The following is a 57,671-nucleotide window of genomic DNA, read 5'->3' on the forward strand; positions in this document are numbered from 1 at the left end:
TAAACTTGTTCTGTTTCAGCATTGCAATGGCTTGTTTGAAATAGATTTTATACATGATATGTGGTTTTCAATTGTCGGATAATCATATTAATACGAATTTGTTATTACCTGTATTTCTGTTGCCGGATAAAGGTCTATTCAACTCTTCTGCCATCAAAGAAGCGGATAATCCGTTTTGTGGTTTTGGCGATATGTTCATCATGCGTTACCATCACTATGGTTGTGCCTTCGTTGTTCAGTTCAAATAACAGGTCCATGATTTCAGCACCCATCTTGCTGTCCAGATTTCCGGTAGGCTCATCGGCAAGTATGATCTGCGGGTCGCCGATAATAGCACGGGCGATAGCAACACGTTGACATTGTCCGCCCGATAGTTGCGACGGGAAGTGTTTCATACGGTGCGATAGACCGACTTTCTCCAATACTTTTTTAGCCATTTCGCGTCGGCTGCTATCTCCCGATTTGCGATAAAGAAGGGGGAGTTCCACATTGTCGAGAACATTAAGCGAGTTTATCAGATGGAAACTTTGAAATACAAAACCCAGAGTTTTATTCCGGAACTCCGCCATCTCTTTATCTTTCATATTATGAGTTTCGGTATTGCCTATAAGCACTTTACCCTCGCTGGGTACATCGAGCAGTCCCATGATGTTCAGCATTGTACTTTTTCCACATCCAGAAGGCCCCATTACAGAAAGGAAATCTCCTTTTTGCACTTCCAGATTTACATTTTCCAATGCTACTGTCTCGACCTCTTTTGTACGGTAGATCTTTGTTATACCTTGTAAGTTGATGATTGACATAATTTTATGAATTATAGGTTATTGATTTCTTGTTTATTTTATCTTTATTGATTTCTTACCCTTATATTGGCTCATATCAGAGACAATTACCTGTTCTCCCTGATTTAATCCATTGATCACTTCTACATATTCGAAGCTGCTCTCTCCCAGTTTCACTTTACGAATTTCCGCCTGCCCGTCTTTTACTACCCATAGCTCATATTCTCCTGCACCGATATAGTAGGATGCATTTGGTATGCGCAAGGCATCTTCCTGAATGCCATGCGATACAAATACGTCGGTTTTCAGTCCGCTTCGCAGGCGTGAATTCCCTGCATCTTTCAGCATAACTATGAATTGGATAACCCCGTTTTTTACGGATGGCGTAATGTTGACTACGGTCCCTTCCAGTTGCAATTGTCCGATTTTGATGATTGCTTTTGCTCCTGTGCTTAATTTTTCGGCGTAGCTATCTGCTATATCGGCTTCTACCTTAAAGTGGCTTAAATCGGATATAATTGCTATTTGCGTGCCTGCTGATACCTGCGAACCAATCTGATTGTTTACATAAGTCAGGGTTGCCTTTTGCGGCGACAGTATCCGGGCATCCTTTAGCAGACGTGCACTTTCGGCCAGCGATTTTTCAAAAATGCTTATTTCCAGTTCCTGTACTTTTGTTTCTGCAGAAGCATTTTTCTTCTGATTTTCTATTTGTTGTTTCAGCTGTTGAAGCTCGAGTTTGGCTACTTCATAGTTCAATGCTGCCTGACGCACTTTATCTGTTGTGCTTGCTCCTATACTGTCTAGGTATTGTTCATTTTTGAGTTCGGTCTGCATCTGTTTCAGGTTCATGTCTTTCACCTGCATCTGCATTTGCAGTTCCGATATTTTGTTTTCGAGGGTAATCTTCGATTGAATTAGCTTGCTGGCCTTCATCTCTTTCTCGTCCAGCTTTTGGTTATAGTCCGTTTCTACGGAAGCCAGTTCCAGTTTGAGAATTGGTTCACCGGCGAGTACTGAATCCCCTGCATTTTTATATACTTCGAGTATCCGGCTGTTGATGGGGGAAACGATAATTTCTTCGGTCAGAGGAATCACTTTACCGGATGCATTTACTGTTACTTCTATTGTACCTTTATCCACTGTACCTATCGTTATACTTTTATAGGAGAGTGTGCTTTCCAGTATATTCATTAAGAAAATAATAACAATTATTATTGCCAGTGCAATGATTCCATACCGGAGTATTAATTTCCGTTTTTCTTTTCGCTGTATACTGAGTGGTATTTCCCTGTCCATTTTTGAAATTATTTAGTATTCCGTATTTTATTCATCAATGAATATGCCAATAGGTCAATATGTTTATTTTCAATGTTTTGATGATATTCAGATTGTCCGTTTTCGGACAGTTGTGTACGGAAAGTAATATTCGGGCCAGCATGTTTTATTGCTATTTTCTTTTATTGGATGCTTTATATTTAACTTTCCTCATTATATTTATGGAATTTATATCAAAACGCAATCTATCTTATAAACTACTTAGTCATTAATCTAATTATTTATGCTATGGGACTACAAACAAAACGACACATTATCCTGTTTTTAACCAGCTGTTTTTTCATGTTCTCTTATACTATACATGCCATTACTGTAACAGGTACAGTGCGAGAAGATAATGGAGATGAGCTGATAGGTGTATCGGTGATGGTGAAAGGTACTACAAAGGGCACGGTAACAGATGTTAATGGAGAATATACCATCGAAGCTAATATAGGAGATCAGCTTCAATTCAGTTATCTGGGATTTATATCACAAACAATTAAGGTAACCGGATCAAAACATGATGTAGTGCTAAAAGAAGACAGTAAATCGCTTGATGAGATGGTAGTAGTAGGTTATGGGGTATTATCTTCGGATAGCTATTCTTCATATTCCTATAGCGAACCTGCACCTCCTGTCTATTTTGATAATACCGAAAGTTACAGGGCATTTACTGATAATAAGTTTGTCAGGGTTTCTACTGAGCCTCTTTCTACTTTCTCCATAGATGTGGATAAGGCTTCGTATAGTAATATGCGTCGTTTCATAAATAAGGGTGAAGTGCCTCCTGCAGATGCCATCCGTGTAGAAGAGTTGGTAAATTACTTTAAATATGATTATCCCAAGCCTGAAGGGGATGACCCTGTAGCATTCGGGATAGAGGTAGGAAAATGTCCATGGGATGGTAAGCACCGTTTGGTAAAAATAGGTTTGAAAGCCCGTGAGATAGATACGGATAACCTGCCTGCAACCAATTTTGTATTCCTGATTGATGTTTCGGGTTCGATGGATTGGGATGGCAAGCTCGATCTGGTAAAATCATCTATGAAGCTTCTGGTAAATAACCTTCGCCCTATCGACCGTGTTGCCATAGTGGTATATGCGGGCGCAGCAGGACAGGTATTGCCTTCTACTCCAGGTAGTGAGAAGTCTAAGATATTGGAGTCTCTCAACGGCTTGACAGCAGGTGGTTCTACAGCAGGTGGCGAAGGAATAGTACTTGCTTACAAAATTGCGAAAGAGAACCTTATAGAAGGAGGAAATAACCGTATAATCCTTTGCACAGACGGGGATTTTAATGTAGGTGTATCTAGTAACGACGGATTGGAGAAGCTGATCGAGAATGAACGTAAATCGGGTGTATTCTTATCTATACTCGGTTATGGAATGGGAAACTATAAGGATGATAAAATGCAGGTACTTGCTCAGGCTGGGAATGGCAATCATGCTTATATAGATAATATGCAGGAAGCAAATAAAGTTTTAGTTTCGGAGTTTGGAGGGACTATGTTTACTGTGGCTAAAGATGTCAAGTTACAGATAGAGTTTAATCCCCTGAAAGTTGATTCCTATAGGCTGATAGGTTATGAAACCCGTCTGTTGGAGAAAGAAGACTTTAACAACGACCAGAAAGATGCCGGAGATATGGGTATGGGACATACTGTGACAGCTTTCTACGAGGTAATACCTGCCAAAGAGAAGAAGGATAAGAAGAGTAAGGGAGAAGATACGTCTGTAGATCCGCTTAAATATCAGACAATGTCTCCTACAGGTTCGGATGAGCTGCTGACAGTTAAATTAAGGTACAAACACCCCGAGAGTGAGGAGAGCAAGCTAATGTCTGTGCCTGTGATAGATGATGGTCTGGATAATGTTTCTGAAGACTTCAAATTCGGCTCTGCGGTGGCTATGTTCGGTATTATGCTTCGTGATGATAAACAACATGGTTCAAGTGACCTATATAAGGTTATTTCACGGGCCAGATCGGGTTATGGAAAAGATGAGGATGGGTATCGAAGAGAGTTTGTTCGATTGGTACAGTCGCTAACCGGAGAGTGATATTCTTTAATTAGCTTATATAAAGATAGTTATCGTAATGGTGACTCTCTTTCTTATTTATATTTTATATCAAAAAAAGACACCCACATTTCTGTAAGTGTCTCTTCATCAGAGCGGAAGACGGGGCTCAAACCCGCGACCCTCAGCTTGGAAGGCTAATGCTCTATCAACTGAGCTACTTCCGCAAAGTATGTGGGCAGTGAAGGATTCGAACCTCCGAAGACGTAAGTCAGCTGAGTTACAGTCAGCCCCAGTTGGCCACTTTGGTAACTGCCCTTTTATCTTTAGCGAATGCAAAGGTAATATATTTATTTATTCCTCCAAATTTCTACGATAAAAATCTATCATTTTTAGTGCTGTAATGGCGCATTCATCCCCTTTGTTGCCATGACGACCACCGGCACGTTCTTCAGCTTGCTGCATGTTGTCGGTAGTTAACAGTCCGAATATGAACGGTATATCGTAACGGATATTCATATCGGCAATGCCCTGCGTTACACCGCTGCAAACATAGTCGAAATGCGGAGTATCTCCTCTGACTACACAGCCCAATGCGATTACTGCATCTATTCCTTTATTTTCTACCATATGTTTCGAGCCGAATATCAGTTCGAAGCTTCCCGGAACAAAATCAATCAGGATATTTTCTTTTTTTACTCCATGCTTTATCAGTGTATTGAAAGCACCCTGGAGTAGGGGAGTGGTTACCGTTTCGTTCCATTCCGAAACCACGATTCCTATTTTCATATCTTCGCCGTTAGGAACTGTTTCGGGATTATAAGATGATAAGTTGTGATATGCTGTTGCCATAATTATTCTGTTTGTTTTAATTTATTGATAAAGATATTCAATGTTGATGATATAATGCAAACTGTAAGGTGATTAAATATTATCTTTTTTATCTAAATATTTCATTTACAGTTCTATGTATTTTTATTATTTCTTTCATCGGGATACTGTCTTTTGATATCAGCTGCTCATTATTGTCAATCTCGAAGATAATCAGACTCTCTTCCCTGTCCGGGTCATCACCTTCCTGTTGGCTATCAGATGCATATAAGATATTTAAATTGATATAGCGGATATCTTTCCTGTTATCTTTAAATAGCTTATAGTCGAAGTAGTGTGTAAGGGAATTTTTCGTTATAATGAATATTTCTTTTCCATGTTTATTCCAAAGATATAATCTCAGAAAGAATGTGGATATCCCCCAGAAAATAAGCAGTGAAAATAAGAACCCGAATGCAGGTGGGTCTCCGTCTGCTACGAATATGCAAAAGACAATTACAGGTAATGCATACCCTATTATGGTGAGGATCAAGAGGAAATTGATAGATGCATTATTCCTTTCTCTTCGTCTGATTTCCAGATAAATGGAATCATCCGTTTTTAAGGTATAATACTTCTTGCCCTTTCCTCCCGATTTACTCACTTGGATAATATGATTATTTGATATCTTCCAATAAATTATCGGCCAAACGGCTTGCCCCTATACGGAAATACTCATTATTCAAATATTCTTCGCCTAAGACCTCTTTTACAATCGTGTAATACTTGACAGCATCTTGGGTAGTAGAAATTCCTCCCGATGCTTTAAAACCGGCTTTCCGGCCTGTTTTCGCCGTGTATTCCCTGATGGCTGTACACATTACATATGCGGCTTCCAAAGTGGCTCCTTCGTAACCTTTGCCTGTGGATGTTTTGATAAAGTCAGCTCCCGAATATAGGGCCAGGAGGGATGCTTTCATTATGTTTCTGGCAGATTTCAGCGCCCCTGTTTCCAGTATGACCTTTAATTTTGCTTCACGGCAGGCGTGTTTTATTTCATCTATTTCCTCGCTCAGTTCCTCATAGTTTTCATCTAAGAAAAAGCCCAGATTGAGAACGATATCAATTTCGTCTGCGCCACTGGCTACCGCGAGTGCTGTTTCGGCTATTTTCACTTCTGTAAATGTCTGTGACGAAGGAAATCCTCCGGCAACAGAAGCGATTTTTACATCGGCGGTAAGAGCTTCCTTTACAGTCTCGATGAAATTAGGATATACACAGATAGCTGCTACATTGGCTACATCGGATGCTCCATCCTGTTCATTCACCTTTTCGGTAAACTTCCAGATGTCTTCACGTGTATCTGTTGCGTTTAGCGAGGTAAGGTCTATGCACGAGTATAGTCTTTTATATACCTCTTTATTGTTATTCTGAGCGAATTTCTTGTTTATTATTTCCTCTACTTTTTCAGCTATATCAGCATCTTTGAGGTCTGTTTTATACTTCTTTAGTGTATCAGTATATTTATTTATTTCTGCCATATTGTTATATTTAAAAATTTCATATTTCAAGATTTACAAAATCGGATGTTTCTTCACTCTTTCAGTGTAAATAATTTGTTTTACTTACCAAAGCAATAGATAACTCTACGATCTTATTTCAATTTTTCATTATTCTTATGCCTGTCTTTATCCCTGTTTGTTTTCTTTTCCAGATTTTTTTGAAAAGCCTCTGTCAGGTTTATCCCTGTCTGGTTTGCTAAACATATAAGTACCCAAAGTACATCGGCCATTTCGTCTCCCAGATTTTTGTCGAGATCAGATTTTTTGAATGACTGATCGCCATATGTGCGCGCCATAATACGTGCCAGTTCACCGACCTCTTCAGTGAGGATGGTCATATTTGTGAGTTCGCTGAAATAGCGTACTCCAATTGTTTTTATCCAGTTATCAACCTCCAGTTGAGCTTCTTCTATTGTCATTATTCTTTTACTTTAGAGTCTATCCATATCGTTACAGGCCCGTCATTTATGAGTTCTACCTGCATATCTGCCCCAAATTCGCCTGTTCCTATATCTTTATTCAGCTTTTCACTTAGAGTCTTGCAAAACGCCTCATAAAGCGGAATTGCTATATCCGGTTTTGATGCACGGATGTAAGACGGGCGATTACCTTTCTTAGTCGATGCATGCAGCGTGAATTGCGAGACCACCAGTATATCAGCTTTTGTATCCAATGCAGAGAGATTCATCACACCGTCTTTGTCATTAAAGATACGAAGGTTTGTTATTTTATTACAGAGCCATTCTATATCCTCTTTGTTGTCGTTGTCTTCTATCCCGAGTAAGATAAGGAGTCCTTTTCCTATCTGAGATTTTGTGCTGTTTTCTATTGTTACAGATGCTTTTGTAACACGTTGGATTAGTACTCTCATTAGTTTGGTTGGCTGCTGTTAATTACTTCTTCTAGTTTAGCTACAAAATTACTAAAGGAATGTTTTTTACCAAAGTTGAGAGCTTTTTCTCCCATTTTTTTGACGAGGCCGGGATCATCGTAGAACATCATCATCTTTTTCTTCAAATCCTTATAGTCTCCGGTTTTGTATATAAAGCCAAAACCTTCAGATTCTATATCTATTCCCATTAATGTATTATCGGACATTATGATGGGCATTCCCATTGCCAGAGCATCTACAAAGCTGGTTAATCCGCAAAGGACGTCACTTTCTATGTTTATCGGAATTACCATTATATCTGTTTTGGATAACAGGCTGATATTATCTACATTGGATATGGTATCCCCAATTTGGGATGATGTTATTATTTCAAATTTATCGTTGCTAAAATATTTTTGTTCAGGTGTACATGTACTGTCGCAAACGATAATGACATTTGCATCTAGCTCAGAAGCAGCTGATAAGAAGGCATTATTGTCTCTTCTTGTTTTACCGTTTGATACAAATATAAGTTCATTGGGGCTTTCTATGTGTCGGTTACTTACATTTTTATTTTTCCAGTAATTATAGAAGTTAAGATCCGGACCCCAAAAGGCATATTCGGCTATTGGTCTAAAATCGGGCCTCATATCTAAGACAGGCTTACTTATAAAAATCATTTTATCATAAGATTCGGAATAGGGGATATAGGCCCCGGGATGATGTAATACTGCTATCATGATAGGGTTGCATAATCCCTTCTTTTTGCTTTTGGCGAAAAAATATGTTTGACTCAGGTCTGTTTGTGAGGAGTAGACTACGTCGTAATTTTTATATTTCCGGAATATTTTTCCAAAATATATCTTTTTTTGAACTTTGTATATTAATTTCTTTATTATATTCTTTTTTCCTTTTATTTGTGGGTGGTTCATATCTATGAATTCAACATGATGTCCCTTTTCTCTCAATTCGCAGACTCCCCAGAGATGGTTGCTTGGATAGCGCTTGTTCTTGACCTGATTGTATGCCGATTCATCGCAAGAATAGTTATTTATATATAGAATTTTCAACTTTTTCATTTATACGAGTATAGTCGCTTTTTTAGTTTCACAAAGCTAATAAAGACTTTTAAAATATTACTTCGAAAATACGAAAAAGGCTGCCAGTTTTACTTTTTGGACAGCCTCTTTTATAGTTGGAAGTTTTATAATGACTTAATCCCTTTTTTCTAGTTCATCCATTTCTTTATGCAAAGATTTCAGTTTAAATCCTAAATATATGCGGAAGAAACCGTAGGAAATAAATGAAATGCTGACTAAGGCTATGATGAAACCGGTAGTAAATGCAGGGCTCATAATAAAGATAAACGACATAATAACTCCGAGTACAGCTAATGTCATCAACCATCCCCATCCTTTTACGCCATTGCGTTGCAGTTCGGCTGCCGAGCCTATTGCCCATATAGATTGGAACATAACCCAGAATCCGACGAAATAAGTTAATACCAATGCAATAACTTCTACAGGCATGGCGACAAGGATAAGCCCGAAAATAAGGTCTATAATACCGCTAATAAGAGTCCATCCCCATCCCTTGAGTACTTTTTTGTTGGATAGCGCAAAGGCGATTTCGAAGATACCACTGACAAAGAATGTGATGGCAAAGACCAGAGTGAGCGCCACTAATGTGGTTAACGGTGTAATCAAAGACCATATACCAAGAGCTACCGCGAGTACTCCTACTAATATTGAAACCCACCAAAATTTTACTGCTTGTTTCGCTGAATAGAATAAATCATTTTTCATAATTCTGTAAGTTTAGATTGTTTTTATACTGAATGTTTTCTTAAAAAACCCAGTTTTAAGATAAACAATTAACATATCCAAAGAGTTCTAAATGAAGATTCGAATGGTAATATATTCAAATGAATGAATTATGTTCTCTGATCTCAAAAATGGAGTCATCAGATTGATGGATATATCAAATGTATCCTCTCTGGCTACAAGATAAATATACATAAATACTTACATATGAGTATATTGTAATATTATTTGTTTGCGTCTCTGCTACTTTAGCTTATTCTTTATCTTTTTATGACTCTCTATTATTGATTTTAGAATATTCAAGTCTTCCTTTGATATTTTACTTTTCGGAATTACATATGCGATATATCTGCTAGGATATAATAATATCCAACTCTTGGTTTCTGCAATCATATATACTTTATCCCACGTAAAGTTAGAATTAAATGACTCTCCTTTAGATTCTACAATCTCATTATCGAAAGTATAAGTAATGGTTTCTTTAATCCTGGAATCATTAAAATAGTTCCTTCTAAATAAAAAATATGTCAAGGCAGGAAAAAAGATTATAAAAATAACACCAAAATAGAGAGCAGAGATATCTGCATATCCTAATATATAGAAGAAAATAGATAATAGGCCTACAAAAGAAAGGAGCCACATACTCCATTTTTTGAAGAGTAGATAATAGTTCACTTTTAAATACTCGTTTAGACTTAATTGTGTTGTTACAATAATTTTATCCATGTTGTTTTCCATATTTATACAAATATAGTATTGGGATATAAATTATTTAAACTTTTTTGGGACAAAATGAGATTTTTATACCTTCTTAAATTATCAATTCAGATAATCCATTTGTTAAGTACAGGTATCTTCTTGATTATGAGAACAACTCCAAGAGATGCTATATATACGAGGATGGAAAGTACAGGTACGGATAGGATGGCAGGGAAAGTTCCTGTGTTTATATTCAGAATATTGAGTATTATATTGAAAAAATCATGTACAAGATATATGCCTAGTCCACAGTTTGCAAGGGTAGTTATATACTTATTGTTCGTATATTTTAGCAATTTAGGGCTATTGTTGATTATGTCTTTTACAAAGACGAATATAAAGAATGCCGATAGCATGGTATTGGGGCCCGTTCTGTCGAAAAATTGAGTGGCCGGGCCTCCGTTAGCCACCCCGACAATGGTAGAGACAGCATATGTTCCTATTAATGATGCAATTCCCAAAGTGTATAATACAATTTTTTCTTTTTTTGTCAGATCGAATTTGTAGAAAAAGTATCCTGCGATAAAATATCCTGTATATGAAAATAACTCGCTTATATTGAAGCTGACATGTACCTGAAAACGAGCATCTATTGTAGGGATTACAGAGCCGAATATAAAGTAGAGGATTAGGAAGTAGATATAATGTTCTTTTTTTGCATTTGCCGTGAAAATACGGAGTAGGGGAGTGAGTATATACATTGCCAGCAACGGATACATGAACCATAGATGGTGCCATGGAGTACCCAGGAATATTTCTTCATAGATACGGTGGAAATCGTCACCTGAAATGGGTTTTATATCCAGAAAAGAAGCTACCAAAGGCGAAAGTAGGCGATAAGCCACGCTCCAGAATATAAGAGCACATAATATACGGGGTATTGTTTTGGTATACAGCTTTTTAATTGTTGTATGATAGGTGGGATCGAGAAATATCATCCCACTTAGCATAAAGAATACAGGGACACACCATCTTAGGCAGGCTACAAATATATTTATTGTGTGCCATTCGGCAGGGTTTTCCTGAAATGACGTAAACCAGCGATTAGTCGTTATATGAAATACTATAATAGCGAATATTGTGAATACTCTTAGTACATCTGCAAACAAGATTCTATCCTTATGTTTATTCTCTATCATAATTCGGGTAGTATTGGTAGTGGCCTACTGGCAAAGATAAAAATATTTAATTGTTTTTTTCTTCGAAATACTTTCTTATCAATGCAGTCTTGAACTTTCCTATAATTTTTTCAAGTTCTCTGTCTTCTGCCAGTTTTATTCTTTTTACGCTCCGAAACTCTCTGAGAAGTAGTCTTTTAGTTTCGTCTCCGATACCTTTTATATTGTCTAGCTCTGATTTCACCTGACTTTTGCTCCGTTGATTTCGGTGGAAGGTAATACCAAATCTATGAGCTTCATCTCTAAGATGTTGAAGTACTTTGAGCGATTCTGAATTTTTATCAAGATAGAGAGGTATTGAATCTTCAGGATAGTAAATCTCTTCCAAACGTTTGGCAATACCTACTATTGCAACCTTTCCATATATCCCTAATGCTTTAAGAGATTCACATGCAGCACTTAATTGTCCTTTACCTCCATCTATTACAATGAGTTGGGGTAGGGGAATTTCCTCTTCCAGCAATCTGCGATAGCGACGATAAACGACTTCGCGCATGGTAGAGAAATCATCGGGGCCTTCAACTGTTTTTACATTAAAGTGGCGGTAGTCTCTTTTCGATGGTTTTCCCATTTTGAAGACGACGCAAGCTGACACCGGATTCGTTCCCTGTATATTTGAGTTATCGAAACACTCTATATGTGTAGGTAACTCTTTGAGGTTTAGGTCTTTCTGTATTTCTTTCAGTATTCTTACACTACGCTGTTCAGGGTTAAGGCTTTCTGCTTTTTTTAATTTGTCTATTTTGTACTGTCTTACGTTTTGTGTCGAAAGAAGCAACAATTTTTTCTTATCTCCACGCTGCGGAATCATGAATTCTACCCCTTCAAGTGCAAGGTCGGGATAAAATGGGACAACAATTTCTTTAGCCTTCGAGCCGAACCGTTCTCTTACTTCTATAATACCCAGACCGAGAAGTTCTTCCTTCTCTTCTTCCAACCGCTTACGATATTCGAACGTATAGGCTTGTATTATTGCTCCGTTATGTACGTTCAGATAATTGATATAGGCAGCACCTTCATCTTCATCGTAACTATACACATCTATATTATAATTTATGTTGCTTACAACTGTCGATTTATTTTTGAAGTTTTCTACAAGCAAATATTTTTCTTTCAATTTATTCGCTTCTTCAAATTCTTGATTCTCGGCAAGTTCAAGCATTTTGGCATAGATCTCATCGCTTACGATATTTGTATTTCCTTTTAGTATCTCTTTTATCGATTCTACATTTTTAATATAATTTTCAGACGTCTGCAATCCTACACATGGGCCAAGGCATCTTTTTATATGATATTCCAGACAAACCTTATATTTTCCCTCTGCAATCTTTTCCGGGGTCAAATTTAACGAGCAGGTACGAATAGGATATAATTTATGAACAAATTCCAAAAGAGTTTTTACGCTTAATACATTTGTATAAGGTCCAAAGTATTGTGAGCCATCTTTCGAAATTTTTCTGGTTAGTTCTACTCTTGGGTAATATTCATTCCGGATAACAATTGACGGGTAAGATTTGTCATCCTTGAGCATTACATTGTAACGCGGCTGAAATTCTTTTATCAGATTGTTCTCGAGTAGGAGAGTGTCTTCTTCCGTATCTACAATAATATATTTTATGTCCCGTATTTTGCTGACAAGTATCCTTGTCTTTGGACTATCATGATTTTTTGTAAAGTACTGCGAAACTCTTTTTTTTAGATTTTTTGCTTTACCTACATATATAATAATTCCCTTGTCATCAAAATATTGATAACAGCCGGGTTTTTCCGGAATATTTTGTATTATATTTTTGAGGTATTCATTCATTTCTATATGGAAAACTGTATCAAAGCTTTTATATCTACATCTTCTGGAAATAATGTTCTTCCTTTTAGTTCTTCCAGCTCTATAATGAAATTTACATAGATGTTTTTTACTCCCATTCTTTTCACCAAATTATAAGCGGCAAACATGGTTCCTCCTGTCGCAAGCAGATCATCGTGTATAAGGACAACATCATCTTCAGATAATGAATCTTTATGAATCTGAATTTTATCCACACCATATTCTTTCGCATACTCTTCTTCGTACACTTCCGCCGGAAGTTTCCCGGGTTTTCTTATAGGTACAAATCCTGCTCCGAGTTCAAGTGCCATTATGGGGCCCATAATAAATCCCCTCGATTCTATCCCTACTACTTTCGTGATACCTTTCCCTTTATATTCTTCCAGAAGGACATCTGTTAATATAGATAGAGATTCTTTGGTGTTGAATAATGGTGTTACATCTTTAAACTGGATTCCGGGAATTGGAAAATCAGGGATGTTTCTTACTGTATTCCTTAAGAAAGTTAGCTTTTGCTCTTTTGTGAATTGCTCCATTTTTATTGTTAAATATTTACATGTTCCACGTGGAACATTATTTTTTTTGACTGAAAATTTTGCTTTGTTCCACGTGGAACATCTTGTTTTATCTACCCAAAAGTACCAATAATATTGATATGTCGTTTGGTGAAACTCCCGGAATTCGGCTTGCCTGAGCGATTGTTTCAGGGCCTATTTTTGCTAGCTTTTGGCGTGCTTCGGTGGAAAGGGAGAGTATAGCTTCGTAATTAAATTTCCCTTTTATCTGGATGTTTTCGAGACGTGAAATCTTATCAGCAATCAATTGCTCTCTCTTAATATAGCCGTCATACTTAATGATTATTTCGCAGGCCTCTTTGATTTCTTCTTTTCTGTTTGGGATTTTATCCAGCTCTGTTTTGAAAGCAGGAACTAGTTCTGCTATGCTGTCTATAGATACCTGCGGGCGTGTGATTACATCTTTCAGTTTCAAGCCATGCTTCAATGGGCTAGTGCCCAGTTTTTCCAACCCTTCATTTATGTACTCTGGCTTCAAAGAGTAGTTGGCGGTGAAATCGATAATTCGCTTCATCTCTTCTCTCTTATGATTCAGGAGATCGATCCTCTCTCTCTTTGCCAAGCCGATATTGTAACCTTTTTCGGTAAGGCGTGCGTCTGCATCGTCTTGACGAAGCAATATTCTATACTCCGCACGCGAGGTAAACATACGGTATGGTTCATCGACACCTTTGGTTACCAAATCATCGATTAATACGCCGATGTATGCCTCGTCTCTTTTCAGGATGAATTCGTTTCCTCCTTGTGTTTTTATATGGGCATTTATCCCCGCTATCAACCCTTGACCGCCTGCCTCTTCATATCCGGTAGTCCCATTTATCTGTCCTGCGAAAAACAGATTGTTGATTAGCTTCGTTTCCAATGTATGTTTTAGTTGTGTGGGATCGAAAAAGTCATATTCGATTGCATAGCCGGGTCTGTAAATATGTATATTCCTGAATGCCGGAATTCTTTGTAAGGCCTCGATCTGAGTATGGAGTGGGAGAGAGGACGAAAATCCATTCAGATAGTATTCCTGTGTGTTTTCCCCTTCCGGTTCCAAGAATAATTGGTGTGAAGTTTTCTCCGCGAATGTTACAACCTTTGTTTCTATACTTGGGCAATAGCGTGGCCCTATACTTTTTATCTGCCCGTTGTAAAGTGGAGAATCATCCAATCTATCGCGTAAAGTGGAATGCACATCTTCGTTGGTGTAAGTAATCCAACAGCTAAGTTGTTTTAATGTGCGGGGTGCGAAGTCGAGGTATGAGAACTTGTGGAAATCATCATCGCCCTTTTGTTCTTCCATTAAACTGAAATCGACGCTTCTTCCGTCTATTCTGGCGGGAGTACCTGTTTTCATCCTGTCGGTAGTGAATCCGAATTCTCTCAATTGTTCAGTGATTCCGAATGATGCCGGTTCAGAAACACGTCCTCCTCCGAGTTGCGTTTTGCCTATATGCATTAGTCCGTTCAGAAATGTGCCGTTTGTGAGAACTACCGATTTTGCCGAGAAATTTACACCCATTGCAGTCTTCACTCCTGTTACAGTTTTGTTTTCTATAATCAGCGAGGTTACTGTGTCTTGCCATACAAAAAGGTTATCGGTGTTTTCGATGATCCCTCTCCATTTAAGTATGAATTGCGCACGGTCGCTTTGTGCCCGTGGACTCCACATGGCAGGACCTTTCGATTTGTTCAGCATGCGGAATTGGATAGCAGTTGTATCCGTGACAATTCCCATCTGTCCCCCGAGGGCATCTATTTCCCGCACTATTTGCCCTTTTGCGATGCCACCTACTGCGGGGTTGCAACTCATCTGGGCGATTTTGTTCATGTCCATTGTTATCAGCAGGGTTTTAGATCCCATGTTGGCCGCAGCGGCTGCAGCTTCGCAACCGGCATGGCCTGCCCCGACAACAATTACGTCATATTTGAAGTTCATATTTTTTTCTTTGGATAAAATTAATTCGGATGCAAAGTTAGTATTTTATTGTATTTCTTGCGATAATTACTTTATGCTTATGAATGTGCCATCATTAGATATGATGGCTATTTAAATATTATTGGCATTTTCCAACGCCTGTTTAACTTTTTCGGGATCGGTCAGAAGCATGCTATATTCTTCTTCTTCGTTTGTAAAAACAGGTGATTTGTATTGCATCCCTCCGTTGTACCTGCTTCGGAACGAACCATGAAATTCTTTTAAATCGGTAGCTTTAACCAGCTCCGAAATATTGTTTTCCGTGATGCCTCCTCCGGGCATGATTATTATCCTTTGGTCAGCCTGACCGATTAATTTCTTTAATATCTCTTTTCCTTCTGGCGCAGATTCCATCCCGCCTGATGTAAGTATGCGGTCACATCCCAATCCTATAATATCTTCTAACGAATCGAACAAATTATTACATCTGTCAAAAGCACGGTGAAAAGTAGTAGTCATATTGTATTTATGCGCAATGTTTACTAATTCTTGATTTCGTTTTTTATCGATGCTTCCATCCGGATTCAATATTCCGAATACAACACCATCACATTTGGCTTGTCCGCAATGATGAATGTCTTGTTTCATTATTTCAAACTCCAGATCGCTATACAGAAAGTCTCCTTCACGCGGACGGATAAGTACATTTAATTGAATATTAATTAGTTGCCTTGTATTTTGCATCTGTGATAGGGAAGGGGTAGTCCCTCCTTCGCTCAGATTATCACATAATTCGACTCTGATTGCTCCTCCTTTTTGTCCATTTATAGCCGATTGCGTTGAATTGGCGCAAACTTCAAGTGTAATCATATGATTGTTTTTTAATTAAATGTTTGATATTCAGATGTTTGACTGTTTAAATCTTTAATAAATAGATAACTTTTTCAATAAATCCTCCCTTTTCAACTTCTTCAATGACTTGATAATCTGAGGTCTATAGTTTTTGTCGTACCAGAAAAAGTATTGGCGCTGAGCCAGCTTTTGCTCTTTGGTTCGTGCCGTATATACTTTTTCGAGTGTATAAGGATGATAACCGGTATAATAAATTTCTGTAGCCACTGTCATTGGCGAAGGTGTAAAGTCCTGAACCTGTTCCAGTTTAAAGCCCAAAGGCTTTGTCTCGGAGGCTAGCTCCGCCATATCTATTTCTGTACAAGCCGGATGGGATGATATAAAATAAGGGATAAGCTGCTGTTTTAATCCGCTTTCGGAATTAATCTTATCGAATATTCTCTTAAATGTATGAAACTGCGAGAAGCTTGGTTTGCGCATACAGTTTAGCACCTTGTCGGATGTATGTTCCGGAGCCACTTTTAGTCTGCCGGAGACGTGATTTAATATCAGCTCCTTCGTGTATTTGTCGGATATTTTGTTTAACCGGTCATCGTCATTCCGGTGTAACAACATGTCATAGCGCACTCCACTGCCGATAAATGATTTCTTGATTTTCGGCAGGGAATCCACAGCTTTATAAATATCCAAAAGGTGTGAATGGTCTACATCGAGGTTTTTGCATATCTTCGGATGAATACATGAGGGGCGTTTGCATTTAGCGCAAATGTTTTCATCCCTGCCTTTCATTTTATACATGTTTGCCGAAGGGCCTCCCAGATCACTTAAATATCCCTTGAAATCTGGCATTTCCGTGATTTGTTTTACCTCGTTGAGTATCGATTTTTTCGAGCGGGAGGCAATGAATTTTCCCTGATGTGCCGATATGGTACAAAAGGCACATCCACCGAAACATCCCCGGTGCATATTTACCGAGAATTTTATCATCTCAAAAGCCGGAATGGTTTTTCCTTTGTATTTCGGATGGGGCAGGCGGGTATATGGCAGATCGAACGAGGCATCTATCTCTTTTTCAGACATGGGAGGGTAGGGAGGGTTGATTATTACCGCCTTTTCATCGTATATCTGTATAATGCGCGAAGCATTCATCATATTCGATTGCTCTTCTACAATGCGAAAATTGCCTGCTTGTTTAAGTTTATCGGCAAGGCACTCTTCATGGGAAGCCAAATAGATATCTTTTCCGTCTGTTTGCTGTTTTAAAGCGTTTTTAGCACATAGATATGCCGTTTGTGGCATATCTCTTAATTCATCGAGAGATTTGCCGTTCTTGAGCTCCGAAACTATCTTTTTCAATGGATTCTCACCCATGCCATATACCAGCAGATCCGCTTTTGAGTCGATAAGTATAGATTTATATAATTTATCATCCCAGTAATCGTAGTGCGTTACCCTGCGTAAGGATGCCTCTATTCCCCCTAATAATACAGGTACATCGGGAAAAAGCTCTTTCAGAATATTGCAATAGACAATGGAGGCCCTGTCGGGGCGCATCCCTGCCTTTCCATCAGGCGTATAGGCATCGTCGGAGCGCAGTCGCTTGTTCGCCGTATAGTGGTTTATCATCGAGTCCATTGCTCCGGCTGTTACCCCGAAGAAAAGGCGCGGTTTACCCAGTTTTTTGAAGTCGCGCAGATCGTCCCGCCAGTTCGGCTGTGGTATGATGGCTACCTTCAGCCCTTCGGCTTCAAGCATGCGTCCTATGACTGCTGCTCCAAAAGACGGGTGGTCTATATATACGTCTCCTGAGAAAAGGATAACATCCAGTTCGTCCCATCCTCTGAGTTCCACTTCTTTTTTTGTGGTCGGTTGCCAGTCGGTCAGTCGGTATTCTTTCATAATCAGCCACAAAGGTATTGCTTTTTCCAGATTTATGATTCAAATATGAGTATTCTTAACTTTTTAGTTCGTTGTTGAACATTTCCATTTATCTTTATCCCTTCCAAAATTAGTCATATAAAGCAAGGAAATGTACATTGAGCATCTACCACATCCACTTTTAAGCAGATATATCGAAACCTATTGGTCTTCGACAGATTTTGCTGAGAACGAGATTAAGCGGCGTATATTGCCTGATGGTTGCGTAGATATTATATTTTCATTTCACCGGCAGTCTCTCCCTCACATTGTGGGTACTATGACTACTTTTCTGGAAATAGCATATCTGGGAGAGGTCAGGTTTATAGGGATTCGCTTCAAACCGGGAGGAATAACGGCTTTTACCCGTGTGCCTGTAAACGAATTTACTGATTCGCGGGTCGAACTTTTCTCTACGGAATCGGTATTTGATAAGTCTTTCGGTGAAGATATTCCCTGGGAAAGGAGTACAACAGATATTATCTCTTTTGTGGATAACTATTTATTAAGCCGGCTTCCGAAATTGTCTCCGTTGGATGAAAGGATTGATTATGCCATATCGCTGATAAAACAAAGTAAGGGAAACATATCGATACCGATTATTGCAGAAAAGGCTTGTCTGAGCAAACGGCAATTTGAACGCAGGTTTCTGGCCGATATAGGAATCTCTCCAAAAGCATTCAGCCGTATTTTCAAATTCAGGAATACCCGCCAATTTTTAAAGTCAGGAATTAATCAAAGTCTTTTTAACACAGCAGTTGATTGTGGTTATTATGATCATGCTCATTTGATAAAAGAGTTTAAACGGCTCTCCGGGTCTTTGCCTTCGGAACTGTAAGATTGTCGTTTTTTTACACAAATCCTATGATCTATATTCTCTACTTTTGATGATGATTTCCAAATACATATAAACTTAAAATTAGAGAATATGATATTAAATGATTCTACTCCGAACCTGATGGTCAGGAACGTTCGTCAGACAGTTGATTTTTATACAACAATTCTCGGTTTCAAACTTGTTGATTCCGTTTCCGAATCGGGAAACGATTTGGTATTTGCAATCGTACAGTCCGGAAATGTTATGTTTATGTTTCAGGAAGAAAACAGCCTGAAAGAAGAATATCCACAGCTCGCAAAATTTCCGCAAGGTGGGGGATTGACCTTCTACATTCATGTATCCGATATTCATGGGTTGTATGGAAAGTTCAAAGAAAAGGTCACTATTGCAAAAGAAATGCATGAGACATTCTATGGATCTACCGATTTCGCAATTGAGGACTGTAACGGTTATATTCTGACTTTTTCTCAGGAAAATACAAAATAGTGTAGGTTTTTCTTAAATAATAGGCTAAGAAATTCGTTTTATCAAGAGTTAACAAAAACATTGTATATTTGTAAAACGTTAATATTCTTGATGAGAAAACTTACATTTATATCTTTTGTCTTTATCCTTGCGGCATGTAATACTACTAAGAACATTCCGGAAGGACGCTATCTGTTGGATAGTTATCAGATCAAGCATGACACTAAAAATGCTACGGCCGATTTAGAAGATTTCGTTCGTCAGCAGCCTAACACGAGTCTTCCTTTGCTTGGAAAAGTCCGTCTGGGCATATATAATATGGCCGGACAGGATACAAGTAAGTGGATAAACCGTACTATACAAAAGCTGGGACAGGCTCCCGTCTTGTATAGTGCATCGCAGACAATCATGTCGCAAAATCAGTTGAAGAAGCAATTGAATAACCAGGGCTATCTGAATGCCGAAGCTGATACTACCCTGAAAGTGAAAGGGAAGAAAATGTCTGTTACCTATAATCTGAAAGGAGGTATTCCATATCGTGTCCGTAACTATACGCACCAGATAGGTGATACGACTATGGCCCGTATTATGGGTAAGATACCTATCGAGCCCCTGTTGAAAAAGGGAGATATGTTCGATATGGACATGTTGGAGGAAGAGCGTCTGCGGGTAAATACCATTATGCGTAATGTGGGCTATTCGACTTTCTCGAAGGAGTATGTATATTTCCGTGCCGATACTACACTTAATTCGCATGAAGTGGATTTATATCTCGATATTTATCCGAATAAGGACAGTTTGCCTTATCCTCGCTACAAACTGAATAATATTACGATTATTTCAGGGATCAATTCTATTGATAATGTATCCGGTTCGGGAGGGCAAATAAATACGAACCGCTGGTTTTACAGGAATGCCGATACGACGGACTATTATGGGACTAAGATAATACGTGGAAGAAATAAGTTCCTGCGGAATTCAGCTGTGTTACGCAACAATTATTTGAAGAAGGGAGCATATTATTCCGATTACAATATAACCCGTACCTACGAAGCCTATACAAATATGGAGGCTATTAAACAGGTGAATATTACGACTCAGCCTTCGCCCGAAGATAGTACGCGCCTGCTAGATGCTACAATTATACTGCTTCCTGCCAATGCTCACTGGTTCAAAGCCGGGCTGGACGGAACGAATACCGCCGGAGATATAGGTATTGCCCCAAGTATTTCATACCAGCATCAGAACTTGTTTAACGGGTCGGAACAATTGAGTATCAAGCTAAAAGGTGCTTATGAGTTCATCGCCGGAGACAAGAGCGGGGATGTAATGAGTAGCAACTTTTATGAATACGGAATAGAAACAGGCCTAACCTTCCCTCAGTTTCTCTTCCCCTGGTTAAAGAAAAACTGGAGAGAGCTGCCATCTTCCAGTACTCGGTTTACTGTGGGATTGAATAATCAGCACAGGCAGGAGTATACCCGACAGTTTTTTAACTTAGGTGTAAATTATAGCTGGAATACATATAAAAACAGACTCCGCCACGGTTTGGATTTACTCGATGTAAACTATATCCGTATGCCGTGGGTATCAGATTATTTCCAGAAGAATTACCTCGATTCTACTAATAATGTCTTGTTGAGGGAGAGTTATAGCGACAAGCTGGTGGCACGTACTGCTTATACCGTTACTTTGGTAAACGGACGCCGCTTCACTGGTCTGTATCCTACCTATTCATTACGGATGTCGGTAGAAGTAGCAGGGGCTTTACCTCGTCTGGCGACGACAATCGGCGGGGCAAAAGAGAATGAATTCGGGGAAAAGATGATTTTGGGTGTAGCATATGCAGAATATGTAAAAGGAAGTGTGGATTATTCTCACACATTTTATTTTTCGAAGAAACATTCAGTCGCTTATCATCTGGGACTGGGACTTGCGCAACCTTACGGTAATTCCGGAATCTTGCCTTTCGAACGACGTTTCTTTTCGGGAGGGGCTAACAGTGTAAGGGGATGGAGTACCCGCTCGTTGGGTCCCGGGTCATATAAACGTCAGGGAAATAGCGATTTTGTAAACCAGGCCGGAGATATGAAACTTGAGTTCAATATTGAGAATAGGATGAAGGTAACCGACCTTTTCGAATTTGCCCAATTCATCGATGCCGGGAATATATGGACACTAATCAATTATGAGGAGCAGCCCGGAGGACAATTCAAGTTCAAGTCGTTCTATAAAGAAATTGGTGTGTCTTATGGGCTCGGTTTACGCATGGATTTAAGCTTCCTGCTTCTCCGTTTCGACGCGGGGATGAAAGCCTATGACCCGGGGAGGGACCAGTCGGATCGCTTTATCTTGTTCAAGCCAAGGCTGAATAATATGGCATGGCACTTCGGGATAGGATATCCATTCTGATTTATTTATACTTAAACAAGCTTCAGTTATACCTTGTATTTTATTACTTATCTCTTTGGACAGAAACATAAACTTTCAAAGAGTTATCGGCTAAAAGTTCCTATGCATAGATCTTTTATGTATAAATTATATTTATTTCTGAGAATTTCGGATATTTTAGATTCCTTTAAATTAGCCAACTAAGGTAATGCGCTTATTTTTTCGTAATTTTGTATCCATTTTTTGAAGAGATTATGTCAGAAGAGAAAAATATATTTATAAAAGGCGCACGGGTAAACAATCTGAAAAACATTGATGTAGAAATACCCCGTAATAAATTTGTCGTAATTACAGGACTATCCGGTTCGGGTAAGTCTTCGCTTGCATTCGATACGCTCTATGCAGAAGGCCAACGCCGCTATGTGGAAAGTTTATCGTCGTATGCCCGTCAGTTTCTCGGCCGTATGAATAAACCTGAGAGTGACTATATCAAAGGCATTCCGCCGGCTATTGCAATCGAGCAACGGGTAAGCGCCCGCAACCCGCGTTCCACGGTGGGTACTTCGACAGAGATATATGAATATTTGCGGTTGCTCTTTGCCCGTATAGGGAAGACTATTTCTCCCGTATCGGGGCAGGAGGTGAAGAAGCATCAGGTGAGCGATATTGTCGAAAAAATGCAGTCGTATCCGGAAGATATAAGGCTTGCAATTCTGACTAAAATAATTCTCCGCGACGGCAGGTCTTTGAATGAACAACTCGAAATTTTACAGAAGGAAGGTTTCTCTAGAGTAGAGATATCCGGTAAATTTGAACGGATTGAGGATGTTCTTGCATCCAACACCAAATATAAAGCGGACGAACTACTTCTGCTTATCGACCGCCTTACCTGCGATAAAGACGCGGCCAACATCAGCCGTTTCTCGGAATCCATAGAAACCGCTTTCTTCGAAGGAGAGGGTGACTGTGTGATTCGTTTCTATATAGGGGATAAAGTTGAAAGTTTCGATTTTTCGAGGCATTTCGAGGCTGATGGCATTCAGTTTGAAGAACCGTCCGACCTGATGTTCAGTTTCAATAGCCCGGTAGGAGCTTGCCCCGTTTGTGAAGGCTTTGGCCGTGTGATGGGGATAGATGAAGATCTTGTGATTCCTAATAAAAGCCTGTCTGTATATGAAGACGCTGTAGTCTGCTGGAAAGGCGAGAAAATGAGCGAATGGAAGATGGAGTTTATCCATGCTGCTTCTAAACATAATTTCCCTGTTCACCGTCCTTATTTCGAATTATCGGATAGCGAGAGGGATTTGCTCTGGCATGGTGCGAGAGGCTTGCACGGCATAGACGATTTCTTCAAAATGGTGGAAGAAAACCAGTATAAGATACAATACCGTGTAATGCTTGCCCGTTACCGGGGAAAAACGACTTGTCCGGCTTGCAAAGGTTCGCGGCTGAAACCTCAGGCATTGTACGTAAAAGTAGGCGGTAAGACTATTGCCGACCTCGTATTGATGCCTATATCCGAACTGAAAGTATTTTTTGATTCCCTTGATCTCAATGAAACGGATGCAGCTATCGCTAAGCGCCTGTTAACCGATATAAATATCCGCATCCTGTATCTTATGAATGTTGGCTTGGGATACCTTACTTTAAATCGTTTGTCGAATTCCCTCTCTGGAGGAGAGAGCCAGCGTATCAACCTGGCCACGTCGCTGGGAAGCAGTCTTGTGGGTTCGCTTTATATACTCGATGAACCGAGTATAGGATTGCATTCCCGTGATACCGATTTATTGATTAACGTATTGCAGGAGCTCAAGTCGATAGGGAATACGGTCGTTGTGGTAGAGCACGATGAAGAGATTATACGTGCAGCCGACTATATTATCGATATAGGGCCCAAAGCCGGCCGTTTAGGCGGTGAAATCGTATATCAGGGAGATGTGGCCGGCCTGCAGAAGCATACCGAAAGTTATACTGTCCGCTATCTGAATGGAGAAGAAAAGATAGATGTTCCAAAAGTAAGGCGCAAGTGGAATAATTTCATAGAGATAAAAGGTGCACGGCAAAATAATCTGAAAAATATCAATGTGAAGTTCCCGCTAAATGTAATGACTGTGGTTACGGGTGTCAGCGGTTCCGGTAAATCATCATTGGTCTGTGATGTTTTCTATACCGCCTTGGAGCGTCATTATAAGGGTAAGGGTGATCAGATAGTTCAATACAATGGGTTGGAAGGTGACCTGAAGCTGATAAAGGATATAGAAATGGTAGACCAGAATGCTATCGGGCGTTCCTCCCGTTCTAATCCTGTGACCTATATAAAAGCTTATGATGAGATCCGCAAGTTATTTGCAGAGCAGCCTCTGGCAAAACAATTACACTTTACTCCGGCTTTCTTCTCCTTCAATGTAGAAGGCGGAAGATGCGAGGAATGTGCAGGGGAAGGTAAGATACTGGTAGAGATGCAGTTTATGGCGGATGTACTACTCGAATGTGATGTATGCAAGGGAAGACGTTTCAAGCAGGATGTATTGGATGTACAATACAGGGGAGCGAGTATCCACGATGTACTGGAAATGACAATAGATCAGGCTATCGAATTCTTTGAAGAAGGAAAAGGCAACACGGAAAAGAAAATAGTGAAACGCCTGAAACCATTGCAGGATGTAGGGCTTGGATATGTAAAATTAGGACAGTCGTCTTCATCCCTTTCAGGTGGGGAAAACCAGCGCGTGAAACTGGCGTTCCACCTTGTAGACGAGAAGCCGGAGCCTACTCTTTTTATATTCGATGAGCCTACTACAGGATTACATTTCCATGATATAAAAACCCTGTTGAAAGCGTTCGATTCGCTGATAAAAAGGGGGCATACCATTGTTATCATTGAGCATAACATGGATGTTATCAAATGTGCCGATCATATTATTGATATAGGTCCCGAAGGGGGAAAAGAAGGTGGCTATGTGGTCTGTGAAGGTACTCCTGAGAAGATTGCTAAATGTGAGAAGTCATATACCGGACGTTTCCTTAAGGAGAAACTTTAATAACTATAACAGTAAATCTGATTCTTTCTTTCGGATTAATTACTATATTTGTACCAATATGGTACCGTATTGGTGCGCAAAAATCTTATATATTATGTTAGTAATAAGTAGTAGAGAATTCAGAGACAAACAAGCCGAATATATGGACAGAGCCGATAGGGGCGAACAAATCATTGTTCAACGGGGACGTGACAAGGCGTATGCGATTACTCCCGTGAAGTCTTCTGATATATATATAAATACACCGGTATTGTCCGAAGACTTTGTATCCGGAGAACAAATCAAAGAACAAGTACATCAACACATCGATAAATTATTTTCTAAATAGGTGAAAGTAGTTTATCACAGGAATGTAGCCGAGTATTTAAACGAACTGGTCGACATCCTTTACGACAAAGAATATTTTGGTTTTAAGGAGTTTGCATACGATTATGTCGATTGGATATTTGAGCAGATAGAATTGTCTATCCATAGAAAGGTAAAGAAACAGGCACCGAGACATTTCGAGAAATATAGTCAGGGATTATCTTATGTTGTCTACAAAAGAAATAGCAATACATCCTGGTATGTATTCTTTTTAAAGCAAGAGGATACATACCTGATTTTCTATATTGGGAATAATCATAATTGTGCACAGTATTTCTAGCTGCTTATCCCTAAAATTTTAGATTTAAGTCCAATCGATATAGCTTTAAACACTTTCCAATAACAATTCATATAATCTGAACCATTTCAGATGTTCATATCCCAGTTGTAAATCGACCGTGGCTATATATGTATAGCCTAGTTTTTCATATAATGATATGGCTGCTGTATTGTTTTCGGAGACATCCAACCGGATTGATCTCATTTTTTGCTGAATTGCATATTCCTTTGCAAAAGTCATAAGTTTAAACGCTACACCTTTTTGTATAAAATGTGGATGTACTACAAGAGTGTGTACTACAAATACATCTTTGTAATCCGCAGATACCTTCCAGTATGCTTCTTCATAGGCTGTTTCCGGCTTATGGTTCAGAATAATGCTGCCGGCTATCCTGCCGGCGGTTTTTAAGACAAACAGGCTGTCGTCTTCAACTCCGGTAAGTGCTGTCTGCCGTATAGGGTAAATATGTTTTATCCAGCCGGGATAATTGATGTTCGATTCCAGATAATCATTCAAATCGTTGTATAGATCTTCCAGTTCATCTATATCGTTTATTGTCCCTTTTTCTATAATCATGCGTCTTTTACTCTTTAAAAACCACGTTGTCTCATAGCCTCAAAGGTGAGAACGGCAGTGGAAACGGAGACATTCAGCGAATCTATTTTTCCCCGCATCGGTATTTTTATCCTTGCGTCCGCATTCGTGAGCCAGAAATCAGTCAGTCCGTCCGCTTCCGTACCCATTACTATAGCCGACGGAATAGAAAAATCCGTATCCTGATACCATTGTGAAGCCTGCAACTCGGCGGCAAACGATTTTATTTTCTTATCCCGGAGGAAATCCAGAGCCTCCTGTGACGAGCACACTGCCGTTTGCACGGTGAAAAGGCAGCCTACACTGGAACGTATAGCATTGGGGTTGTACAGGTCGGTGGCAGGGTCGCAGATGATAACGGCATCAGCCTGCGCCGCATCGGCCGTACGGAGTATTGCCCCCAGGTTACCGGGTTTCTCTACCGATTCGAGTATGATAATAAAAGGAGTTTCAGATAGTTTCAGATCGTTTAAAGTATGGTTTTTCGGTCTGGCAAGAGTCAGTAGCCCGTCCGAACCTTCACGGTATGCAATCTTTTCGAATACCGTCTCCGATACTTCGAACAGTTTGTTTTCACCGATAGAATCGAGAACATCGGGATAATCAGTCTTCCGGAATAATTCCGGGCAGACATATACCGAATTTATCTCATAATCAGCCGTCATGGCTAGGCTCAATTCCCTTGCTCCTTCTATCAGGAAGAGGTTTTGCTCCTTGCGCTCTTTGCTTTTTGCAAGTTTTACAATATTCTTTATTCTTGGGTTTTGCAGGCTGGTTATTTTTTCCATTTGTTTCTTATATCCTTTTCATTTTTAATCGGGTTGCCATAAAAGGCAAAGACAAAAATAACAACTAAGGCGGTTATTTTGTACCTTTGTGCCGGAAAAATCAAAATTAAGGAGATTTATGAGATATATGTGGATACTTTCAATCGGTATTCTATCTATGATAAGTTGTAGCTCGAAAGGGCAGAGCGACGAGGAAAAGCCAGTAGCTGAAGTAAGGAAATATAGCCGTTTTAACGGGAATTACAATAAAACGTTTGCCGATTTGCAGGATGTCCAGATTGAAGCAGCCATGGCAAATGGGGTAGGCCCCCTGGTTTCCAGAGCCGATACAGCCTTGTATGAAGGACAATTGGTACGTATACCGAATGAGCTGGACATATACAAGGTGGATAAGCTGAAGCACTCGATGCCTTTCCTCGTACCGAAAGCGGCAACCCTGTTGTCGGATATCTGCCTTAATTTCAGGGATTCGCTTATCAGCAAAAAAATGGTCTTATATAAGCCGATTGTTACCAGTATTACACGTACGGATGACGATGTAAAAGGACTTTCGAGGCGTAACAGGAATACGAGCGACAACTCGACACACCGCTATGCCACGACATTCGATATTGCCTGGACACGGTTCGAGAAGGTAAATCCATCAGATCCGCGTACTCTTGACGATGGCAGGCTAAAAGCCGTACTGGGACAGGTCCTTCACGACCTGCGGCAACGCGACAGATGTTATGTGAAGCACGAGAGAAAACAGTCTTGTTTTCATATAACGGTAAGGTAAACAATATACTAATGTGGCAATATGCCGATGAACTAATTGGCACATTGGCATATTAATCTATTAATACATTAAAAAATGCGTTACTTAATATATTTATCATACAACGGGGAAAACTATTGTGGATGGCAGATACAGCCAAATGGCGTATCGGTGCAGGAAACAATAGAAAAAGCGTTGTCCACCTTGCTGCGTGTGCCGGTATCTATTGTGGGCGCCGGGCGTACGGATGCAGGTGTACATGCCCGTATGATGACAGCGCATTTCGACAGCGAACAGGAAATTACGGATCTGCTATTGCTGGCAAATAAACTGAATAGCCTGTTGCCAAAAGATATTGCCATACAAAAAGTAATAGACGTAAAGCCGGATGCCCACGCGCGTTTCGATGCCGCATCGAGGCTGTACAGATATTATATTACAACCGAAAAAGACCCTTTTCTGCACCATCTGAAATATAAGATATACGGAAATCCGGATATAGAAGCAATGAATGCCTGTGCAAAGGTATTATTCGATTACGAGGATTTTACCAGCTTCAGTAAGCTGCATACCGATGTGAAAACGAATAACTGCACGATTATGCTTGCCCGGTGGGAACAGGCCGGGAACGATTATATATTCACCATCAAGGCAAACCGTTTTTTGCGTAATATGGTACGTTCCCTCGTGGGAACACTGCTTGAAGCGGGACGCGGAAAGATAACCACAGATGATTTCCGGCGCATTATTGAAGCTAAAGACAGGTGTAAAGCCGGGACTTCTGTTCCGGGACATGCCCTCTTTCTGGAAGAAATAGAATATAATAACGATATATTTAAAGACGATGAGGATATCTAACCTTTTAAGTGGCAGAACGCTGCGTAGATTTATGGAGAGTGAAAAGTCGGGAGGACTTACTCTCATCGTATGCACATTAATATCGATACTGCTGGCCAACTCCAGTATAGGGGAAGGTTATCGCGGGATATGGGATTTTCATGCAGGCAGCCATACTGTCGCAGAATGGATAAACGACGGATTGATGGCTATTTTCTTCCTTTTGGTAGGATTGGAACTGATCCAGGAGATTTATGAAGGTGAGTTGTCGAATATAAAAAGGGCCATGCTGCCCATTTCGGGGGCATTGGGAGGAATGTTGATTCCCGCGGCAATGTATATGTCCCTCAACTTCGGAACGGATACACACGCCGGATTTGGGATACCTATGGCAACGGATATTGCTTTTGCTCTTGGTGTACTGTCTTTGCTTGGCAACCGCGTACCTGTTTCGCTGAAAGTATTTCTTACTGCTCTGGCTGTTATCGACGATTTGGGAGCTATAATCGTTATCGCTATATTTTACACGACGTCACTGGCGTGGGTGTACCTGATTATCGCATTGGGCATGTTTGTGTTATTGCTCACCCTGAATAAGAAATTCAAAGTAACCAATCTTATCCCTTATCTTATAGGCGGTCTCATTATGTGGTATTGTATGCTTCACTCGGGTGTGCATGCGACTATTGCAGGGGTATTGCTCGCCATAACAATCCCGTTCAAAAGAGGGGACGCGAAATGCTTGTCGAACAGGATGCAGCATGCTTTGCACTATCCGGTCGCATTCTTCGTATTACCGGTATTCGCTTTAGCAAATACAGCTATGGTAATAGAGGGCAACTGGGACCAGTCGATAGGGGAGCCGTTCGCAGTGGGTATCCTCTTAGGTCTGATTGTTGGCAAGCCTTTAGGTATAACACTATTCAGCTTTATATCGGTGAAAACAGGCTTATGCTCACTTCCGAGGGGTGTGAACTGGAAAGCATTGCTGGGAGCAGGTATGCTGGGAGGTATAGGATTCACTATGTCTATATTTATTACTTTACTGGCATTCAAAGGAAATGTGCATTATATCAATGAGTCGAAATTGATGATATTATTGGCGTCTCTGGCATCGGGAATTATTGGTTATGCATGGTTGAGTAATGTGTTGAAGAAAGAAAAGGGATAAAGCAATGGGGGTAACAATACACTATGAAGGAAAGTTGAAATCTGCAAATGATTTTAATGATGTAATAGAAATAATACAGGAATTTTCGGAGTTTAATAATATGTCATACTCTGTCTTTGAGGAAAGCAAGAAATTATTAAAGCGTGTAAAAGATGAACAGGAATGGGATTATGTAAGCTCTGTGAAAGGAATAAGACTTCAACCTCATGAAAATACAGATCCTCTTATTTTCGAATTTGATGAAAATTATTATATACAAGATTATTGCAAAACGCAGTTTGCCGATATAGATATCCATATAAAAATAATATCCGTATTGCGAAAAATAGCTCCTCATTTCGAAGACCTGATCGTAATAGATGAAGGAGAATATTGGGATACTTCAGACAAAGAATATCTACAGCAACTTATTGATGATTGCTTTGATAAAATAAATGAAGTAAAATCACAAAATATTAATATGGAAGGTCCATTCCGTATAAAGTCGGGAAGGATTATTGATCTAATGGAGAATTAAATTATATGTGGTTAGCACTTGCTTTTGTTTCGGCATTCTTTCTCGGATGCTATGATATATGTAAAAAGAAGTCGGTTGACGGAAATGCTGTCATACCTGTATTGTTTCTCAATACGCTGTTTTGCTCCCTGCTGCTCTTGCCCCTTGTCCTTATATCCAAAGTTTCGCCCGATACGTTAAGCGGTACGATAGGATATGTACCATCCGTCTCTCTTGAAACCCACGGGTATATCTTTATAAAATCGGTCATTGTCCTCACCTCATGGATATTCGGATATTTTGCCATAAAACATTTGCCCCTGACCATTACAGGCCCGATAAATGCCACCCGTCCCGTAATGACACTGCTGGGCGCGCTGTTTATATTCGGTGAGCGTTTGAACTTATTCCAGTGGATAGGGGTAATTATAACCATTATCTCCTTCTTCCTGCTCTCTCTTTCGGGCAAAAAGGAAGGGATTAGCTTCCATAAGAATAAATGGATATTCTTTATGGTTCTGGCTTCTGTAGCCGGGGCTGTGAGCGGCCTCTACGATAAGTTCCTGATGCAGCAGTTCAGTTCTACGGCGGTTCAGTATTGGTTCAATACATACCAGTGCCTGCTGATGCTGATAGTTCTTCTTACGCTGTGGTATCCTAAACGGGAGAAAACGACTCCGTTCCAGTGGAAATGGAGTATAATCCTTGTATCTGTATTCCTTACCATTGCCGATTTTGTATATTTCTATGCATTGACAGACTCTGATGCCATGATCTCGATCGTATCCATGGTAAGGCGTAGCAGTGTACTGGTATCATTTGCCGGAGGAGTACTGTTCTTCCATGAAAAAAACTTAAAAGGAAAAGCTATAGACCTTGTTTTAATAATTGTAGCGATGTTTTTCCTATATTTGGGGACGAAATAAAAACAGTCAACAGTTAACAGTCGGCAGTAAACAATATATATAATGAAAAAAATATTATTCACTATAGTCTTTACATTATCAAGCGTTTTCTATACATCGGCGCAGGAAATAGGCAGTATATTCCTTACTATGCCCGAGAACATTATCTTCGGATTGGAGGCTGCCCAGAAAGATTTGCTTGTATCCAATCCAAGCGATACAACAGAAATAAAAATTGACAGGGAAACATACGGAGAAGTAAAGAGACTGGCCATGTCGTCCGATTTTATTTCATTACAGACCTCAGAGGTGGGTACAACAGAGATAAAGCTGCTGCCGTTGATAAACGATTCCAAGATTATATGTGTCGTAAAAACCGTATGCGGAAAAGATAGCCTTTGCGATAGCCAGATACAGTTCTATACCACGAAATGGTTGCCTATCAATCAGGGAGACCTATTCCCGAAAAGAGATAAAAACTGGTTTATAAAAGCCGATGCAGACAGGGATACACAGGATTTTAAGAATGCTTATGCAGCGCTGGATATGAATCCGATGAAGATAACTTTGTCTCCTGCCGATAACTCTTTGACACTGATATATGAAATTAAAAAGTATCTGTCGCAAGAAGATTATAAGAAGATAGAGCCATATCTGATTGAAGAGCCGAAGATATTTAATTGGGATAAGTCATCGTATAAATAAGAAGCAGCCTTTGAATATATAGAAATAAAGAGGGCAGATATTTTAAAATATCTGCCCTCTTTATTTTTATAATACGGAATATCTATCCCTCATTTCCTACCACGATATCCTCATACTCAGGATGGCGCTGTATATATGCTTTTGTATAAGGGCAGATTGGACGTACCTTATAGCCGTTGTCCCGGATATAATCGAGTAATGTCTTGGTCAGAGCACCGGCAATGCCGCGTCCTTCCAGTTGAGGAGGAACTTCGGTATGCGTCACCAGAAAAACATTATCCCTCTTTCTGTAATCTACAAGAGATAAGAGGCCTTCCACTTCTGTTTCGAAGCGGCTTTTTTCTTCGTTATGTATGATGTTATATTCCATGACTATAATTTTTTATAATTACATATATTGCTGACCGATTGCAGCCAACAGATTAATTACCTCCGAAGCTGAAGCTTACCGGTATATACATCGGTGATGCTACAGGAGTATTACCGATCATAAATGTCGGTTTGAGCTGTAGTGATACATTCGATTTCTTAGAACCGATACCCAGAAAGTTTTTGGCAATCTCTGTTACAGCGTCTTTCGAGTTATTCTTCATCAATGTTGCCAGATCTACTCCGATAGTAAGCGGTAATGTCTGAGTCTGTCCCGAGGCAATATTCAGAGTCTGGTTTATAGAACCGGTGGTAAACTCGATATCATCCACACTGATGATATATTGAAGGCCATGTAACAATGCTGCCGATTCGTTCGGGTTCTTCACATTTACGTTCAATGTAAAATTGAGAGGAATAGAAGTCGCCGTTCCCGATAGAATAGATGTTACCTTAGGAATCGATGTTACGGATAAGCCATTGGAAAGATTCATTCCGGATATGGTTAATCCCGTAATCGACTTATAACTGTATTCACAGTTTATCAGGTTATAAGTACTTCTTAGTCCCTGTTGAACGCTGTCGCAACCAACCAATGTAGTTACAACTAATAATAATGCTAAAATTCTCTTCTTCATTCTGATAAATTATTTAGTTTGTGTAGTTTATTGTTATTTTATTGTCACCATAGTAGCTCCATATCCGTATTCACGAAAAGATGCATCCTGATAATAAGCCGATTTATAGTTTGAGTTCAATTCCTTTAATACCGCATTTTTTAGAATGCCATCCCCCTTGCCATGAATAAAGACTATCTTCTGACCTTTGTTCCGTTTGTTCTCATCCATTACTTCCCTGAACTTCTTTAACTGATACTCCAGAATATCACCTGATGATAAACCGTTTGTATCGTCTAAAAGTTCATCGGCATGCAGATCTATTTCGAGGATTGCGCTTTTTTCTTTCTTCACTATAGGTTGTATGCGCGGACGACCCTCCTTCTGTTTCATGGCCGTTTCTATTTCCGCGGCAGAAATGACAAGTTCTTTTTCCGCAAGGTCGCGGCGGGCTATCGGGTATATAATCGCTTCGTCCTCGAAATAGTCGTTTTCTCTGAAGCTATGGAGTTTGTAGAACTTCACCGTATCTATGTGTACTTCCACCGAATATGCGTTCTTGAGAGCGAAAGGCTTTTCCTTCTTATAGGCAAAGAACTGGAGGCAGATACGCTCTATATCGTTCAGCTCTGTTTTATCGAATTCGTCGATGAATAGCTTTGTATTCGGCTCTATTACTCCTGCATTCCGGCTCGCCCATCCGTTGTCACCCCTACTCATATAATTGAATGACAGATAGTAGTTGCTATCATTGATAAGGTAGCATTCAAAAGCGGATGTGCTGAGATTTTTAATGTCTATGGGGAGGTAAGCAAGGAAAACTGATAATTGCTCTCCTTCTTTCGTCTCTTCCGTTTTATAATCCTCATATTTTTCTTCAACCTTGCCTATTACGGCTTTTTGCTGAACTTCAGCCGTTGGTTTCGATGTTTGTCTTACCTGTGCATCGTTGGCAGGTTCTATGACTACGCATTCGCGTATCAGCACGGGAATGTCGAATCCTTCGTCGTCCTCTACCAGAACGATGTCTTTTCCCTGAAACCCTTTTACTACGCCGCCGCCTGTTGTGTTCAGAAAGCGCACTTTATCTCCTGTTTTCATAAATCTTAATTATTCAATTTCATTAGTCGTTTTACATGACTCGGCATAATCAAAATAAATTTTGTTTCTGCTCTCGCTATTTAAAACGTTCTTTTAAGCTCTCTTCCGGCTTTTTTATTCACGCAAAGTTGCTTATTTTTGTCGGATAAAAAAAACGAAAGTGGAAGTATCAATTTTCCGGGATATACGAATTAACGATTACGATTACGGCTTACCCGACAGCCGCATTGCAAAGTACCCTCTGGTTAAACGGGACGAATCAAAACTTCTTGTATATAAAGGAGGAAAAATAACAGATGCCCGTTTCAGCAATCTACCAGAGTATTTGCCGGACGATAGCCTGATGATTTTCAATAATACAAAAGTGATTCAGGCGCGGTTGCATTTTCAGAAAATAACGGGCGCGCAAATTGAGATTTTCTGCTTAGAGCCGCATTTCCCAAACGATTATCAACTAAATTTCCAGCAAACACAGCGATGTTCATGGGTTTGCCTGGTGGGTAATCTGAAAAAGTGGAAAGAAGGGGACCTTATAAAAGAACTGGTTGTAAATGGTGAACCTGTAATATTTTCAGCCCGGAGGATACAGACCAACGGGGACTCCCATATCATAGAATTTGAGTGGGACAATACCGGTGTTACATTCTCCGAATTGCTCGAAGTAGCCGGGGAATTACCTATTCCACCCTATCTGAACAGGGATACGGAAGAACAGGATAAAGAGACATATCAGACCATTTATTCGAAAATAGACGGTTCGGTAGCTGCTCCTACGGCAGGATTGCATTTCACGCCCGAAGTCTTCGAATCATTGGGTAAGAACGGAGTAAAGACGGCAGAGGTTACACTTCACGTGGGCGCAGGAACCTTCCGCCCTGTAAAAACTGAGGAGGTGAAAGACCATGTGATGCATTCCGAGTTTATCTCGGTGAAAAGGGATGTAATAGAGCAGCTTTTGAATCATAAAGGAAAGGTAATTGCCGTGGGAACAACCTCTGTACGTACTCTCGAAAGCTTGTATTACATTGGTGAACTACTGGAAAAAGATAATTCGTCCGGAGAGTTGAAAGTAACGCAATGGCAACCCTATAAAGCCTCTGGAGAAAAAGAACTTCCGGTAAAGGAATCCTTAACCAATATTCTTACATATCTGGATAAAAATAACCTGACATCACTTATTGCCGAAACACAGATCATTATAGCACCGGGATATATTTATAAAATTGTCGATGGAATAATCACGAATTTCCATCAGCCAAAAAGTACACTGCTTTTGCTGGTATCGGCATTTACGGGTGGAGATAACTGGAAGGCTATTTACAAACATGCACTGGATAATGGCTACCGCTTTTTAAGTTACGGCGACAGTTCATTATTACTAAAAGAATAATTGATATGATGGAATTATCGGTAATACAAAGCAAGATATACGAGATACGAGGCTGTAAAGTGATGCTCGATTTTGATTTGGCGGAGATGTACGGAACGGAAACAAAGCGCTTAAAAGAGGCTGTAAGGCGCAATATCAGAAGATTTCCATCTGACTTCATGTTCGAATTGTCAAAAGAAGAATATACCTCTTTGAGGTCGCAAATTGCGTCCTCAAATACAAGAGGGGGAACGCGATATATGCCGTTTGCATTTACGGAACAAGGAGTAGCAATGCTTTCTTCCGTACTTAACAGTGATGCCGCAATAGAAATAAACATCAATATATATCATGCGGGCCTTTGTTGCTGTACGCCAACTATTGACTAATTCCCCTGTTAATGAAAGCAAGCAATTACAGGATGAAGTAAAAGAACTAAAAGCATATATTGAGGAAGTCTTTGCCGACTATAACGATATGCATGAAGATACACGGATGCAACTCGATCTTATCAATGAAACATTAGCAGAACTTCAGACCAAGCATGTAAACAAACCTCGTAAGCCTGTAGGGTATATCAAACCGGAAGAATAATTCCTCACATAAATTTGTTTTGCCTGCGAGTTGCTTATAGAGTAAATACGTTTATTACCCAGATAAAACACGGCTTGCAAAACAGCACTTGGGGTATTAATTAAAAGCTGAAATAACTGTTACTTTTTCTCCATCATTTTATCTATACATTACAGATAATAAGTCTGCTATCTGATGGAATGTTACAATATAAAAAATAAGAAACAGATGTTACCTTTGTTACCTTTTAACAAGTAGTAAGTATTAAGTGAAAAACGAAAAGTGAAGAACGGAAAATTATACGGGATACAGATTGTTCACTGTTTACTGACGAGATGTTTCACTCTGTCTGACAAGCTAATTATTAATTCTTCATTTTTAATTATTAATTGTTTTCTGTTACTTTTGTTACCTTTTAACGACTGATGTGTTACTATTAAAAGAATAAAGCCGAAATGAAAAAGAAGATTTTATATGCCTTTATTATAATTGCTGTTATAGCCATAGCAGCCGGTGCATACGGATATAGTATTATAAGCACAGGGTTTGATATAGATAAGACTGTTTATCTCTATATAGATGAAGACAGAGATTATGATGCATTGCTCAAAGAGCTGAAAGATAGTGCGAAAGTAAAAAATATAAGTAATTTCGAGATGCTGGCATCCATTATGGATTATAAGGACAATCTAAGGACAGGACGCTATGCTGTTAAACCGGATATGGATATCCTCGATCTTATGCGCCATCTGCGTAGCGGACATCAGACACCTTTGAATTTGAAATTTAACAATATACGGACCAAAGAAGACTTTGCCGAACGTATTTCCAATCAGTTGCTGTTGGGTAAGGATGATTTGTTAGCAGCGCTAAATAATCCGGAAAAATGCAAAGATCTGGGCTTTACTACAGAGACGGTAGTTGCCATGTTTATTCCCAATACATATCAATTTTACTGGGATGTTACTCTCGATGAATTTCTTCGGAGGATGAAGACTGAATATAGTGATTTTTGGAATAAGAAACGGATGGCGCAGGCAGAGGAATTAGGCCTGTCTCCGGTCGAAGTATCAACACTGGCTTCCATTGTTGAGGAAGAGTGTACTTTTACCGATGAATATCCGGTTGTAGCAGGACTGTATCTTAATAGGCTCCGTTCGGGTCAGGCATTGCAGGCAGACCCTACGGTTAAGTTTGCAGTGGGTGATTTCAGCCTGCGCCGTATATTGAACAAGCATCTCGAAGTAGATTCTCCATACAATACGTATATGCATACAGGTCTGCCTCCCGGCCCGATCCGGATACCTTCGATCAAAGGGATTGATAGTGTGCTTGATTATACAAAGAGCGACTATCTGTATATGTGTGCAAAAGAAGATTTCTCAGGACGTCATAATTTTGCCCGTACCTATGCTGAACATCAGAGGAATGCGATTAAATACAGAAATGCATTGAATGCGAGAGGGATATATTGAAATTGAATAGAGAGTTGTTTTCTTTATTAAAATGAATTTCGAATACTATTTTTTCGCCTTCAATTCATCTTCCAGTTTAATCACCTGATCGCGAAACTGGGCAGCTTCCAAAAACTCGAGTTTCTTAGCGGCGGCCGACATCTGCTTGCGGGCTTTCTCAATCGCCTTTTTAAGCTCGTCTTTGGTCATATATTGTATTTTATCTTCCGATGCTATCGCAATAGATGAATCCTGAGTGTACGATTTCACCGAGAATTGTTCCTCTTTACGCAGGCTGAATACAGAAGTACGCGCCTTGCGTATTTGCTGCGGGGTGATGCCGTGTTCTTTATTGTAAGCCATCTGTATCTCACGACGGCGATTGGTCTCGTTTATAGTCTTCTCCATGCTCTCTGTGATTTTATCCGCATAGAAGATTACTTTCCCGTTTACGTTACGGGCAGCACGCCCCACAGTCTGCGTCAGAGAGCGGTGAGAACGCAGGAAACCTTCCTTGTCCGCATCCAGGATCGCAACAAGTGAGACTTCGGGCAGGTCGAGTCCTTCACGCAACAGGTTTACCCCGACCAATACATCGAACTCCCCGCTGCGTAAGTCATCCATTATCTGCACACGGTCCAGCGTATCCACATCGGAATGGATATAGCTGCACTTCATCCCATTGTTTAGCAAATAGGCTGTTAATTCTTCTGCCATCCTCTTTGTCAACGTGGTGACAAGCGTACGCTCATTCTTATCCACCCGTGTCTGTATTTCTTCCATCAGGTCGTCTATCTGGTTAAGACTTGGACGAACGTCGATAGGAGGGTCGAGCAAGCCTGTAGGCCGTATCAATTGCTCAACGACTATACCTTCTGATTTCATCAGTTCATAATCGGCAGGAGTGGCGCTTACATATATCGTTTGAGGTACAAGCGACTCGAATTCTTCAAATTTCAGAGGCCGGTTATCCAGTGCCGCAGGTAAGCGGAAACCATACTCTACCAGATTCTCTTTACGGGAGTGGTCGCCACCATACATCGCCCTTATCTGGGGAATGGTAACATGGCTCTCGTCTATTACAAGCATAAAATCCTCAGGGAAGAAGTCTAGCAGGCAGAACGGACGTGTACCCGGTTTACGGTTGTCGAAATAGCGCGAATAGTTTTCTATACCGGAGCAATGTCCTACTTCACGGATCATCTCCAGGTCGTATGTTACACGTTCATAAAGCCGCTTTGCCTCCAGATGTTTTCCTATCGACTGTAAAAAATCGACCTGCCGTCCGAGGTCTATCTCTATTTCGGCAATAGCCCTTACCATACGGTCTTTGGTGGTCACGAAAAGGTTGGCGGGATAGATACGAAAATCGTCATACTTATCTATCTTGACTCCGCTCAGAGGGTCGAGGCATTCTATACTCTCTATCTCATCTCCCCAGAATACGACCCTCACTATAGGGTCTCCATAGGCAAGAAACACATCGACCGTGTCGCCTTTTACCCTGAAATTACCCGCTTTTGGCTCAATCTCATTACGGGAATACAGAGCGCTGACCAGCCCCCGCAAAAACACATCACGTACAAGTTTTTGACCGACATGTATGGAGATGGTCGAATTCTCAAAGTCCTCCGGATTCCCCATACCATAAAGGCAGGAAACGGATGATACCACTATGACATCGCGCCGGCCCGACAGCAAAGATGTAGTCGTTGCCAGCCGGAGTTTCTCTATCTCTTCGTTTATTGAAAGGTCTTTTTCTATATATGTATTTGTGGAAGGAATATATGCCTCGGGCTGATAATAATCATAATAAGAGACAAAATATTCGACTGCATTGTCAGGGAAAAAAGTCTTAAACTCACTATATAGCTGTGCTGCCAAAGTCTTGTTATGGCTAAGTACTAAAGTGGGCTTATTCACATTCTGGATAACATTGGCGACCGTAAAGGTTTTTCCGGAGCCTGTCACTCCAAGCAATGTTTGTGAAGGTAGATTTTGTATAATGCCCTCCGACAGAGCCGCAATTGCAGCAGGTTGATCTCCGGTGGGGTTGTAGTAAGAGGTTAATTTGAAATCCATCGTTTTGTATCTTTCGGAATTTCAAAGGTAATAAGAATTATGCAGTTATATTTTGAAATTGTGTCTATTAACTATTTGGTGAAAATATGTACAATTTTATAAAAAAATAAAGCAAGGATTAATCATTATTATTCCCTGCTTTTGCAATTTGATTATTTATTCTCAAAAAAAGTATCCTATTGACAAAGAAATATTCCCCGACTTCATCTTGCTGCCTTCCTCCCCGTTGATATCGGCTAGTCCTATTTGATTATTCAGGCTTACCACAAGTTTATTTATCTCCATGCCTACTCCTATACCCATTCCATAGTCCCAGCGTTTCATCTCAGAGCTTTTCGAGAATATTTCTGTATCTTCTGTCTTACCATTTATTTTGCCTTTTGCTTTGCCATACATATTATAACTCAGATAAGGTCCTCCATATACAAACATCTTTTTATCACCCAATCCGAATGAAGCTTTCAGGTTTACAGGCAATTGTAAGGAATTCAGCGTTATATGTCCGTCCGACATCCCGAATGAATTCTCTTTTTTCAGGTTCGCTCCTCCGTTTGTATACATCAGTTCGGGCTGTATTGCAAATATATCTGATAATGAATACTCCATCATACCTCCGAAGTGATAACTTACCCTTGCCTTGTACTGGTCTGCATTTATACTCTGGTTATTCCCGCTTACATACAGATTCGAAAGGTTAGTTCCGGCTTTTATCCCGAAGCGGATTTGGGCACTCATAGTAGTGGCTACAAAACAAAGAACGATGGTAGTTAAAATTAGCTTTTTCATAATAATTGCTTTTATTGATTTAATATTTATTTGATTTCGATTATTTATGCTACGAAGGTAAAATGCATTCGAAAATGTTTTCCCAAAAAGAGACGAAATGCTTTACATCGCATACCAAATGCGATATTTGGTATACTCCGATCAAATTAATAGCAGTGAGAAGCTATTTGTATCCGTAACAACTTCGTGGAAAAAAATTGAATACACTCTTAATTAAAAAATGTATTTTTGCATATTGAACCAGAATATCATGATTATGAAGAAAGTTATTCTCTTTCTGTACCAGTTGTTCATCTTCGCCCCCATATTTGTATTGGCGACTATTATTACGGCTGTCACAGTTATGATTGGCTGTCTTATAGGTGACCGGACGTTTTGGGGGTATTATCCGCCGCGCCTTTGGAGTAAACTGGCATGCCGCCTGGCCTTATGCAGGATTAAGGTGGTACGCCACGGGAAACTCGACGCAAACCAATCATATGTATTTGTACCCAATCATCAGGGTGCTTTCGATATTTTCCTTATATACGGGTATCTGAACCAGAATATAAAATGGGTACAGAAACAGGAGTTACGCAAATTACCATTTGTAGGTAAGGCATCGGAAATCGCAGGCCATGTATTTGTGGATCAGTCGAACCTGAAATCGATGAAAGAAACGATTCTCAAAGCTGAAGAGCAGCTCGGAGATGGTTCTTCGATGGTGATATTCCCTGAAGGAGCAAGAACAAAAACAGGCAAAATGGGTCGATTCAAACGCGGAGCATTCGTTATCGCAAAAGAAATGGGATTGCCGGTCGTACCTGTTACAGTAAACGGGCCATTTGACCTGATGAAAATAAAAACATACCTGATCGATCCATGCAAACTCGAGCTGATTGTCCATGAACCAATCTCGACGGACGACCTTACGGATGAGAATATGCCGCAGTTTATTGACAATTGCCGGGAAATCGTATATTCCGGATTATGGGAAAAATATAAATAACAAAGAGTAATAAAAAACGTTATATCTGAATACGAAGCCATTTTTTTGTATTTTTGTGCCTTTACTTAACAACAATCAGCATGAAATCTAAATTTAAGAATATACTGTTCCTATCATTGATTCTGTTAGCTGCATCTGCATTGAATTTGTCTGCTGAAGGATATAATGATCTGAATATAGCGGATGTCTCGGCTACTGCGCAAGCACCGGATGCTGTTATCACACATACTGTAGTGAAAGGAGAGACTGCCTACTCCATAGCCGCTGTGTATAATACCACTGTACAATCTATTTACAAGCTGAATCCGAAGGCCGAAAAGGGAATAAAAGCGGGAGATAAGCTGAAAATAGAGAGGGTGAGGAAAGCGATGAACTACAGTAGCCATCTTATTGAATCGAAAGAAACGCTCTATTCTGTATCGCGGATGTATCATATATCTGTAGACGACCTCAAAGATGCAAATCCGGGACTCGACGAAAAGACATTCAGTAAGGGTAAGACTATCCGGATACCGATGTTTACAGGTGAAGCCACGGTTATATCTTCAACTGCAACAAACGGAGGATATGCAAGCCCGAATATGGAGTATAAAGTACAGAAAGGGGAAACATTATACAGTATTGGCAGAAATCAAGGCATATCCGTAGAAGCTCTTCTGAACTCAAATCCTTCGTTGAAAGACGGTGGGTTGAAGGAGGGAATGACACTGACCATACCTAAAAGACAGATACAGGAGCCGAGGATGACTGCTAATGAGCAAAAAGCTGTACGAGTAGAGACTCCTTATGCAACAAAAGGTGAAACAGTACGCGTAGGAGTATTGTTCCCGTTCCTTGACAAAAACGGCAGTATCCAGAAAGAAAAGCTGGCTGAATATTACGAAGGTTTCCTCCTGGCCGTTAAAGAGATGAAGAACAAAGGACTGAATGCTGAGATATATGCATTCGACATTGGCGCCGAAAAAAATACAAAGAAGCTCGAAAGTCTTTTGGGGACAAACGAAATGAAAAACCTCCATCTTGTGATTGGCGGTGTGTCGAAACAGCAAATAGATGTATTGACTAAATTTTCTAAAAAAACAGGAATTAAATATGTTATACCTTTCGGTTCGACAAATGACATCGAAAATACACCTACTTTATTTCAGATGACCACATCCCACTCCAGCCTGTACTCTGAAATATCATCCGCATTCAAGGACAAGTTCAGGGACTACAATATAATCTTCGTATCCGAAGCGGGCTCTGACAACGATAAATCTGATTTTACAAACAATCTTAAAAAGGAGTTATCTAAATCAAATATACTGTTCAAATCTACTGCAAGCTCCGACAACCTGATTACAGATATAAGGAATGTGATGGAAGGTACAAAAAAGAACATACTGATACCTACTTCCTCATCAGAAATCACTTTGCGCAAAATGCTGGCTGCAATGAATTCGCTTACTACAGAAGCGGTAACCCTGTTCGGCTATCCCGAATGGCAGACATATTCGCAGCATACAAGCGGGCTGCATAAATACGATTCTTACATTTACAGCATATTCTTCCTCGATGAGCAACAGAATGATGTCAAAGACTTTGTAAGCGAATACAGGAAATGGTACAATAAGAACCTTATAAATTCATACCCTAAATACGGCTATCTGGGATACGATGCAGGACTTTACTTTCTGACTGCTCTTAACAGATATGGCAGCAGCTTTGAGAACAGTATATCTAACCTTAAAGTTCCTACGCTGCAATCAGCTGCGCACTTCCAACGTGTAAACGACAGGGGAGGATTTATCAACAACGGATTATACCTTATCCGGTATAAAACAGAGTCAGGCATTGAAAAAACAGATATCAGCAGATAAAAATGACAAACAGATTCTTTATCCTATTATTGTTTTCGTCACTCTTTACCGTTGTAGTAAACGGACAGAATAAGAAGTTCGAACCGGAGTGGAACGTAGGTGTCGGCTTCGGCCCTACACTTTCATCAATTAGCTTCGACCCTAACAGGGCGCTCAATTACGGGGGAACTATAAGCACTAAAAATCTCCAGCAGTTTGCCGGGGGACTTGCTATACGCTATATTACCGAAAAGAATCTGGGGCTTATTGCCGAACTGAACTATTCTCAACAAGGATGGGAGCAATACTTTGAGCCGAGTGAATCGGGTGAACCATCCCCATACGAGCATTCCCATCAATTAAATTATCTGGAACTACCTATCCTTACCCATATCTACTTTGGTAATAAGGTACGTGTATTCTTTAATTTGGGGCCCAAGCTAAGCTTCCTCCTCAGTGACAGTGAAAAGATGAATCAGGCGCTGTCCGACGCTCTGGCAAGCGGCAATCTGGGTACTTCCTTTATGACATATCAATATTACCGCAAGGCAGAAAGAAAGATAGATTATGCACTTATGGGAGGCATGGGGCTCGAATTCAGGTCGGGCATCGGCCATTTTGCCTTAGAAGGACGCTATACATTCGGCCTTGGAGATATTTACAAAAACAGCAAATCCGATTTTTTCAACCGCTCTGCCAACAGGGTTATTTCTGTTAAGTTGACCTACTACGTTAAGCTCTTCTGATATGCCGCGCATATATAAACTTTCAAGGACAGGATTGAAATTATTATATAAAGTACGCCATCACCGGGGACATGGTATACATTCCCCCTTTGTATTCAATCTGGTAACAAAAGTGATAGAAGAAAAAGCTCCCTATCATGCTTATGATGATATAAAATTCGCGCTCGACAGCCTGACGGAAAAACATTTTAAGCTAAATAAACAGAATAAGCTGATGTTTAAGCTGGCCAATCATTTCGAGGTGAAACGCGTTTTGGAAATAGGTTCCGGCTTTGGAGTCAACACCCTTTGCCTGACTGCGCCGTCTTCGAGTATAGAATGTACATGTGTCGAGATATCGGAACAAAAAGCAGCGTTGGCCCGGAAGTTACATCATAACTGGCCAAGAAAGATAAATTTGCATACGGAAGAAAAATTGCCTGTTTTAGCAGATAAACAGGACTGTATATTGATCGACCTCAACAATTATAATCATTTGCCTGCGGATATAAATAAGTACCTGATGGAACTGTCACATGAAAAAACATTCATTATTGTGAAAGGTATCCGAACAAACAAACGCTATCAGATGTTATGGAGAAGTATTTTAAATATAGAGTCGCGGACGGCTGTACTCGATCTGTTTAATACCGGAATTTTGTTTTTCGACAAACAGCTGTACAGGTGGAATTATCAGATCAGCTTTTAAGTAGCTGTGAGGGATTTTCGTTTGACAAGACAATAAAACAGATTAGCATTCGTATTTACTATCTAAACAGATCATTGATAAATGAAAAAAAGCTTGGTATATACAAAAACCGGAGATAAGGGAACAACTTCTCTTGTCGGTGGAAAACGGGTAGTTAAATCCCATGTCAGGCTCGAAGCCTATGGAACTGCCGATGAACTGAATTCTTTTGTCGGATTTCTGACAGAAGAAATAGACGATGAGCACGATTTGGAGACATTATCATATATTCAGCACAAATTGTTTACGGTAGGTTCATACCTTGCCACGGAAACCGAAGCAATACCCCCCAAAGCAGCAAGCATAATTACAGAAAAAGATATTGCACTGCTGGAAACCGAAATGGACAGGATGGACAGCGAACTGCCCCCCCTTCGCCAATTTGTACTGCCGGGAGGGAGTGAATCGGCATCACGGGCTCATATATGCCGGACAGTATGCCGGAGGACCGAGCGTTGTATATACCGGGTGAAGGAAGAATTTCCGGTCGATGAACATGTGCTAATGTTTGTAAATCGGCTTTCAGACTACTTTTTCTTACTAGCCAGGAAGGAGAGTAATAAGAAAGGAAAAGAAATATTTTGGAATCAGACTTTGATATAAGAAATAAAGTTCTATTTTTGCGAAAAATATAACCAAACTGGCAAATAAATAAAACTAAGATATTATGTACTGGACTTTAGAACTTGCATCGAAATTAGAAGATGCGCCATGGCCTGCAACGAAGGAAGAGTTAATAGACTATGCTCAACGTTCAGGCGCACCCCTAGAAGTGATAGAAAACTTACAGGAGATCGAGGACGAGGATGAAATCTTTGATACTATCGAAGATATCTGGCCGGATTATCCCAGCAAGGAAGATTTCTTTTTCAACGAGGACGAGTATTAGTCTTAAGGCACTGTAAAAAGGATCTTTTAAGAAAGTGACCAAAAAGAGATTGGGGTGAAAATTCACTCTGATCTCTTTTTATGTTTTTGCCGGATATAGCTTTAGATGAAAATAGTTAAGCTATGCGATTCAATAAATCCCTAAAACTTTATCTATATATAGCTTTTAGCCGTTAGCTGATAGCTTATAGTTCTTTGATATATAAACAAGAGCCCCCTCAATCCCCCATGGGGGACTTACAATGAGGGTAAAAAGTAATAATAGAAAAGCTGTTACCTTTGTTACCTTTTGAAAGTTGTAAGCGTTGAGTAATAAGTATAAAGGAGTTCTATTGTTGACTGCTAACTGATGACTGTTTACTGATATATGTGTAACCTTTGTTACCTTTTTGGAGAAAGATATAAGATAAAGTTATCAACTGCTCTCTGACGGGATACTTTGTTTCTCTCAGTATGACAAGCCACGATATTGTTAACTGATGACTGTTAACTGATATATCTGTTGCTTTTGTTACCTTTTGACTAAACACAGTTAACGATAGTAAAATAATAGTGTAAAATGTGTCAGAAGTGTCAGGTTTTAACAATATATAGTTAATGTATGTAAAATAAGGCAGGTGGAAATAAAAAATGATGACACTGAGAAGGTGCGAAGATTTACACAAAGGGTACAAGCAAAAATAGTGTAAAAGTGTAAAGTTTGTCAACTTTTATACAGAAGCCATAATCAAACGAATTATCAATTCTTCATTCTTAATTATTAATTATTTTCTATCTTTGCTTACTTGTAATTTAACAATAAAGAATACATCTAAATAAACATAATAACTGTGTCGAAGAAAGTAGCCGAAACCCCGTTGATGAAACAATATTTTGAAATCAAGAGTAAACATCCTGATGCTATATTGCTGTTTCGTGTGGGTGACTTTTACGAAACTTTTTCACAAGATGCCATCGATGCTGCCGAGATAACAGGAATTACACTTACCCGGCGTGCCAATGGATCGGCACAATTTGTAGAACTGGCCGGATTCCCTCATCATGCACTGGATACTTATCTTCCTAAACTGGTGCGGGCAGGCAAACGCGTCGCTATCTGCGACCAGCTGGAAGACCCCAAGCTGACCAAGACAATTGTAAAGCGGGGAATTACGGAACTTGTCACTCCCGGAGTATCCATTAATGACAATATCCTCAATCACAAAGAGAACAATTTTCTCTGTGCAGTACATTTTGCGAAAAGCAGCTGTGGCATTTCCCTGCTCGATATCTCCACAGGTGAATATCTTGTAGCAGAAGGGACTAAAGAATATGTAGATAAACTGCTTACCAATTTTTCGCCAAAAGAAGTTCTGGTGGAAAGAAGCAAGAAAAAGCTATTTGAAGAGTATTTCGGAACACGTTTCTTTATCTTCGAGCTCGACGACTGGGTATTTACGGAAGATACTGCCAGAGACAGGTTATTGAAGCACTTTGAAACAAAGAACCTGAAAGGATTCGGCGTGGAACATCTGACAAACGGAGTAATTGCGGCAGGAACAATCCTTCATTATCTCGATGTCACCCAACATACACAGATAGGGCATATCACTTCGCTGTCCCGTATAGAGGAAGATAAGTACGTTCGTCTGGATAAATTCACTGTCCGCAGTCTTGAACTTATTTCCACTATGAATGAAGGAGGAAAAAGCCTCCTCGACATTCTGGACAGGACAACATCGCCAATGGGCGCCCGTATGCTTCGCCGCTGGATGGTATTTCCGCTGAAAGATGCGAAGCCTATAAACAGCCGGCTGTCTGTAGTCGAATATTTCTTCAAGGATCTGGAATTAAAAGGCCTGCTGGAAGAACAACTTTCATTGATCGGAGACCTGGAGCGCATTATATCCAAAGTAGCCGTAAACAGAATTACCCCGCGTGAAGTAGTACAGTTGAAAGTAGCATTGAAAGCCATAGAACCGATACGCGAGGCATTCCTGGCATCGAGCGAGCCGAGCCTGAGAGAAATAGGGGAAAAGCTCAATCCATGCCCTATTATCCGCGAGCGCATAGAAAAGGAAATACATCCCGACCCGCCTACAATGCTGAATCGCGGGAACGTTATAAACAAAGGGGTGAATGCAGACCTTGATGAGCTGAGGGATATATCGTATTCCGGAAAAGATTACCTGTTGAAAATACAACAACGGGAGACTGAGGCTACCGGTATCTCCTCTCTAAAAATAAGTTTCAACAGTGTATTCGGCTATTATATCGAAGTACGGAATGCACACAAGGATAAGGTTCCGGCGGAATGGATTCGTAAGCAGACTCTTGTAAATGCAGAGCGTTATATCACTCAGGAACTGAAAGACTATGAAGAGAAAATTCTGGGTGCGGAAGAGAAGATTCTTTCCCTCGAAACCGCTCTTTTTAATGACCTTGTGCTTAGTCTTGTAGAGTATATCCCGACTATACAGGTAAATGCGAACCTGATTGCGCAGACCGACTGCCTGCTGTCGTTCGCCAAAGTGGCCAAAGAGAACAAGTATATACGTCCCGAAATCAATGATACGGATGCATTGAAGATAAAGAACGGACGCCATCCGGTCATTGAGAAGCAACTGCCATTAGGCGAATCATATATAACAAATGATGTCTTTCTGGATAGTAATTCGCAACAGATAATCATTATAACCGGACCGAATATGGCCGGTAAATCCGCCTTACTCCGCCAAACTGCTTTAATTACACTGATGGCACAAGCCGGGAGCTTTGTCCCTGCCGAATCTGCGCAAATAGGACTGGTGGACAAGATATTTACCCGTGTAGGGGCATCTGATAATATTTCGCTGGGAGAATCAACCTTTATGGTGGAAATGAATGAGGCTGCCGATATATTGAATAATCTCTCCCCTCGCAGTCTTGTTTTATTTGATGAGCTGGGCCGGGGAACGAGTACTTATGATGGTATTTCTATTGCATGGGCTATTGTGGAATACATCCACGAGCATCCGAAGGCCAAAGCAAAGACCTTATTTGCCACTCATTACCATGAACTGAATGAGATGGAGAAATCCTTTAAACGGATTAAGAATTTCAATGTTTCGGTTAAAGAGATGGATAACAGGATTATCTTTCTTCGCAAGCTGGTTCCAGGAGGCAGTGAGCACAGCTTCGGTATTCATGTAGCTAAGATGGCCGGTATGCCTCAAAGCATTGTGAAACGGGCAAACAATATACTCAAGCAATTGGAAACAGATAACCGCAAACAGGGGATATCCAAGCCTATCAAAGATATTAAAGAAAACAGGGAAGGTTATCAGCTTAGTTTTTTCCAGCTGGACGACCCTGTGCTTAGCCAGGTGAGGGATGAAATAAAATCGCTGGATGTCAACAACCTGACACCAATGGAAGCCTTGAACAAGTTAAATGATATAAAGAAAATAGTTTCAGGTAAATAAAGTGTTAAAGAATTTCAGACACATTGTATTTTTTCATTCCTTTGTATCCCGAAACGAACTTACAAACAATAAGATAGACTAAAAGCAAATGACTCGTAAAAAAATACTTGTAACAGGAGGAGCCGGATTTATCGGATCACACCTCTGCGAAAGGCTTCTGAATGAAGGCAATGAGGTATTATGCTTAGACAATTATTTCACCGGATCCAAAGAGAATGTCATACACTTACTTAACAATCCTTACTTCGAATTAATCAGGCATGATGTTGTCCATCCATTTCATGTAGATGTGGATCAGATATATAACCTTGCATGCCCTGCCTCTCCTGTTCATTATCAGTATAATGCTATTAAAACTATCAAGACTTCCGTTATGGGAGCCATTAATATGCTCGGACTGGCAAAACGCCTGAAAGCAAAAATACTGCAGGCTTCGACAAGTGAAGTATATGGCGATCCTCATGTACATCCTCAACCGGAGTCATATTGGGGAAATGTAAACCCTATAGGGATACGTTCCTGCTATGATGAAGGAAAACGCTGTGCTGAGACATTATTTATGGACTATCACCGCCAAAACGGGGTAAAGATTAAGATAGTCCGTATATTCAACACATATGGCCCACGTATGAATCCGGAAGACGGTCGCGTGGTTTCGAATTTTATAGTTCAGGCTTTGAAAGGGGAGGATATCACCATATACGGGGATGGTACACAGACCCGCAGCTTCCAATATGTGGACGATATGGTTGAAGCCATGATAAGGATGATGGCCACTGATGATTCGTTTGTCGGCCCTGTAAATACAGGTAATCCGGGTGAATTCACAATGCTTGAGTTAGCTAATCTTATCCTGGAACTAACAGGTTCTAAATCAAAATTAGTATTTAAGCCTTTGCCTAGCGATGATCCTAAACAAAGAAAACCGGACATAACCTTGGCTAAAGAGAAACTGGGTTGGGAACCTAAAATCCAATTGAGAGAAGGGCTTACAGAAACCATAACATACTTTGATAGCATATTGAAATAAAGACTTTTACGAAGACATAAATATAACTTAAACATGAAACTTTCAATTGTAATTCCTGCATACAACGAAGCCAGAACAATACACCTGATACTTAATAAGGTATTGGCTGTAAATCTGATCGGTAATTTCGACAAAGAAATTATCATTGTTAACGACTGTTCAAAAGATGATACAGTAAAGGTGGTAAAAGCCTATATTGACGAGCATCCCCAAGCAGATATGAAACTCTTCGAACAGCCTGTGAATATGGGTAAAGGGGCTGCTCTGCACAGAGGTATTAAAGAAGCTACAGGCGAGTATCTTATTATACAAGATGCCGACCTTGAATATGATCCGGAAGAATACAATATCTTATTAAAACCAGTGGTAGACGGATTTGCAGATGTTGTATTCGGCTCAAGATTTATGGGAGGGAAGCCTCATCGTATACTTTTCTTCTGGCATTCTATCGGTAATCAGCTATTGACATTTGTCTCCAATATGTTTACCAACCTCAATCTCTCGGATATGGAGACGTGCTATAAGTTGTTCCGCTCAGATATTATCAAGTCCATCCCTTTACAGGAGAGACGCTTCGGATTTGAGCCGGAAGTGACCGCCAAAGTCGCAAGATATCCTAATGTAAGAATCTATGAAGTGGGTATATCCTATTATGGACGGACTTACGAAGAAGGCAAGAAGATAGGCTGGAGAGACGGAGTAAGAGCTTTTATCTGTATGCTTAAATACGGATTATTCAGAATGAAGTGATCCGAATAATATAACTGACTACAGGCTAGAGAAGAAAGATTCGATTGACCGGGTGAAATTATCCCACGACAACCGTTTCTTCTCTCTTTTGAGGCTATCCTTATAGAAAATTGTGCCTGAGCTGAAAAACTCCTTTATGCCCTTGGCTACGTGCTCGGGAGTAGGCTCAGATACTACCAGGCCTGTCTCAGAATCCTTAACAGTACTCCCCAGTGCACCCACATTTGTAGCTATCATAGGTAACTCCATCTGATAAGCTAAAGCTACCACCCCGCTTTGTGTCGCAGACTTGTATGGCAGAACCAGCACATCTGCTGCAGAAAATAAGGTTGATACCATATCATCGGGAATATATTGTTCAAAGACAACTATATTATCTTTTAAAGGTGATTGATTAATCAGTTCAGTATATTTATCAAAGCTGCCATAACTCTCACCGGCTATGATTAGCTGATAAGAGTCATCCAGCATTCCCATAGCCTCGATAAGAATATCCAATCCCTTATAATCGCGTATCAATCCGAAGAAAAGGAGGTTCTTCTTGTCTTCCCTAATGCCTAACGTCTCACATGCGGAGGCTTTACTTGTACGTTCAGCATACTGATCATATATCGGATGTGGCTGTAATAGTATCTTAGCATCTTTTTTCAGGGAGAGTAAATCCTGCCGGACAGGTTCACTCATGACAATAAATGCATCACATCTATTGAAGAAAAAGCGGGCAAATGACTTATCTACAAATCTCTTTTCATGTGGGATCGCATTGTGAACAAGAGCTACTACTTTAGTCCTTTTGTTAAGGAAAAGACATACCGAGCCATAAGCAGGCGCAAGGAAAGACATCCAGTAAGGTATAATAAGCAGATCGGGAGCATATTTATTAATACGTCTGGCTGTCCGGATATATGTAAAAGGATTTATACTGTTCAATACACGATCACTGTCTATTACAGTAGCAGTATCACCTTCAGCGACATACTGAGTCTTACCGGGAAAAAGGAAGTCGGGATAGAGGGTTGTAAACGTGAATGCCTTCACCTCATTCTGTCTGGAGAGTTCTGTATATAACCGGGCATTAAGTTGGGCTAAACCTCCCCTGTAAGGGTAAAACGGTGAAAGGATTGCAATTCTCATGAATCTATCTTATCTAGTACCTTATATATTCTTGATACAACGGATTCCTCTGTAATTCTATCCATGCAGGCATACTCCTCATTCTCTCTCTGGCAGGGTAGATCACCAAAAACCGAACATGGTCTGCAATCCAAGTCAATCTGAACTGCATTGGCTATATCTTGTCTGAATCCATAAAAGCCCATCGCCGGATGGGTTGCTCCCCAAACAGATACTACTGGCACCTGCACCAATGAGGCAAGATGCATGTTAGCCGAATCCATTGACAGCATAACATCCAAATATGAAATAAAAAGCATTTCTTTCTGCAAATTAAGCTTTCCGGTGAGATCAATCGTGTCCGGATATTTTGAGGCCCAACCGGATAATACCTTCTGTTCCTCCTTACCCGAGCCAAACAGGAATACAGTAACTCCCTCTTTCTTAGAGAGTATACCAATTATATTCGACATTTTCTCTAAAGGATATATTTTACCCTTATGCTTAGAAAAAGGCGCTATACCAATCCATTTGCCGTTCTTCTCTTTGGCAACGGATTTAAGATCTGAAAAATTCCGCGGCACGAAATCAAAGAAATTGTTGAATACCATTGGTGCAGGAAAGCCCAATTTATCAAAAACTTCCTGATAGCGTTGCATTGTATGTTTGAGAGGGGGATCCAGTTGTTTATGAGTTATCGCATATTTTTTTTCACTCTTACCTTTATCGATATGTGCAACTTTGCGTCCCATGAAAAACATGGAATGGCGGATACCTTTCGATCGCAGGACGTCATGCACATCGGCTATATGGGAAAATCTCATGGCTGACAACCGTCTCATTACCCTGAAATAACCTATTAATCCCCGGTGTCTTTTTTTAATATCGAGTGGGATAACATTAACATTAAATCCCAGATTCTCGAATAGGGGGGCGAATGCTTTCCGGGTCATTACCGAAAAACGATCTTGAGGATATTTTGCGGCAACAGAATATACTACCGGGACGAGCATAGCTACATCCCCGAAGGAAGATATCCGTATTACCAAGACTTTAGACATAACCGTATTCTTTGTGAGCTTCTATCTAGTTATTGTGTTTTTGCATATAAAACAGGATTAAGACTTGGATCGTTATACATCTTCATCTGCTTATATACTTTCATATATTTTTTCCCTGTCTCTATGTCCTCTAGTAATTCTTCTATAGCCGTAGAAAGATCTTTTCGCTGAGTAAGTAAAACCTGAAGCTTTTTCGACGCTTGTTCATTATGGTCTGCCGATGTGTTCTTTCTGTCAGCTTCCTGTTGCATATGATATATCTTAAGGGCTAGGATAGACAAACGGTCTATCGCCCATGCCGGGCTTTCGGTATTAATACGGGCATCAGACAGAGGGCTTATATCTTTATATTTATCCAGAAAATAGCTATCTATGAGCTCTACCAGATCTGTTCTGTCCTGATTTGATTTATCTATACGGCGCTTTATTAATAAGGCTTCTGCCGGATTAATATCCGGATCGCGGATAATATCTTCCAGATGCCACTGCACCGTATCTATCCAGTTTTTAAGATACAGGAAATATTCTATCGATTTCTCAGTATAAGGATTACTGATAGGACTATCTACGTTGTCCGTTTTATGATAATCATTAATTGATTTATCGAAAATAGAATTACTCAAATCGGTAAAAGTCATGGCTTGTTCTTTATCTTTATATTAATTATACTATTTGTCTGCCCAAGTTTCCCGGTCTAAATTACGATAGTTTATGGCTTCTGCCAAATGTTTTGGCTGTATTTTTTCGGAACTATCCAAATCCGCAATTGTGCGCGACACTTTTAGTATCCTGTCATAGGCTCTGGCCGACAAATTGAATCTGTCCATAGCCGTTTTTAATAGTTGCAAACCTGTCTCGTCCGGAGAAGCATACTTGGCAAGAAGTTTAGGTGTCATCTGCGCATTGCAGTATATTTCATTATCATCTTTAAAGCGTTGAGCCTGTATATCTCTTGCCTTTATAACGCGATCTCTTATGGATGTGCTTGCTTCAGCCGGCGTTTTATCCGATATTTTCTCAAATGGTACAGGAACTATTTCGATGTGTATATCTATACGATCGAGGAGTGGTCCCGATATCTTATTCAAATATTTCTGAACAGCACCTCCGGGACAAACGCATTCCTTTTCAGGATGGTTATAATATCCGCAAGGGCACGGATTCATCGACGACACCAGCATGAAACTGGCCGGATATTCAACCGAAAATTTCGATCTCGAGATAGATATTTTCCGGTCCTCGAGCGGCTGCCGCATGACCTCGAGTACACTACGGCTAAATTCGGGCAACTCGTCAAGAAAAAGAACCCCGTTATGCGCTAGACTGATCTCGCCGGGCTGGGGATAGGCACCACCGCCAACCAGTGCCACATCGGAAATGGTATGATGAGGACTACGAAACGGACGTTGAGCCATCAAAGAAGTTTCATTCCCTATCTTGCCTGCAACACTATGTATTTTGGTCGTTTCCAATGCTTCCTGCAAAATAAATGGGGGGAGGATGGATGGCATGCGCTTTGCCATCATCGACTTTCCTGCTCCCGGAGGGCCTATCATAATCAGATTGTGTCCGCCCGAAGCAGCAACTTCCAGGGCCCGCTTCACATTCTCCTGTCCTTTTACATCTGCAAAATCAAATTCAAAGATCTGTTGTGCATTATAAAATTCGGCACGGGTATCTATTATTGTTTTTTCCAGTTCTATTTCTTCATTAAAGAAGCTGACAACCTCACTTATATTGTCCACCCCATATACATCCAGATTATCTACTACAGCCGCTTCGCGTGCATTTCTGCGAGGTAGAACCAAGCCTTTAAAGCCGAGTTCTCTTGCTTTTATGGCTATGGGGAGTACTCCTTTTATGGGAAGTATACTGCCATCGAGCGACAATTCTCCCATAATCATGTAATCTTCAAGTTTATCTGATTTCAGACTTTCGGAAGCCGCCAGTATGCCGATTGCCAAAGGCAGGTCGTATGCTGTACCTTCTTTCCTTATATCGGCAGGGGACATATTGATAACGATCTGCTGACGGGGGAATTTATAGCCGTTTATTTGCAGTGCCGAAACTATACGTTCGTGACTTTCCTTTACGGATGCATCAGGCAATCCGACAAGCATAAACTTTATGCCTTTCGAACAATTGACTTCTATTGTAATCAATGTCGCAAGTATGCCTTGTACAGCTGCGCCAAAAACCTTTACTAACATCTAAAGGAGTAAAAATGAGTAACAAGAAGCAAATGTAAGAAAAAAGAGGATACGGTTAAAGTATAAATCCCTTATTTTTCGGACAAACATATATCTGTTAGCAATGAATAGCTAGCAGCTAGGAGCTCATTTTCAATTTTCGGTTCAAGAAAAGGTAACAAAGGTTACACATATATCAGTTAACAGTCAACAGTTAGCAGTCAACAATAGAACTCCTTTATACTTATTACTCAACGCTTACAACTTTCAAAAGGTAACAAAGGTAACAGCTTTTCTATTATTACTTTTTACCCTCATTGTAAGTCCCCCATGGGGGATTGAGGGGGCTCTTGTTTATACATCAAAGAGCTGTAAGCTGATCGCTTTTCTGTATAGATAAAGTATATAATATTTGTTCATCAGAGAAAATATTACGGCAGGCAATCCCGCCTCTGTTCCCTTTCTGCCGGCTACTTCTGTTGCTTATTGTTAATCCCCGTATTGGAGCTATAATATTTTAGGATTACAGAAAAAATCATATTATCTTTGTAGCCTCAAAAGGGCATTTTCGTTAAGCAATGAGAGCAGAATCAAATTTATTTGAATTATGCCATTGCGAGAACCAACGGTCACAGGAGTGAAACGTATGTAAAATGACTAATGAAATTGAATAACTATTCTCAACAAATTCTCAATAGAAGGAGATCTTTATATGACGGAGCCTTTGAAGCATGAATGCGGTATCGTAATGATACGCTTGCTAAAGCCGCTTGACTACTATCAAAAGAAGTACGGTACATGGCAGTATGGATTGAATAAATTATACCTGCTGATGGAAAAACAGCACAACCGTGGACAAGAAGGCGCGGGACTTGCTGTAGTAAAATTAGACTCACCTCCGGGTAGCGAGTTTATATTCAGAGAAAGAGCTACAGGCTCAGGTGCCATATCGGAAATCTTCTCGAATGTATACAAGAATTACGAAAAAACATCCAGGGAAAAATTAAGTGATCCTGCATATGCCAGCCAATATCTGCCATTTGCAGGTGAATTATTTTTGGGGCATCTGCGTTACAGTACAACCGGCAAGAGTGGCATCTCATATGTACATCCATTTCTGCGTCGCAGTAACTGGCGATCGAGGAACCTTGCGTTAGCTGGGAACTTCAATATGACCAATGTTGATGAGCTGTTCGAAGCATTGGTAGCTGAAGGGCAACACCCACGTGACTACGCCGACACATTCGTTCTTCTCGAATCTCTCGGGCATCATCTCGACAGGGAAGTACAGTTCCAATATGACAAATTTGGCAAAGACCGAAAAGTAAAAGGAGAAGACCTGAACGACCTGATAGAAAAGAACCTCGATATACATTTCATGCTCAACAAAGCCAGTGAGAACTGGGACGGGGGATATACCATTGGCGGAATTATCGGCTGTGGCGACGGATTTGTATACAGAGACCCTGCCGGTATACGTCCGGCTTTCTACTACCACGATGATGAGATTGTAGTAGTAGCATCGGAACGACCTGTAATTCAGACGGCGCTTAATCTCGATGTGGCCGAAGTAAAAGAACTTGATCCGGGACAGGCAATCATTGTTAAAAAGAGTGGACAGGTATTGTTTTCACAAATACAGGAACCACGGAATGTTTCCCCTTGCTCGTTCGAACGGATTTATTTTTCCCGAGGTTCGGATGCCGATATATACAACGAACGCAAAGATCTGGGTAAACTACTTCTGCCGCCTATTCTGAAAGCGATAGATAATGATATACAACATACGGTGTTCTCATTCATACCCAATACGGCTGAAGTTGCATTTTTCGGAATGACAGAGGCTCTCAACAAGCATATGAATGATGTAAAGCTAAAGAAAATTACCGAAAAGGGTTCATCCATTTCCGAAGAAGAACTGCAAAGGATATTATCTATGCGGGTACGCACCGAAAAGGTTGTTATCAAAGACATCAAGTTGCGGACTTTCATCGCACAGGACGGTAGCCGGGATGATCTGGCGGCCCATGTCTATGATATAACATACGATTCGGTTCGCCCATATGAAGACAATCTGGTGGTGATAGATGATAGTATAGTGCGGGGAACAACCCTCAAGCAAAGTATTATAAAAATACTAGACCGTCTGCACCCTAAAAAAATAGTTATCGTATCTTCATCTCCGCAGATCAGGTATCCGGACTGCTATGGTATAGATATGTCGCGGATGAGTGAATTTGCTGCATTCAGAGCTGCTATCGAATTATTGAAAGAGAGAGGGATGCAATCGGTTATAGACGATGTGTACCATAAATCTCTTGCACAAAAGAACAAGCCGAAAGAAGAGATAGTGAATTATGTAAAAGAAATTTACGCACCGTTCTCTAACGAAGAAATATCGACCAAAATGGCCGAAATGCTTACGCCGAAAGGGACACAGGCTAAGATAGAAATTGTGTTCCAGACCATTGAAGATCTTCACAAAGCCAGCCCGAATCACAAAGGGGATTGGTATTTTTCGGGTAATTACCCCACCCCGGGTGGCAACAGGATGGTGAATACTGCATTCCTGAATTATATAGAAGGAATAGACAAGAGGTCGTATTGACTTTTATCAGACGATATCTGACAAAACCGGGACTAAAGATTATACACTCTTTAGTCCCGGTTTTTATATAAATTTATCATTTGGCGAATAATAGCGACTGATGCTAAAC

Annotated in this window: 53 protein-coding genes, 2 tRNA genes and 1 pseudogene (1 of these 56 running past the window's edge); 26 read left to right on the forward strand and 30 right to left on the reverse strand. The window is 40.2% G+C overall.

Going from position 1 to position 57,671, the window contains the following annotated elements; genetic code table 11:
- The 3 genes from QZL88_RS10490 to QZL88_RS10500 form a co-directional block, all read right to left on the reverse strand.
- Positions 1–55 carry the start of an ABC transporter permease gene (locus QZL88_RS10490; protein ID WP_296940929.1) on the reverse strand. Its footprint begins 1,196 nt before the window's first position, so 55 of the gene's 1,251 nt are visible here — the first part of the coding sequence; its start codon is at positions 53–55; the stop codon falls past the left edge of the window.
- Between the two features lie 79 nt (positions 56–134).
- On the reverse strand, positions 135–803 hold the full coding sequence (locus QZL88_RS10495; RefSeq protein ID WP_006800703.1) for an ABC transporter ATP-binding protein: 669 nt from the start codon (positions 801–803) through the stop codon (positions 135–137).
- Between the two features lie 33 nt (positions 804–836).
- Positions 837–2,081: an HlyD family efflux transporter periplasmic adaptor subunit gene (locus QZL88_RS10500; RefSeq protein ID WP_296940933.1), complete on the reverse strand. Its 1,245-nt coding sequence runs from the start codon at positions 2,079–2,081 to the stop codon at positions 837–839.
- A gap of 321 nt (positions 2,082–2,402) precedes the next feature.
- Between QZL88_RS10500 and QZL88_RS10505 the strand changes: the two genes are divergently transcribed.
- On the forward strand, positions 2,403–4,160 hold the full coding sequence (locus QZL88_RS10505) for a von Willebrand factor type A domain-containing protein (RefSeq protein ID WP_296945047.1): 1,758 nt from the start codon (positions 2,403–2,405) through the stop codon (positions 4,158–4,160).
- A gap of 112 nt (positions 4,161–4,272) precedes the next feature.
- Here QZL88_RS10505 and QZL88_RS10510 read toward each other — a convergent pair.
- From QZL88_RS10510 to QZL88_RS10585, 16 genes are all read right to left on the reverse strand, one after another.
- A tRNA-Gly gene (locus QZL88_RS10510) sits at positions 4,273–4,345 on the reverse strand.
- 8 nt (positions 4,346–4,353) lie between these two features.
- Positions 4,354–4,436 (reverse strand) — tRNA-Tyr (locus QZL88_RS10515).
- Positions 4,437–4,472: 36 nt separating this feature from the next.
- Positions 4,473–4,970, reverse strand: coding sequence for a 6,7-dimethyl-8-ribityllumazine synthase (ribH, locus tag QZL88_RS10520; RefSeq protein ID WP_006800707.1), 498 nt, complete (start codon positions 4,968–4,970; stop codon positions 4,473–4,475).
- An 88-nt stretch (positions 4,971–5,058) separates the two neighbouring features.
- A complete protein-coding gene (locus tag QZL88_RS10525) occupies positions 5,059–5,592 on the reverse strand; it encodes a hypothetical protein (RefSeq protein WP_296940937.1) in 534 nt (177 codons plus the stop codon).
- Between the two features lie 13 nt (positions 5,593–5,605).
- Positions 5,606–6,469 (reverse strand): deoxyribose-phosphate aldolase, encoded by an 864-nt coding sequence (gene deoC / locus QZL88_RS10530; protein WP_296940941.1) that lies wholly within the window; start codon positions 6,467–6,469, stop codon positions 5,606–5,608.
- 113 nt (positions 6,470–6,582) lie between these two features.
- Complete coding sequence (locus QZL88_RS10535) at positions 6,583–6,909, reverse strand: nucleotide pyrophosphohydrolase (protein ID WP_006800709.1); 327 nt, start codon at positions 6,907–6,909, stop codon at positions 6,583–6,585.
- On the reverse strand, positions 6,909–7,361 hold the full coding sequence (gene dtd, locus QZL88_RS10540; protein ID WP_296940944.1) for a D-aminoacyl-tRNA deacylase: 453 nt from the start codon (positions 7,359–7,361) through the stop codon (positions 6,909–6,911). Before dtd ends, QZL88_RS10535 begins: the two co-directional genes overlap by 1 nt.
- The gene (locus QZL88_RS10545; RefSeq protein WP_296940947.1) at positions 7,361–8,440 is read right to left on the reverse strand and encodes a glycosyltransferase; all 1,080 of its coding nucleotides are present in this window, start codon (positions 8,438–8,440) and stop codon (positions 7,361–7,363) included. Before QZL88_RS10545 ends, dtd begins: the two co-directional genes overlap by 1 nt.
- A gap of 135 nt (positions 8,441–8,575) precedes the next feature.
- Positions 8,576–9,166, reverse strand: a complete 591-nt coding sequence (locus tag QZL88_RS10550) for a DUF308 domain-containing protein (RefSeq protein WP_296940951.1) — start codon at positions 9,164–9,166, stop codon at positions 8,576–8,578.
- Between the two features lie 261 nt (positions 9,167–9,427).
- Positions 9,428–9,922 carry a YcxB family protein gene (locus tag QZL88_RS10555; RefSeq protein ID WP_296940954.1) on the reverse strand — a complete coding sequence of 165 codons (495 nt, stop codon included), beginning with the start codon at positions 9,920–9,922 and terminating at the stop codon, positions 9,428–9,430.
- Between the two features lie 86 nt (positions 9,923–10,008).
- Positions 10,009–11,082 (reverse strand): acyltransferase family protein, encoded by a 1,074-nt coding sequence (locus QZL88_RS10560; RefSeq protein WP_296940956.1) that lies wholly within the window; start codon positions 11,080–11,082, stop codon positions 10,009–10,011.
- Between the two features lie 46 nt (positions 11,083–11,128).
- Positions 11,129–12,928: an excinuclease ABC subunit UvrC gene (gene uvrC, locus QZL88_RS10565; RefSeq protein WP_296940958.1), complete on the reverse strand. Its 1,800-nt coding sequence runs from the start codon at positions 12,926–12,928 to the stop codon at positions 11,129–11,131.
- Between the two features lie 2 nt (positions 12,929–12,930).
- Positions 12,931–13,482: an adenine phosphoribosyltransferase gene (locus tag QZL88_RS10570; protein WP_296940962.1), complete on the reverse strand. Its 552-nt coding sequence runs from the start codon at positions 13,480–13,482 to the stop codon at positions 12,931–12,933.
- Positions 13,483–13,570: 88 nt separating this feature from the next.
- A complete protein-coding gene (gene mnmG / locus QZL88_RS10575) occupies positions 13,571–15,445 on the reverse strand; it encodes a tRNA uridine-5-carboxymethylaminomethyl(34) synthesis enzyme MnmG (RefSeq protein ID WP_296940965.1) in 1,875 nt (624 codons plus the stop codon).
- A gap of 111 nt (positions 15,446–15,556) precedes the next feature.
- Positions 15,557–16,294 carry a copper homeostasis protein CutC gene (locus tag QZL88_RS10580; RefSeq protein ID WP_296940969.1) on the reverse strand — a complete coding sequence of 246 codons (738 nt, stop codon included), beginning with the start codon at positions 16,292–16,294 and terminating at the stop codon, positions 15,557–15,559.
- A 54-nt stretch (positions 16,295–16,348) separates the two neighbouring features.
- Positions 16,349–18,175, reverse strand: a complete 1,827-nt coding sequence (locus tag QZL88_RS10585; protein WP_296940971.1) for a YgiQ family radical SAM protein — start codon at positions 18,173–18,175, stop codon at positions 16,349–16,351.
- 130 nt (positions 18,176–18,305) lie between these two features.
- Here QZL88_RS10585 and QZL88_RS10590 point away from each other — a divergent pair, with 130 nt between their 5' ends.
- From QZL88_RS10590 to QZL88_RS10615, 6 genes are all read left to right on the forward strand, one after another.
- Positions 18,306–19,031, forward strand: a complete 726-nt coding sequence (locus tag QZL88_RS10590; RefSeq protein ID WP_296940973.1) for a DUF6597 domain-containing transcriptional factor — start codon at positions 18,306–18,308, stop codon at positions 19,029–19,031.
- 90 nt (positions 19,032–19,121) lie between these two features.
- Complete coding sequence (locus QZL88_RS10595; protein WP_296940975.1) at positions 19,122–19,517, forward strand: VOC family protein; 396 nt, start codon at positions 19,122–19,124, stop codon at positions 19,515–19,517.
- Between the two features lie 90 nt (positions 19,518–19,607).
- Positions 19,608–21,908 carry a BamA/TamA family outer membrane protein gene (locus tag QZL88_RS10600; RefSeq protein ID WP_296940977.1) on the forward strand — a complete coding sequence of 767 codons (2,301 nt, stop codon included), beginning with the start codon at positions 19,608–19,610 and terminating at the stop codon, positions 21,906–21,908.
- A gap of 233 nt (positions 21,909–22,141) precedes the next feature.
- Positions 22,142–24,928 carry an excinuclease ABC subunit UvrA gene (uvrA, locus tag QZL88_RS10605; RefSeq protein WP_296940979.1) on the forward strand — a complete coding sequence of 929 codons (2,787 nt, stop codon included), beginning with the start codon at positions 22,142–22,144 and terminating at the stop codon, positions 24,926–24,928.
- Between the two features lie 94 nt (positions 24,929–25,022).
- Positions 25,023–25,256, forward strand: a complete 234-nt coding sequence (locus QZL88_RS10610) for a type II toxin-antitoxin system prevent-host-death family antitoxin (RefSeq protein ID WP_296940981.1) — start codon at positions 25,023–25,025, stop codon at positions 25,254–25,256.
- Complete coding sequence (locus QZL88_RS10615; protein WP_296940983.1) at positions 25,257–25,574, forward strand: hypothetical protein; 318 nt, start codon at positions 25,257–25,259, stop codon at positions 25,572–25,574.
- 45 nt (positions 25,575–25,619) lie between these two features.
- Here the strand turns inward: QZL88_RS10615 and QZL88_RS10620 are convergent, their stop codons facing one another.
- Positions 25,620–26,150: a GNAT family N-acetyltransferase gene (locus QZL88_RS10620; RefSeq protein WP_296940985.1), complete on the reverse strand. Its 531-nt coding sequence runs from the start codon at positions 26,148–26,150 to the stop codon at positions 25,620–25,622.
- A 14-nt stretch (positions 26,151–26,164) separates the two neighbouring features.
- Positions 26,165–26,956, reverse strand: a complete 792-nt coding sequence (locus tag QZL88_RS10625) for an RNA methyltransferase (protein WP_296940988.1) — start codon at positions 26,954–26,956, stop codon at positions 26,165–26,167.
- Between the two features lie 157 nt (positions 26,957–27,113).
- On the opposite strand from QZL88_RS10625, the gene QZL88_RS10630 reads away from it, so the two are divergent.
- The 6 genes from QZL88_RS10630 (at position 27,114) to QZL88_RS10655 (ending at position 31,827) form a co-directional block, all read left to right on the forward strand.
- The gene (locus QZL88_RS10630) at positions 27,114–27,734 is read left to right on the forward strand and encodes a DUF5715 family protein (RefSeq protein ID WP_296940990.1); all 621 of its coding nucleotides are present in this window, start codon (positions 27,114–27,116) and stop codon (positions 27,732–27,734) included.
- Positions 27,735–27,809: 75 nt separating this feature from the next.
- The gene (gene truA / locus QZL88_RS10635; RefSeq protein WP_296940992.1) at positions 27,810–28,571 is read left to right on the forward strand and encodes a tRNA pseudouridine(38-40) synthase TruA; all 762 of its coding nucleotides are present in this window, start codon (positions 27,810–27,812) and stop codon (positions 28,569–28,571) included.
- On the forward strand, positions 28,558–29,721 hold the full coding sequence (nhaA, locus tag QZL88_RS10640) for a Na+/H+ antiporter NhaA (protein ID WP_296940994.1): 1,164 nt from the start codon (positions 28,558–28,560) through the stop codon (positions 29,719–29,721). The genes truA and nhaA overlap by 14 nt, the downstream gene beginning before the upstream one ends.
- A 4-nt stretch (positions 29,722–29,725) precedes the next feature.
- A complete protein-coding gene (locus tag QZL88_RS10645; RefSeq protein WP_194224120.1) occupies positions 29,726–30,238 on the forward strand; it encodes a hypothetical protein in 513 nt (170 codons plus the stop codon).
- A 5-nt stretch (positions 30,239–30,243) separates the two neighbouring features.
- On the forward strand, positions 30,244–31,143 hold the full coding sequence (locus QZL88_RS10650; RefSeq protein ID WP_296940999.1) for a DMT family transporter: 900 nt from the start codon (positions 30,244–30,246) through the stop codon (positions 31,141–31,143).
- Between the two features lie 42 nt (positions 31,144–31,185).
- Entirely contained in the window at positions 31,186–31,827 is a 642-nt protein-coding gene (locus QZL88_RS10655) for a DUF3256 family protein (RefSeq protein ID WP_296941001.1), read from the forward strand.
- 82 nt (positions 31,828–31,909) lie between these two features.
- Here the strand turns inward: QZL88_RS10655 and QZL88_RS10660 are convergent, their stop codons facing one another.
- The 3 genes from QZL88_RS10660 to QZL88_RS10670 are packed head-to-tail and all read right to left on the reverse strand — an operon-like array spanning position 31,910 to position 33,914.
- The gene (locus QZL88_RS10660) at positions 31,910–32,197 is read right to left on the reverse strand and encodes a GNAT family N-acetyltransferase (RefSeq protein ID WP_296941002.1); all 288 of its coding nucleotides are present in this window, start codon (positions 32,195–32,197) and stop codon (positions 31,910–31,912) included.
- Between the two features lie 52 nt (positions 32,198–32,249).
- Positions 32,250–32,834 carry an LEA type 2 family protein gene (locus QZL88_RS10665; RefSeq protein ID WP_296941003.1) on the reverse strand — a complete coding sequence of 195 codons (585 nt, stop codon included), beginning with the start codon at positions 32,832–32,834 and terminating at the stop codon, positions 32,250–32,252.
- Positions 32,835–32,867: 33 nt separating this feature from the next.
- Positions 32,868–33,914 (reverse strand): DUF2027 domain-containing protein, encoded by a 1,047-nt coding sequence (locus QZL88_RS10670; RefSeq protein ID WP_296941005.1) that lies wholly within the window; start codon positions 33,912–33,914, stop codon positions 32,868–32,870.
- Between the two features lie 160 nt (positions 33,915–34,074).
- Between QZL88_RS10670 and QZL88_RS10675 the strand changes: the two genes are divergently transcribed.
- The 3 genes and pseudogenes from QZL88_RS10675 to mltG all read left to right on the forward strand — a co-directional run bounded on the left by QZL88_RS10675 (position 34,075) and on the right by mltG (position 37,331).
- Positions 34,075–35,304: an S-adenosylmethionine:tRNA ribosyltransferase-isomerase gene (locus QZL88_RS10675; RefSeq protein ID WP_296941007.1), complete on the forward strand. Its 1,230-nt coding sequence runs from the start codon at positions 34,075–34,077 to the stop codon at positions 35,302–35,304.
- A 5-nt stretch (positions 35,305–35,309) separates the two neighbouring features.
- A pseudogene (locus tag QZL88_RS10680) lies at positions 35,310–35,877 on the forward strand (ORF6N domain-containing protein).
- 434 nt (positions 35,878–36,311) lie between these two features.
- Positions 36,312–37,331, forward strand: a complete 1,020-nt coding sequence (mltG, locus tag QZL88_RS10685; RefSeq protein ID WP_296941009.1) for an endolytic transglycosylase MltG — start codon at positions 36,312–36,314, stop codon at positions 37,329–37,331.
- Between the two features lie 45 nt (positions 37,332–37,376).
- Here the strand turns inward: mltG and uvrB are convergent, their stop codons facing one another.
- Both uvrB and QZL88_RS10695 read right to left on the reverse strand, forming a co-directional pair.
- Positions 37,377–39,392, reverse strand: a complete 2,016-nt coding sequence (uvrB, locus tag QZL88_RS10690; protein WP_296941011.1) for an excinuclease ABC subunit UvrB — start codon at positions 39,390–39,392, stop codon at positions 37,377–37,379.
- A 162-nt stretch (positions 39,393–39,554) separates the two neighbouring features.
- Positions 39,555–40,178 carry a porin family protein gene (locus tag QZL88_RS10695; RefSeq protein ID WP_296941013.1) on the reverse strand — a complete coding sequence of 208 codons (624 nt, stop codon included), beginning with the start codon at positions 40,176–40,178 and terminating at the stop codon, positions 39,555–39,557.
- A 256-nt stretch (positions 40,179–40,434) separates the two neighbouring features.
- On the opposite strand from QZL88_RS10695, the gene QZL88_RS10700 reads away from it, so the two are divergent.
- From QZL88_RS10700 to QZL88_RS10740, 9 genes are all read left to right on the forward strand, one after another.
- On the forward strand, positions 40,435–41,166 hold the full coding sequence (locus QZL88_RS10700) for a lysophospholipid acyltransferase family protein (protein ID WP_296941015.1): 732 nt from the start codon (positions 40,435–40,437) through the stop codon (positions 41,164–41,166).
- Positions 41,167–41,246: 80 nt separating this feature from the next.
- Entirely contained in the window at positions 41,247–43,028 is a 1,782-nt protein-coding gene (locus tag QZL88_RS10705) for a LysM peptidoglycan-binding domain-containing protein (RefSeq protein WP_296941017.1), read from the forward strand.
- Positions 43,029–43,030: 2 nt separating this feature from the next.
- A complete protein-coding gene (locus QZL88_RS10710; RefSeq protein WP_296941019.1) occupies positions 43,031–43,753 on the forward strand; it encodes a porin family protein in 723 nt (240 codons plus the stop codon).
- A 34-nt stretch (positions 43,754–43,787) separates the two neighbouring features.
- Entirely contained in the window at positions 43,788–44,441 is a 654-nt protein-coding gene (locus QZL88_RS10715; RefSeq protein ID WP_296941021.1) for a class I SAM-dependent methyltransferase, read from the forward strand.
- 81 nt (positions 44,442–44,522) lie between these two features.
- The gene (locus QZL88_RS10720; RefSeq protein ID WP_296941022.1) at positions 44,523–45,083 is read left to right on the forward strand and encodes a cob(I)yrinic acid a,c-diamide adenosyltransferase; all 561 of its coding nucleotides are present in this window, start codon (positions 44,523–44,525) and stop codon (positions 45,081–45,083) included.
- 64 nt (positions 45,084–45,147) lie between these two features.
- Positions 45,148–45,369 (forward strand): DUF2795 domain-containing protein, encoded by a 222-nt coding sequence (locus tag QZL88_RS10725; RefSeq protein WP_006800744.1) that lies wholly within the window; start codon positions 45,148–45,150, stop codon positions 45,367–45,369.
- An 859-nt stretch (positions 45,370–46,228) separates the two neighbouring features.
- Positions 46,229–48,811, forward strand: coding sequence for a DNA mismatch repair protein MutS (gene mutS / locus QZL88_RS10730; RefSeq protein ID WP_296945050.1), 2,583 nt, complete (start codon positions 46,229–46,231; stop codon positions 48,809–48,811).
- An 88-nt stretch (positions 48,812–48,899) separates the two neighbouring features.
- On the forward strand, positions 48,900–49,841 hold the full coding sequence (locus tag QZL88_RS10735) for a UDP-glucuronic acid decarboxylase family protein (RefSeq protein ID WP_296941027.1): 942 nt from the start codon (positions 48,900–48,902) through the stop codon (positions 49,839–49,841).
- Positions 49,842–49,874: 33 nt separating this feature from the next.
- Entirely contained in the window at positions 49,875–50,591 is a 717-nt protein-coding gene (locus QZL88_RS10740; RefSeq protein ID WP_296941029.1) for a glycosyltransferase family 2 protein, read from the forward strand.
- Between the two features lie 18 nt (positions 50,592–50,609).
- Here the strand turns inward: QZL88_RS10740 and QZL88_RS10745 are convergent, their stop codons facing one another.
- Genes QZL88_RS10745 through QZL88_RS10760 form a run of 4 tightly spaced genes read right to left on the reverse strand, consistent with a single transcriptional unit; the run spans position 50,610 to position 54,975 of the window.
- Positions 50,610–51,725 carry a glycosyltransferase gene (locus tag QZL88_RS10745; protein ID WP_296941031.1) on the reverse strand — a complete coding sequence of 372 codons (1,116 nt, stop codon included), beginning with the start codon at positions 51,723–51,725 and terminating at the stop codon, positions 50,610–50,612.
- Positions 51,722–52,765 carry a glycosyltransferase family 9 protein gene (locus QZL88_RS10750; protein WP_296941034.1) on the reverse strand — a complete coding sequence of 348 codons (1,044 nt, stop codon included), beginning with the start codon at positions 52,763–52,765 and terminating at the stop codon, positions 51,722–51,724. The genes QZL88_RS10745 and QZL88_RS10750 overlap by 4 nt, the downstream gene beginning before the upstream one ends.
- Positions 52,766–52,794: 29 nt before the next feature.
- Positions 52,795–53,403, reverse strand: a complete 609-nt coding sequence (locus QZL88_RS10755; RefSeq protein WP_296941036.1) for a DUF4254 domain-containing protein — start codon at positions 53,401–53,403, stop codon at positions 52,795–52,797.
- A gap of 30 nt (positions 53,404–53,433) precedes the next feature.
- On the reverse strand, positions 53,434–54,975 hold the full coding sequence (locus tag QZL88_RS10760; protein WP_296941038.1) for a YifB family Mg chelatase-like AAA ATPase: 1,542 nt from the start codon (positions 54,973–54,975) through the stop codon (positions 53,434–53,436).
- 691 nt (positions 54,976–55,666) lie between these two features.
- On the opposite strand from QZL88_RS10760, the gene QZL88_RS10765 reads away from it, so the two are divergent.
- Positions 55,667–57,562: an amidophosphoribosyltransferase gene (locus QZL88_RS10765; RefSeq protein ID WP_296941040.1), complete on the forward strand. Its 1,896-nt coding sequence runs from the start codon at positions 55,667–55,669 to the stop codon at positions 57,560–57,562.
- Positions 57,563–57,671 lie beyond the last annotated feature (109 nt).

It is taken from the genome of uncultured Dysgonomonas sp., from assembly GCF_900079725.1.
Classification (GTDB): domain Bacteria; phylum Bacteroidota; class Bacteroidia; order Bacteroidales; family Dysgonomonadaceae; genus Dysgonomonas.

What these genes read in the sequence shown, in the direction of transcription:
- QZL88_RS10610 (WP_296940981.1), top strand. Translation starts at nt 25,023, where the DNA reads ATGTTAGTAATAAGTAGTAGAGAATTCAGAGACAAACAAGCCGAATAT.
- QZL88_RS10600 (WP_296940977.1), top strand. Translation starts at nt 19,608, where the DNA reads ATGAGAAAACTTACATTTATATCTTTTGTCTTTATCCTTGCGGCATGT.
- QZL88_RS10755 (WP_296941036.1), bottom strand. Translation starts at nt 53,403, where the DNA reads ATGACTTTTACCGATTTGAGTAATTCTATTTTCGATAAATCAATTAAT.
- QZL88_RS10720 (WP_296941022.1), top strand. Translation starts at nt 44,523, where the DNA reads ATGAAAAAAAGCTTGGTATATACAAAAACCGGAGATAAGGGAACAACT.
- truA (WP_296940992.1), top strand. Translation starts at nt 27,810, where the DNA reads ATGCGTTACTTAATATATTTATCATACAACGGGGAAAACTATTGTGGA.
- QZL88_RS10555 (WP_296940954.1), bottom strand. Translation starts at nt 9,922, where the DNA reads ATGGAAAACAACATGGATAAAATTATTGTAACAACACAATTAAGTCTA.
- QZL88_RS10670 (WP_296941005.1), bottom strand. Translation starts at nt 33,914, where the DNA reads ATGAAAACAGGAGATAAAGTGCGCTTTCTGAACACAACAGGCGGCGGC.
- QZL88_RS10580 (WP_296940969.1), bottom strand. Translation starts at nt 16,294, where the DNA reads ATGATTACACTTGAAGTTTGCGCCAATTCAACGCAATCGGCTATAAAT.
- QZL88_RS10645 (WP_194224120.1), top strand. Translation starts at nt 29,726, where the DNA reads ATGGGGGTAACAATACACTATGAAGGAAAGTTGAAATCTGCAAATGAT.
- deoC (WP_296940941.1), bottom strand. Translation starts at nt 6,469, where the DNA reads ATGGCAGAAATAAATAAATATACTGATACACTAAAGAAGTATAAAACA.
- QZL88_RS10700 (WP_296941015.1), top strand. Translation starts at nt 40,435, where the DNA reads ATGAAGAAAGTTATTCTCTTTCTGTACCAGTTGTTCATCTTCGCCCCC.
- QZL88_RS10660 (WP_296941002.1), bottom strand. Translation starts at nt 32,197, where the DNA reads ATGGAATATAACATCATACATAACGAAGAAAAAAGCCGCTTCGAAACA.
- QZL88_RS10630 (WP_296940990.1), top strand. Translation starts at nt 27,114, where the DNA reads ATGATAAGTTGTAGCTCGAAAGGGCAGAGCGACGAGGAAAAGCCAGTA.
- QZL88_RS10570 (WP_296940962.1), bottom strand. Translation starts at nt 13,482, where the DNA reads ATGGAGCAATTCACAAAAGAGCAAAAGCTAACTTTCTTAAGGAATACA.
- QZL88_RS10500 (WP_296940933.1), bottom strand. Translation starts at nt 2,081, where the DNA reads ATGGACAGGGAAATACCACTCAGTATACAGCGAAAAGAAAAACGGAAA.
- QZL88_RS10595 (WP_296940975.1), top strand. Translation starts at nt 19,122, where the DNA reads ATGATATTAAATGATTCTACTCCGAACCTGATGGTCAGGAACGTTCGT.
- QZL88_RS10585 (WP_296940971.1), bottom strand. Translation starts at nt 18,175, where the DNA reads ATGAAAGAATACCGACTGACCGACTGGCAACCGACCACAAAAAAAGAA.
- QZL88_RS10695 (WP_296941013.1), bottom strand. Translation starts at nt 40,178, where the DNA reads ATGAAAAAGCTAATTTTAACTACCATCGTTCTTTGTTTTGTAGCCACT.
- QZL88_RS10625 (WP_296940988.1), bottom strand. Translation starts at nt 26,956, where the DNA reads ATGGAAAAAATAACCAGCCTGCAAAACCCAAGAATAAAGAATATTGTA.
- uvrA (WP_296940979.1), top strand. Translation starts at nt 22,142, where the DNA reads ATGTCAGAAGAGAAAAATATATTTATAAAAGGCGCACGGGTAAACAAT.
- QZL88_RS10505 (WP_296945047.1), top strand. Translation starts at nt 2,403, where the DNA reads ATGTTCTCTTATACTATACATGCCATTACTGTAACAGGTACAGTGCGA.
- uvrB (WP_296941011.1), bottom strand. Translation starts at nt 39,392, where the DNA reads ATGGATTTCAAATTAACCTCTTACTACAACCCCACCGGAGATCAACCT.
- QZL88_RS10560 (WP_296940956.1), bottom strand. Translation starts at nt 11,082, where the DNA reads ATGATAGAGAATAAACATAAGGATAGAATCTTGTTTGCAGATGTACTA.
- QZL88_RS10760 (WP_296941038.1), bottom strand. Translation starts at nt 54,975, where the DNA reads ATGTTAGTAAAGGTTTTTGGCGCAGCTGTACAAGGCATACTTGCGACA.
- QZL88_RS10620 (WP_296940985.1), bottom strand. Translation starts at nt 26,150, where the DNA reads ATGATTATAGAAAAAGGGACAATAAACGATATAGATGAACTGGAAGAT.
- QZL88_RS10740 (WP_296941029.1), top strand. Translation starts at nt 49,875, where the DNA reads ATGAAACTTTCAATTGTAATTCCTGCATACAACGAAGCCAGAACAATA.
- QZL88_RS10765 (WP_296941040.1), top strand. Translation starts at nt 55,667, where the DNA reads ATGACGGAGCCTTTGAAGCATGAATGCGGTATCGTAATGATACGCTTG.
- QZL88_RS10710 (WP_296941019.1), top strand. Translation starts at nt 43,031, where the DNA reads ATGACAAACAGATTCTTTATCCTATTATTGTTTTCGTCACTCTTTACC.
- mutS (WP_296945050.1), top strand. Translation starts at nt 46,229, where the DNA reads ATGAAACAATATTTTGAAATCAAGAGTAAACATCCTGATGCTATATTG.
- mnmG (WP_296940965.1), bottom strand. Translation starts at nt 15,445, where the DNA reads ATGAACTTCAAATATGACGTAATTGTTGTCGGGGCAGGCCATGCCGGT.
- QZL88_RS10590 (WP_296940973.1), top strand. Translation starts at nt 18,306, where the DNA reads ATGTACATTGAGCATCTACCACATCCACTTTTAAGCAGATATATCGAA.
- ribH (WP_006800707.1), bottom strand. Translation starts at nt 4,970, where the DNA reads ATGGCAACAGCATATCACAACTTATCATCTTATAATCCCGAAACAGTT.
- QZL88_RS10535 (WP_006800709.1), bottom strand. Translation starts at nt 6,909, where the DNA reads ATGACAATAGAAGAAGCTCAACTGGAGGTTGATAACTGGATAAAAACA.
- QZL88_RS10750 (WP_296941034.1), bottom strand. Translation starts at nt 52,765, where the DNA reads ATGTCTAAAGTCTTGGTAATACGGATATCTTCCTTCGGGGATGTAGCT.
- QZL88_RS10665 (WP_296941003.1), bottom strand. Translation starts at nt 32,834, where the DNA reads ATGAAGAAGAGAATTTTAGCATTATTATTAGTTGTAACTACATTGGTT.
- QZL88_RS10495 (WP_006800703.1), bottom strand. Translation starts at nt 803, where the DNA reads ATGTCAATCATCAACTTACAAGGTATAACAAAGATCTACCGTACAAAA.
- QZL88_RS10735 (WP_296941027.1), top strand. Translation starts at nt 48,900, where the DNA reads ATGACTCGTAAAAAAATACTTGTAACAGGAGGAGCCGGATTTATCGGA.
- QZL88_RS10650 (WP_296940999.1), top strand. Translation starts at nt 30,244, where the DNA reads ATGTGGTTAGCACTTGCTTTTGTTTCGGCATTCTTTCTCGGATGCTAT.
- QZL88_RS10725 (WP_006800744.1), top strand. Translation starts at nt 45,148, where the DNA reads ATGTACTGGACTTTAGAACTTGCATCGAAATTAGAAGATGCGCCATGG.
- nhaA (WP_296940994.1), top strand. Translation starts at nt 28,558, where the DNA reads ATGAGGATATCTAACCTTTTAAGTGGCAGAACGCTGCGTAGATTTATG.
- mltG (WP_296941009.1), top strand. Translation starts at nt 36,312, where the DNA reads ATGAAAAAGAAGATTTTATATGCCTTTATTATAATTGCTGTTATAGCC.
- QZL88_RS10550 (WP_296940951.1), bottom strand. Translation starts at nt 9,166, where the DNA reads ATGAAAAATGATTTATTCTATTCAGCGAAACAAGCAGTAAAATTTTGG.
- uvrC (WP_296940958.1), bottom strand. Translation starts at nt 12,928, where the DNA reads ATGAATGAATACCTCAAAAATATAATACAAAATATTCCGGAAAAACCC.
- QZL88_RS10745 (WP_296941031.1), bottom strand. Translation starts at nt 51,725, where the DNA reads ATGAGAATTGCAATCCTTTCACCGTTTTACCCTTACAGGGGAGGTTTA.
- QZL88_RS10545 (WP_296940947.1), bottom strand. Translation starts at nt 8,440, where the DNA reads ATGAAAAAGTTGAAAATTCTATATATAAATAACTATTCTTGCGATGAA.
- dtd (WP_296940944.1), bottom strand. Translation starts at nt 7,361, where the DNA reads ATGAGAGTACTAATCCAACGTGTTACAAAAGCATCTGTAACAATAGAA.
- QZL88_RS10655 (WP_296941001.1), top strand. Translation starts at nt 31,186, where the DNA reads ATGAAAAAAATATTATTCACTATAGTCTTTACATTATCAAGCGTTTTC.
- QZL88_RS10705 (WP_296941017.1), top strand. Translation starts at nt 41,247, where the DNA reads ATGAAATCTAAATTTAAGAATATACTGTTCCTATCATTGATTCTGTTA.